This window comes from Pseudomonas sp. R4-15 (genome assembly GCF_055768815.1).
The window spans coordinates 1,172,986-1,228,066 of sequence record NZ_CM147293.1; the positions used below are offsets into that span (position 1 = coordinate 1,172,986).

General features: G+C 60.0%; 53 protein-coding genes and 1 tRNA gene (2 of these 54 running past the window's edge). 22 read left to right on the forward strand and 32 right to left on the reverse strand.

From position 1 onward, the window contains the following. Positions 1–589 carry the final stretch of a tyrosine-type recombinase/integrase gene (locus tag ACYRGX_RS05610; protein WP_473055628.1) on the forward strand. 653 nt of this gene lie to the left of the window's left edge, so the window shows 589 of its 1,242 coding nt (coding positions 654–1,242); the start codon falls outside the window, past its left edge; it ends in the stop codon at positions 587–589. Here ACYRGX_RS05610 and ACYRGX_RS05615 read toward each other — a convergent pair. From ACYRGX_RS05615 to ACYRGX_RS05625, 3 genes are all read right to left on the reverse strand, one after another. Further along, complete coding sequence (locus tag ACYRGX_RS05615; protein WP_473055629.1) at positions 586–1,536, reverse strand: replication initiation protein; 951 nt, start codon at positions 1,534–1,536, stop codon at positions 586–588. The two genes, ACYRGX_RS05610 and ACYRGX_RS05615, sit on opposite strands and share 4 nt — an antisense overlap. A gap of 20 nt (positions 1,537–1,556) precedes the next feature. Further along, entirely contained in the window at positions 1,557–1,757 is a 201-nt protein-coding gene (locus tag ACYRGX_RS05620; RefSeq protein WP_473055630.1) for a helix-turn-helix transcriptional regulator, read from the reverse strand. Between the two features lie 593 nt (positions 1,758–2,350). Then, a complete protein-coding gene (locus ACYRGX_RS05625; protein ID WP_473055631.1) occupies positions 2,351–3,085 on the reverse strand; it encodes a TraX family protein in 735 nt (244 codons plus the stop codon). A 383-nt stretch (positions 3,086–3,468) separates the two neighbouring features. Between ACYRGX_RS05625 and ACYRGX_RS05630 the strand changes: the two genes are divergently transcribed. Then, positions 3,469–3,894, forward strand: a complete 426-nt coding sequence (locus ACYRGX_RS05630; protein ID WP_159970738.1) for a hypothetical protein — start codon at positions 3,469–3,471, stop codon at positions 3,892–3,894. Between the two features lie 41 nt (positions 3,895–3,935). On the opposite strand, the gene ACYRGX_RS05635 is transcribed toward ACYRGX_RS05630, so the two are convergent. After that, entirely contained in the window at positions 3,936–6,086 is a 2,151-nt protein-coding gene (locus tag ACYRGX_RS05635; protein WP_473055632.1) for a hypothetical protein, read from the reverse strand. 602 nt (positions 6,087–6,688) lie between these two features. Between ACYRGX_RS05635 and ACYRGX_RS05640 the strand changes: the two genes are divergently transcribed. Continuing rightward, complete coding sequence (locus tag ACYRGX_RS05640; protein ID WP_159970740.1) at positions 6,689–7,039, forward strand: histone-like nucleoid-structuring protein, MvaT/MvaU family; 351 nt, start codon at positions 6,689–6,691, stop codon at positions 7,037–7,039. A gap of 67 nt (positions 7,040–7,106) precedes the next feature. Here ACYRGX_RS05640 and ACYRGX_RS05645 read toward each other — a convergent pair whose 3' ends face one another. The 4 genes from ACYRGX_RS05645 to ACYRGX_RS05660 form a co-directional block, all read right to left on the reverse strand. Continuing rightward, positions 7,107–7,643 carry a hypothetical protein gene (locus ACYRGX_RS05645; RefSeq protein ID WP_473055633.1) on the reverse strand — a complete coding sequence of 179 codons (537 nt, stop codon included), beginning with the start codon at positions 7,641–7,643 and terminating at the stop codon, positions 7,107–7,109. 79 nt (positions 7,644–7,722) lie between these two features. Further along, entirely contained in the window at positions 7,723–8,367 is a 645-nt protein-coding gene (locus tag ACYRGX_RS05650) for a hypothetical protein (RefSeq protein ID WP_473055634.1), read from the reverse strand. Between the two features lies 1 nt (position 8,368). Next, positions 8,369–9,088, reverse strand: coding sequence for a StbB family protein (stbB, locus tag ACYRGX_RS05655; protein WP_159970743.1), 720 nt, complete (start codon positions 9,086–9,088; stop codon positions 8,369–8,371). Positions 9,089–9,115: 27 nt separating this feature from the next. After that, the gene (locus ACYRGX_RS05660; protein WP_159970744.1) at positions 9,116–9,709 is read right to left on the reverse strand and encodes a hypothetical protein; all 594 of its coding nucleotides are present in this window, start codon (positions 9,707–9,709) and stop codon (positions 9,116–9,118) included. 301 nt (positions 9,710–10,010) lie between these two features. On the opposite strand from ACYRGX_RS05660, the gene ACYRGX_RS05665 reads away from it, so the two are divergent. The 6 genes from ACYRGX_RS05665 (at position 10,011) to ACYRGX_RS05690 (ending at position 16,719) form a co-directional block, all read left to right on the forward strand. Beyond that, positions 10,011–10,352, forward strand: coding sequence for a hypothetical protein (locus ACYRGX_RS05665; RefSeq protein WP_473055635.1), 342 nt, complete (start codon positions 10,011–10,013; stop codon positions 10,350–10,352). Continuing rightward, positions 10,352–14,473: a MobF family relaxase gene (mobF, locus tag ACYRGX_RS05670; RefSeq protein WP_473055636.1), complete on the forward strand. Its 4,122-nt coding sequence runs from the start codon at positions 10,352–10,354 to the stop codon at positions 14,471–14,473. The genes ACYRGX_RS05665 and mobF overlap by 1 nt, the downstream gene beginning before the upstream one ends. After that, the gene (locus tag ACYRGX_RS05675) at positions 14,473–14,910 is read left to right on the forward strand and encodes a hypothetical protein (protein WP_473055637.1); all 438 of its coding nucleotides are present in this window, start codon (positions 14,473–14,475) and stop codon (positions 14,908–14,910) included. Before mobF ends, ACYRGX_RS05675 begins: the two co-directional genes overlap by 1 nt. Continuing rightward, positions 14,903–15,586, forward strand: coding sequence for a nucleotidyltransferase family protein (locus ACYRGX_RS05680; RefSeq protein WP_473055638.1), 684 nt, complete (start codon positions 14,903–14,905; stop codon positions 15,584–15,586). The genes ACYRGX_RS05675 and ACYRGX_RS05680 overlap by 8 nt, the downstream gene beginning before the upstream one ends. Further along, a complete protein-coding gene (locus ACYRGX_RS05685) occupies positions 15,583–15,831 on the forward strand; it encodes a hypothetical protein (protein WP_473055639.1) in 249 nt (82 codons plus the stop codon). Before ACYRGX_RS05680 ends, ACYRGX_RS05685 begins: the two co-directional genes overlap by 4 nt. A gap of 420 nt (positions 15,832–16,251) precedes the next feature. Continuing rightward, entirely contained in the window at positions 16,252–16,719 is a 468-nt protein-coding gene (locus ACYRGX_RS05690; protein ID WP_473055640.1) for a hypothetical protein, read from the forward strand. Positions 16,720–16,832: 113 nt separating this feature from the next. On the opposite strand, the gene ACYRGX_RS05695 is transcribed toward ACYRGX_RS05690, so the two are convergent. From ACYRGX_RS05695 to rpsU, 9 genes are all read right to left on the reverse strand, one after another. Next, a complete protein-coding gene (locus ACYRGX_RS05695; protein ID WP_473055641.1) occupies positions 16,833–17,495 on the reverse strand; it encodes a hypothetical protein in 663 nt (220 codons plus the stop codon). A gap of 336 nt (positions 17,496–17,831) precedes the next feature. Next, positions 17,832–18,422, reverse strand: a complete 591-nt coding sequence (locus tag ACYRGX_RS05700) for a hypothetical protein (RefSeq protein WP_473055642.1) — start codon at positions 18,420–18,422, stop codon at positions 17,832–17,834. A 191-nt stretch (positions 18,423–18,613) separates the two neighbouring features. After that, a complete protein-coding gene (locus ACYRGX_RS05705) occupies positions 18,614–19,750 on the reverse strand; it encodes a DUF3800 domain-containing protein (protein ID WP_473055643.1) in 1,137 nt (378 codons plus the stop codon). A gap of 49 nt (positions 19,751–19,799) precedes the next feature. Next, positions 19,800–22,325, reverse strand: a complete 2,526-nt coding sequence (locus ACYRGX_RS05710) for a S8 family peptidase (RefSeq protein WP_473055644.1) — start codon at positions 22,323–22,325, stop codon at positions 19,800–19,802. A gap of 39 nt (positions 22,326–22,364) precedes the next feature. Further along, a complete protein-coding gene (locus tag ACYRGX_RS05715; protein WP_473055645.1) occupies positions 22,365–23,390 on the reverse strand; it encodes an AAA family ATPase in 1,026 nt (341 codons plus the stop codon). A gap of 269 nt (positions 23,391–23,659) precedes the next feature. Next, positions 23,660–23,736, reverse strand: a tRNA-Ile gene (locus ACYRGX_RS05720). A 122-nt stretch (positions 23,737–23,858) separates the two neighbouring features. Then, positions 23,859–25,709, reverse strand: a complete 1,851-nt coding sequence (rpoD, locus tag ACYRGX_RS05725; RefSeq protein WP_473055646.1) for an RNA polymerase sigma factor RpoD — start codon at positions 25,707–25,709, stop codon at positions 23,859–23,861. 241 nt (positions 25,710–25,950) lie between these two features. After that, the gene (dnaG, locus tag ACYRGX_RS05730) at positions 25,951–27,885 is read right to left on the reverse strand and encodes a DNA primase (RefSeq protein ID WP_473055647.1); all 1,935 of its coding nucleotides are present in this window, start codon (positions 27,883–27,885) and stop codon (positions 25,951–25,953) included. 130 nt (positions 27,886–28,015) lie between these two features. Then, a complete protein-coding gene (rpsU, locus tag ACYRGX_RS05735) occupies positions 28,016–28,231 on the reverse strand; it encodes a 30S ribosomal protein S21 (protein ID WP_003085057.1) in 216 nt (71 codons plus the stop codon). Between the two features lie 205 nt (positions 28,232–28,436). Between rpsU and tsaD the strand changes: the two genes are divergently transcribed. After that, positions 28,437–29,462: a tRNA (adenosine(37)-N6)-threonylcarbamoyltransferase complex transferase subunit TsaD gene (gene tsaD / locus ACYRGX_RS05740; protein WP_473055648.1), complete on the forward strand. Its 1,026-nt coding sequence runs from the start codon at positions 28,437–28,439 to the stop codon at positions 29,460–29,462. A gap of 2 nt (positions 29,463–29,464) precedes the next feature. Here the strand turns inward: tsaD and plsY are convergent, their stop codons facing one another. Then, positions 29,465–30,034 carry a glycerol-3-phosphate 1-O-acyltransferase PlsY gene (gene plsY / locus ACYRGX_RS05745; RefSeq protein ID WP_473055649.1) on the reverse strand — a complete coding sequence of 190 codons (570 nt, stop codon included), beginning with the start codon at positions 30,032–30,034 and terminating at the stop codon, positions 29,465–29,467. Between the two features lie 72 nt (positions 30,035–30,106). Here plsY and folB point away from each other — a divergent pair, with 72 nt between their 5' ends. Both folB and folK read left to right on the forward strand, forming a co-directional pair. Further along, positions 30,107–30,460, forward strand: a complete 354-nt coding sequence (gene folB, locus ACYRGX_RS05750; RefSeq protein WP_473055650.1) for a dihydroneopterin aldolase — start codon at positions 30,107–30,109, stop codon at positions 30,458–30,460. Beyond that, positions 30,451–30,990, forward strand: a complete 540-nt coding sequence (gene folK, locus ACYRGX_RS05755) for a 2-amino-4-hydroxy-6-hydroxymethyldihydropteridine diphosphokinase (RefSeq protein WP_473055651.1) — start codon at positions 30,451–30,453, stop codon at positions 30,988–30,990. The genes folB and folK overlap by 10 nt, the downstream gene beginning before the upstream one ends. Here the strand turns inward: folK and ACYRGX_RS05760 are convergent. The 10 genes from ACYRGX_RS05760 to yihA form a co-directional block, all read right to left on the reverse strand. Continuing rightward, positions 30,926–32,104 (reverse strand): tRNA nucleotidyltransferase/poly(A) polymerase-related protein, encoded by a 1,179-nt coding sequence (locus tag ACYRGX_RS05760; RefSeq protein WP_473055652.1) that lies wholly within the window; start codon positions 32,102–32,104, stop codon positions 30,926–30,928. The two genes, folK and ACYRGX_RS05760, sit on opposite strands and share 65 nt — an antisense overlap. A gap of 69 nt (positions 32,105–32,173) precedes the next feature. Continuing rightward, the gene (locus ACYRGX_RS05765) at positions 32,174–33,721 is read right to left on the reverse strand and encodes a SpoVR family protein (protein ID WP_473055653.1); all 1,548 of its coding nucleotides are present in this window, start codon (positions 33,719–33,721) and stop codon (positions 32,174–32,176) included. After that, positions 33,718–34,989 (reverse strand): YeaH/YhbH family protein, encoded by a 1,272-nt coding sequence (locus ACYRGX_RS05770; protein ID WP_473055654.1) that lies wholly within the window; start codon positions 34,987–34,989, stop codon positions 33,718–33,720. Before ACYRGX_RS05770 ends, ACYRGX_RS05765 begins: the two co-directional genes overlap by 4 nt. A gap of 82 nt (positions 34,990–35,071) precedes the next feature. Further along, positions 35,072–36,994 (reverse strand): PrkA family serine protein kinase, encoded by a 1,923-nt coding sequence (locus ACYRGX_RS05775; RefSeq protein ID WP_473055655.1) that lies wholly within the window; start codon positions 36,992–36,994, stop codon positions 35,072–35,074. A gap of 283 nt (positions 36,995–37,277) precedes the next feature. Continuing rightward, positions 37,278–37,610, reverse strand: coding sequence for a thiosulfate sulfurtransferase GlpE (gene glpE, locus ACYRGX_RS05780; protein ID WP_473055656.1), 333 nt, complete (start codon positions 37,608–37,610; stop codon positions 37,278–37,280). A 29-nt stretch (positions 37,611–37,639) separates the two neighbouring features. After that, on the reverse strand, positions 37,640–38,458 hold the full coding sequence (locus tag ACYRGX_RS05785; RefSeq protein ID WP_473055657.1) for a symmetrical bis(5'-nucleosyl)-tetraphosphatase: 819 nt from the start codon (positions 38,456–38,458) through the stop codon (positions 37,640–37,642). After that, positions 38,458–38,838 carry a Co2+/Mg2+ efflux protein ApaG gene (gene apaG, locus ACYRGX_RS05790; protein ID WP_473056637.1) on the reverse strand — a complete coding sequence of 127 codons (381 nt, stop codon included), beginning with the start codon at positions 38,836–38,838 and terminating at the stop codon, positions 38,458–38,460. The genes ACYRGX_RS05785 and apaG overlap by 1 nt, the downstream gene beginning before the upstream one ends. After that, positions 38,838–39,671, reverse strand: coding sequence for a 16S rRNA (adenine(1518)-N(6)/adenine(1519)-N(6))-dimethyltransferase RsmA (gene rsmA, locus ACYRGX_RS05795; protein ID WP_473055658.1), 834 nt, complete (start codon positions 39,669–39,671; stop codon positions 38,838–38,840). Before rsmA ends, apaG begins: the two co-directional genes overlap by 1 nt. Before the next feature lie 115 nt (positions 39,672–39,786). Continuing rightward, positions 39,787–40,773, reverse strand: a complete 987-nt coding sequence (gene pdxA, locus ACYRGX_RS05800) for a 4-hydroxythreonine-4-phosphate dehydrogenase PdxA (protein ID WP_473055659.1) — start codon at positions 40,771–40,773, stop codon at positions 39,787–39,789. Positions 40,774–40,839: 66 nt separating this feature from the next. After that, the gene (gene yihA, locus ACYRGX_RS05805; protein WP_473055660.1) at positions 40,840–41,472 is read right to left on the reverse strand and encodes a ribosome biogenesis GTP-binding protein YihA/YsxC; all 633 of its coding nucleotides are present in this window, start codon (positions 41,470–41,472) and stop codon (positions 40,840–40,842) included. A 513-nt stretch (positions 41,473–41,985) separates the two neighbouring features. On the opposite strand from yihA, the gene ACYRGX_RS05810 reads away from it, so the two are divergent. From ACYRGX_RS05810 to ACYRGX_RS05825, 4 genes are all read left to right on the forward strand, one after another. Continuing rightward, positions 41,986–42,618 (forward strand): c-type cytochrome, encoded by a 633-nt coding sequence (locus ACYRGX_RS05810; protein ID WP_473055661.1) that lies wholly within the window; start codon positions 41,986–41,988, stop codon positions 42,616–42,618. A gap of 122 nt (positions 42,619–42,740) precedes the next feature. Next, on the forward strand, positions 42,741–43,370 hold the full coding sequence (locus tag ACYRGX_RS05815; RefSeq protein ID WP_473055662.1) for a thiol:disulfide interchange protein DsbA/DsbL: 630 nt from the start codon (positions 42,741–42,743) through the stop codon (positions 43,368–43,370). Between the two features lie 25 nt (positions 43,371–43,395). After that, entirely contained in the window at positions 43,396–44,256 is an 861-nt protein-coding gene (locus tag ACYRGX_RS05820; RefSeq protein ID WP_473055663.1) for an endonuclease/exonuclease/phosphatase family protein, read from the forward strand. After that, positions 44,256–46,085, forward strand: a complete 1,830-nt coding sequence (locus tag ACYRGX_RS05825) for a GGDEF domain-containing protein (protein ID WP_473055664.1) — start codon at positions 44,256–44,258, stop codon at positions 46,083–46,085. Before ACYRGX_RS05820 ends, ACYRGX_RS05825 begins: the two co-directional genes overlap by 1 nt. An 11-nt stretch (positions 46,086–46,096) precedes the next feature. On the opposite strand, the gene ACYRGX_RS05830 is transcribed toward ACYRGX_RS05825, so the two are convergent. Beyond that, the gene (locus ACYRGX_RS05830) at positions 46,097–47,497 is read right to left on the reverse strand and encodes an FAD-binding domain-containing protein (RefSeq protein WP_473055665.1); all 1,401 of its coding nucleotides are present in this window, start codon (positions 47,495–47,497) and stop codon (positions 46,097–46,099) included. A 175-nt stretch (positions 47,498–47,672) separates the two neighbouring features. Here ACYRGX_RS05830 and ACYRGX_RS05835 point away from each other — a divergent pair, with 175 nt between their 5' ends. After that, positions 47,673–48,458: an N-acetylmuramoyl-L-alanine amidase gene (locus ACYRGX_RS05835; protein WP_473055666.1), complete on the forward strand. Its 786-nt coding sequence runs from the start codon at positions 47,673–47,675 to the stop codon at positions 48,456–48,458. Here the strand turns inward: ACYRGX_RS05835 and ACYRGX_RS05840 are convergent. Then, positions 48,455–50,215, reverse strand: coding sequence for an ATP-binding protein (locus ACYRGX_RS05840; RefSeq protein ID WP_473055667.1), 1,761 nt, complete (start codon positions 50,213–50,215; stop codon positions 48,455–48,457). The two genes, ACYRGX_RS05835 and ACYRGX_RS05840, sit on opposite strands and share 4 nt — an antisense overlap. After that, entirely contained in the window at positions 50,212–51,561 is a 1,350-nt protein-coding gene (gene algB, locus ACYRGX_RS05845; RefSeq protein WP_473055668.1) for a sigma-54-dependent response regulator transcription factor AlgB, read from the reverse strand. Before algB ends, ACYRGX_RS05840 begins: the two co-directional genes overlap by 4 nt. Before the next feature lie 213 nt (positions 51,562–51,774). Between algB and ACYRGX_RS05850 the strand changes: the two genes are divergently transcribed. The 5 genes from ACYRGX_RS05850 to ACYRGX_RS05870 all read left to right on the forward strand — a co-directional run bounded on the left by ACYRGX_RS05850 (position 51,775) and on the right by ACYRGX_RS05870 (position 54,516). Beyond that, a complete protein-coding gene (locus ACYRGX_RS05850; protein WP_473055669.1) occupies positions 51,775–52,206 on the forward strand; it encodes a ferritin family protein in 432 nt (143 codons plus the stop codon). A 188-nt stretch (positions 52,207–52,394) separates the two neighbouring features. After that, positions 52,395–52,679: a hypothetical protein gene (locus ACYRGX_RS05855; RefSeq protein WP_473055670.1), complete on the forward strand. Its 285-nt coding sequence runs from the start codon at positions 52,395–52,397 to the stop codon at positions 52,677–52,679. Between the two features lie 27 nt (positions 52,680–52,706). Then, positions 52,707–52,880, forward strand: a complete 174-nt coding sequence (locus ACYRGX_RS05860) for a hypothetical protein (protein ID WP_473055671.1) — start codon at positions 52,707–52,709, stop codon at positions 52,878–52,880. A gap of 29 nt (positions 52,881–52,909) precedes the next feature. Beyond that, positions 52,910–53,071, forward strand: a complete 162-nt coding sequence (locus ACYRGX_RS05865; RefSeq protein ID WP_473055672.1) for a DUF1328 domain-containing protein — start codon at positions 52,910–52,912, stop codon at positions 53,069–53,071. A gap of 218 nt (positions 53,072–53,289) precedes the next feature. Then, positions 53,290–54,516: a nucleoside recognition domain-containing protein gene (locus ACYRGX_RS05870; RefSeq protein ID WP_473055673.1), complete on the forward strand. Its 1,227-nt coding sequence runs from the start codon at positions 53,290–53,292 to the stop codon at positions 54,514–54,516. 69 nt (positions 54,517–54,585) lie between these two features. Here ACYRGX_RS05870 and ACYRGX_RS05875 read toward each other — a convergent pair whose 3' ends face one another. After that, positions 54,586–55,081, reverse strand: the 3' end of a protein-coding gene (locus ACYRGX_RS05875) for an EAL domain-containing protein (protein ID WP_473055674.1). Its footprint extends 1,745 nt past the window's final position; the window shows 496 of its 2,241 coding nt (coding positions 1,746–2,241); its start codon lies beyond the right edge, outside the window — the gene reads right to left on this strand; its stop codon occupies positions 54,586–54,588.

A 55,081-nucleotide genomic window follows, 5' to 3' on the forward strand; every position in this document is an offset into this window, starting at 1 on the left:
CGAGTTGAAGCATTTCTGGGCGACGATCACCGAAACCGACGGCATCGGTCCTGTCATCAGTCGTCTATTCCAATTTGTCATCGCCCTTGGGGGGCAGCGAATTGAGCAAGTCGCGCGAGAGCCTTGGTCGAGCTACGACAAAGAAAGCCGGACTTTGCGACTGGTGGACAGGAAGGGGCGAGGAGAGGTTGAGCGAATTCATCTCGTGCCGCTAACTGATCGAGCATTGGAGTTGCTGGAGCAGGTTGAGGCGATTACAGGCGGTTTTGAATGGCCGTGGACAAGCTATGGGAAGAAGCCATTCGCTACGACCAGCTTCGCTCACGCAATCAGGGATTGGCTTGGGTCAAAGCACGGAAAGATCGATGACGAACAAATCCCGCACTTTACGCCTAGAGATCTGCGACGGACCTGCGCGCAGCTCATGCAACGCAATGGTGTAGATGATCGGCTGAGTGATTTGCTGCAGTCACACGGCCAGACTGGTGTGGTTGGACAGCACTATCGCAATAATCCGGAAGCCTATTTACCAGAGAAGCTAAAAGCAATGGCCGGGTTCGAAGCAGTTCTTAGTAAAGTGCTCGATTAGATACCGCTTGCGTGGCGCCTGGAGTTTTGGTGAGCAGTGCGGTTCCATCTGACAATATGGTCGCCATTTTTGTTTTTATGAATAGCGTAGCTGGCAAGGAACCTAACTGCTTTCAATTCATCCAGAGCCTTAGTGAGGCCTCTCCCCTTTCCAAGAAAATCTTTAAGTTGGCTAGTGGTGCCGCTTAATCTCATCAAGTTGTCGACTTTTACCTCGCGCTCACCTGGCAGCCCGGCTGACATGTAATTCTGTAGGTACTTCGACAGGGGGGTTGTCAGGCTCTTGCGAATATCAAGATCAATGTAAGAAAGCTCCGTGCTGAGCATTTCAATAACAATATCGCCTATCGAAAATCGCCAGCAACCAACTTCCTCATCCCAAGACAGTTGGTCGATAAGACTGAATGCATCGTAGCCGGTCTTAAAGTTCGTTATTTTTATAGTGTTTCCTTTAAGCTTTTGCAGGGACTGATGCAAGGCATCATAGTTATTCTTTCCTCCAGATATTCCTAGTGCGCGCAAGAAGGAATGTCTGTTGAATAATATTTTTTCGCCCGGTGCACGACCTTGAGCTAGGCGTATAATTTCAAGGTATACATCATTGTCGAACATGTTGAGTTGTTCGCCAGTGTATTCGATTCTGATAGTGTCGTAGCTTTCTAGAACTTCGTTTATCAGGAATTTTGCTTTTGTTTGTGGCTGGTTAACAAAGAGCGACGTACGTATCCAGGCCGTGGGTAACGCTGATGCTCGTTGGGGTAAAGAGGGAAATTTGATGACTTCTGGAAGCGGCGGTAACAGACCAGCCTCAAGCTCTTTGAGTAAATCCCTACAAAGCCCACTGTTCGAAGCCAGTCTATTAGTATGGCTTTGAAGTATTTTGAAGACCGAATTAGCGGCCTTGCTCGACTTCAACTCTTTAGAGTGTGCGCCACCTAGATTACTCATGACAGATAGCGTCCAAAAAATCAGGCCGATTCTTTCGGAATGTCTGACTTGATAAAGTCGATCACTTTTGTAAGTTCGTAGCGAACTACTCGCTGATTAAAACGAATGGCTTCAGGAAAGCCAGGAGTGGCGGCAAGACGATAAAAAGTTGTCTTGCCGATGTGCAGGTATTCACAGATTTCAGCGACGGTAGAAAGTGGTTGTCGTTTTTGGTTTTTCATGAGCATCTCTCGGAACTGCTTGGGTCTAAGTCAATTTTGCTATTCCGAGATATGCAGTCAATGAGTGCTGAATTTTTAAAGTCCTTAATGTTTTATTATCGAAATTGCGTGAGTAAAACTTTAATAAGGGCTTCTTTTCGTAACCTGTTGATTTTTATAGGTAGCTACCGTTCGTCGGGTTTTGTAAAAAAAGATGAACTGATCGATTTTATCCACAGGGTTCGTACTAGCTGCGAAAGCGCTTAGCTTTGCGCTAGGCCTCAAAATCAATCCAGATACACTGGCAAGCCCCTATTTCAGAGGGCTGCACTTGCTTATCCACAGGGTTCGTACTAATTGCGCCAACCCGCTTGGGCAATTCGTACTAGCTGCGCCGAGATTCGTACTAGCTGCGCCGAGCGATTTCTGGAGGCCTTGCGGCACTAAGGCTGCAGAGCAGTTTCGCGTCACTTACATGTATTACATGTATTTACATAAGAAGCAGGCAGGCAAGGCAGAGGCTCTGCCTCCGCTTGAATGCGCCTACGGCGCGAAAAGCCCCCGGAAGGGAAGGGAAGGGGAAGGATTGAGGCGCGGTGTGGCGGCTTCGCCGCTCAGGCCCAGGTGATCGACAGAGAGTTGAGTAGCAGCATATGAATCGGATAGATCGGGTACATCCAGGTGCCAACCGGTCTGATGGAGCGCAGACGGAACTGCAGCAGCGCCAGACCGAGCAGCGGCGCCAGGGCGGCTGCAGAGATACTGGCCAGCGCCCTGGCGGGCAGATCGGGCAGCAGCATGATTCCGGCACCGGTGTTCGCGAGAACCGCGATCAGAGCTGCAGTCGACCAGGTGACGATCCTGGTTTCAATGACGCGCGCCTGGAGAGCGGCCAGCAGTGCCGCCGGCAGTAGCGCCCCGCAAAGCCCGAAGCTCAGAATTGGTCGGTAAACGATGGCGATAGCCAGTGCAGTAATGCCGGCTGCGATGAGCGTTGGCTTTAGGTGATGTATCGCTTGGGTGATGACCAGACCGAGGCCGAGAGTGAAAAGAATATTTAAATGATTCCCATCGAAGAATCTTGAATATGGTTGCTGGCTGATAAGCGCAAAGAAGAAAATACCCCCGAGATAATTCAAGCCACCTGGATGTCCAACTGGTTGGCGACGAACGTTCGCTGCGATCGCGAGGCAAAAGAGCGGAAAAGCAAGCCGGCCAACTATACGCATCCATCGAAAAGGTTCTTGTAATTCAGCAGGAAGGACATACCAGGCATGGTCAATTATCATTGATAGCAGTGCAATCCACTTAATGAGATCAAGAGACTTATTGCGTTCAAGGTTTTTCATTGTGCGACCGATTGAAAGCTAGTTGCTTCGAATTATATATTAGATATAGTTACTTGATGCGTATTTATCATCGTTTTTTTGCTTTTTGCTCTTGTATATATTTGTGTGGGGTCTGATAATTTAGTCGTGTAGTACCCCGCAGTAAACGCTGCGCACCAAAGCCTCCAGGAGCAGCGACAGGGAGGTGGCGGCAAGATCAAGAAATGTCCTGTCGGACGCTCGCTGTTACTCGATATGATTCCAGTTGATTTCTGGCCCTCCGGAACGCTCTAGTTCCATTCATTCGATTAACAGATATCGGAGTGTCGATATGACGAAGCCTAGCATCCAAAGTAATAAATCAGATTCTACCGGAAAGAATTGAATGTGAGAGGAGGTGAAAGATGATAAGTTTCAAAGTCCTCGTTAAAACCTTGATTTGTCTTGGGGTATTTGTTCTTCTTGCAGGGTGCGGTGAGAAAACTGGCGAAGTCTGGCCGGAGGTATGGAGCGAAGAAGCTACAAGATTTTTTAACGAAAATGTTCCTCCATTAAAGAATCTGCCTGGTGAGGTCTATCACTATCAGGTGGTTAAGCGTAAAGGGCACTTCTATTTCAATACGTTATACATAGATGGGCGTTATATTGAAGATTTGAGGCCGAACGGTGCACACAAGGTCGGTGGTGTTTCGGCTGTGCAACTCGATGGGGTACATGTCGTTTATACACGGCGTGAAGGATATAAGGTCGCGACCAAGCATGAAGATGGACACGGTGTGTACAAGGCGCTGATGAATAATTATCCATTATTCTTTCGCGATTACTTGTAGTCTCTTCGGATCGAAAGGCCGCTTGAGCGGCCTTTTTGTTCTTACTCACCACCGCCTTGAGGTGATCGAGGCCCGCCTGGCTGGACAATCCTGCGAACAATAGATTGCGTCGCAATCGACAAAGGCGCTTTCACCAAGCCACTGACCCCTCCCATAACACCTTGAGCCGTATTCTCGTACGGGTTCAGCCCTGGCTCGGAGAACGAGATCATGTTCAGCACGGTCCGCGGGAAGTTGGTGATCAGGGACGCGGAAGTCATGCACACCGACCAGAAGAGCATGCAGGTGAGCAGCACCATCATGATAGAGCCGATAAGCAGTCCTGCGATCGCGTCGAAGGGCTGACTGAGATCTGCTGCGCCGTTGTCCATCATTCCCCAGAGCCCTGCCATCATGGTATTGACGATCGGCAGGCCGATGCTGGTGATGGTGACGGCCGCTGCAAGGCCGCCTACTGCAAGTGCCGGATAGAACCCGATGAAGATGAGTGTGTTCCAGCCTTTGCCGGCCATCTGGGACGTATGCTCTTCACCCTTCGGGGCTGCCTGGGCCGCGCTCCATAGCGTTACGCCAAAAAATGCGGAGGCTACGAAGGTCAGCCAACTGATAACGCCCATCAGGCCGAAGATCGCAAAGACGACCGGCAGCACGTATCCGATCATGGCCCCTGCAATCAGCAAGACCACGCCAATCATGAACAGAGCTTTTGTCATTCCACCATTGCCCTTGGTCGCCTTGCTTGCGATCCAGGAGAGGCCGCTACCGCTTATGAACATCAGGCCCGTGCCAGCAAGTTCGCGCCCGAAGGCCGAGACCGTATAGAGGTTGGCTTGCGAAGGATCCTTTCCAAGAATGTCCAGGCCAAGAAGATCCGCCAGATCAGTAGAGTCACCGCTATCTTCCAATTCACGCTCAACCTTGTTCATGGTCAGCTTTGTGAGGTCGTCACCAAAGGTGAGGTCAGCCAGGTCGCTGGTCGGGTAAAGTTTTGACGTACCCTCAGAGGCATAACTCTGCGCCCTGGTGAAATCGTTCGCTGCGCGGAGGACGAAGGTCCCGCCCATCATCCAGCCCCATTCCTCCAGTGACGCGAAGAATTGCTCCGACTCGGCTAGGAGTTGGGATGCTATTGCGGTCCGAATCGTAAATTGCGCATTTGCAATGTACCAATCGACCTCTTTCTCAAGATACGTCTTGCTGGCTGCAGCGAGTGCGTTAGCTTCTTCTGCGTTTTGATTGTTTTTAAAGCCCATATGCCGGCTGAACTGCGCCTGCACGATTCGTTGCCACATTTGGCGTTGTGCCGCGGCAAGGCCTTGGGAGATAGATTTGTCGTTCGTAACGCGCAGCGCCATCTGTTCATCAGAGCACACGATTGATGCTGCGAAGCCAGATGTTCCGCTCCCTTTGCAAAGGAAGTTCTCTGAGTCCATTTCGCGGCCTACGGTGTCTTCACCGGCATCTTTGGGAATGCTGCTGTCGCTGTGCTTGATCGCCGCGGCAATTGCATCCGTCGGAGGAATCAGTGGAATCGCTGTGTGGTTCAGGATTTGATTGATAAAAGGGGCTGTAGTGCTGGAGGCCCCATAGTAGCCAGGCTTTGAGCTATCCGTATATTGGCGACGCCAAGCTCCTTCCGCGAGCATCACCGCAAGCTGGGTTGCGGTGATGTCTTTTAGAGCGTTAGTTGGGTTTTTGTGTATGTAATAACCAGTAGCGACCGTAGCGAGTTGAAGCCAATTGACAATCATTCCTTTTGCTTCAGGCCTATTAACGGATACTTCATAGTTTGGCTCGTGAAAGAGATTGTAGGCATGCATGAGCTTAAAGCTGCTCGTTTGCGCATCATCACCCCATTTGCTGCCATTTTTTGCAATGCCAGCAATCAAGCTATGTCCAGGAGTAAGGACAACTGACTGGCCTCCGGCGCTTGCTACGGGAATCACGGGCGCACACAGAGTCAGGGCGACGACGACTCGCAGCGGATAGAAAAAGGCTTCATTGCCGTCTCGGGAACCAAAGAAATTCCCGTTCTGGCGAAGCCGGAATATTCCTAGGAACATCGCCCAAGAAGCAAGAATCCCGAAGCCGGCAAGGCCTACAATGGAAAAATAACTGGCAAATATCGTTAGAGGGGTTACCACGGTTGTGTGGGTACTGCCGATCCCGATTAATTCACTCTGATCAAACATCCATGTTCCAAATAGCCAAACTAATACTAGCGTAGAAAAGCTGTTCATTGCTGCGATCCTATCTTAGTGAAGTCAGGTGTTTGTGGAGGCGGTGGAAAGTTGAATTCGGTAGGTCGTGTGTTGTTGGCGTGCTGTGAGTTTTTGGGTGAGAAGATTTTTAGCTCTGGAGCAATTCGTGGAGGGCCAAAAAATACAGTTAGAATGCAAAATAAAATCACTGCTCTGATGATGGTTCTGTATTGTTTTGGGGTAATGTTTTTTATGGTTTTGCTAATGTGGGTTGTGAGTATGAGTGAGATGATATTTAAAGCGTAAAATATGCTCTTGATGTTCTTCATTTGGGCTTGCCTTGAAAAGTTATAAATACTGGCTAGCTGGGCGTTTAGTTATTTTAAGCATGCTCGGAAGGCTTTCAAGATAGGCGCGGTGAGTATTTTTAGATGGTGTGCTTTTGGAATTGCGCGGGTATATATTTATAAGTGGTTGCGTAACACCAGTAAAACGCTTGTTTGAAAATAAATATTGGTAATCGCCCTAGGCTTCTCGGTCTTGATTAGGTAGGCTGATGGGGATGAATTTAGTTACCTATCCAAGGAGTAAAGATGAGTAAGCTTGCAGAATTCAAACGTCTTGAGGCACAACTCGCAGCTCAACTGCAACAGCTGGACGCGCTCAAGAATGATGACGAACTGAAGAAAGAAATCCAGTTCGAGACAAAACTACGCACTCTGTTAGCTGAGTATGGGATGAGTCTGAGGCATGTGGTCGCTATCTTGGATCCCGCACCACTTACTGCTCCTGTAACTACAGGCCAGCGCCGTACGCGCCAAGTGAAGATCTACAAGAATCCTCAATCTGGTGAGGTCGTGGAAACTAAGGGTGGTAACCATAAGGTCCTGAAGGCTTGGAAAGAAGAATATGGTGCCGAGGTCGTCGAGTCTTGGTTGCAATAAGTATTAGCTCTGCCTTATTAAGGGCGCGTAATGCGCCCTTTGTCTTTTTTAGAAATTGAGCTGCGCTCTATTGTTGCCGTTCTACTATGTCTGCAGGCTTGCGAGTATTTAAGGGGGTGTTTGCTATTTGTAGTGCACGAGCTGCATCGATAATTTTCGCTCTTGTATCAGCGTTCCATAGTCGCCGCTCGAAACGACTTAGCTCAGGCATGCGGCCTGTTTGGATTGTCAGTAAATCTGAAAGATAAGCGTCTCTTAATGCCCTCAGGTCTGGGAATAAATCACGGCTACTTTCGTTCAGCGACGTTCCGCTTGCATAAGCGCTCCGCAGTGCACGGTTCTCAGCTTCTAGCAGGCCAATCCGGTAATCCGCAGCAATCAGTCCTATGTGCATCACTGCTTGACCTGGTTGACTAAGGTTGAATATGCCAAGCGCGTCTTCATCACGTGATTCAAACGTTCGGTTCTCTGCGAGACCGATAAAGTGGTCAACTATTGCTGCCGCAGAAATAATGATGTTCTCATCAACTTTGGCTTTTTCATTAGAATTAATGGAAAGACTTTTTTGGGCACGATAATCCCCATCTCCGTCACGACTGCTCATGCGAAATTCCTCGTTTAGCTACAGTGGTTTTGGCGTTTTTAATGCCGTTCGCTGATCGGTTTGTAAATGATTTTAGATGTCAGAACGCTAGATAGAGGATGGATAACGCGGCTCCAAGGATCGCCCCGGCAGCAAATTTGCCTAGGCTCCACTTGCGTGCTGCCGCCCAGTGCTCATCAAATCGAGCAGTCAGAAGATCCAGTTCAGCTTGCAATGCTTTGCTCCGCTCTTCTGCTGCTTGGCATCGTTCCAACGATGAGATGTCGATACGCTTTTGCATTTCTGTGAGCGCATTTTCAACCGCTTCGAGGCAGCCAGATTTCATGGCCGCCTCGTATGCGACTCGCAGAATTCGAGTGGTGTCAGAGAGCAATGCGCGCTCTAGGGATTCCCGAAACGCTTGCGACTCTTCAGGGCGGAGAAGTTGGTGAGGCAGCGCTTTTGTCTGCTCATTTAGCTGAGCTACCGCTGCCGCGAGCTCGACGACATTGAGTTGAGATACTGCAGCTGCTCCGAGCCTACACTGCTCTGCAGCATTGAGTAGCAGCTCGGTGGTGCCCTGGTGACCTTCGGTTCCGTGAAGGCTGCGTTCTACTATCGAGATTTGCTGTGCCGCGGCTTCGAAACGATCAGCCAGCTTGTAATGATCCTCGAATAGTTCGCGCAGCATGATCTGCTCCCGGTTGAGAGCAGCATCGCTAGGATTCGGCGGGAGCGTGTTCATCTCATGCACCTACCGGCGCAGTCAGCGATTCGAAAACATGCTGCAGCTGTCGATCCATTGAACGCGCCATTTTTTGGATCGCCACCATGTCAGCAGCCTTGTCGAAGCCTTTTTTGTCGCCTGACTTAGAAGCCGCTTTGAGATGGGCTTTCCAGTCTGTTTCATCTGCCAGCGCCTGCGCGATATTGAGCTTCTTGTCGGCGAGAAGCGTGAAGAGCTCCGACTCCGGCACGAAAGCCTCGACGTCGGCGCGGGCTACACTGGTCTTTTCGGCGAAGCGCAACACATCGCTAAAATCCTGCTCGACGTCAGATGAGCGATTGAAAATGAACGCAACCTTCTCGCCTGCCACTCCCAACTCGTGCAGCATCTGCGCGGTCTTCATGGCCTCTGTGCGCTCTTTCTTCGCTGGGGTCGCTGGGATCACGAAAAGGTCCACCTCGTCGTGGCCGTCTTCGAAACGCTCCAGACCTTCGAGAAAGTCTTCGATATTCGAAGCACCCACGTCGAGAATCAGGTCGTCGGCCGCAGCCAGTTCGGCGTAGATGCGCGAAAACTGTTCGCCACGCAGTTTCTCGACCTCGGCGCCGAGGTCGCCGCCGGCGGCGTTGATTGTTTCGACGGCGAGGATCTTCGCCTCCGGCATACGTGGAGCGAACAAATTAACGGCGAGGGTGGTTTTGCCCTGATTACCGCCGAGGTTGACGATCGCAATGCGCATGTTTCCTTCCTTCTATGTTCTCCGCGCCTATTCGCGGAATTCGTCGTAGTCGATCGCGTCCGCTTTTTCTTTCAGCTTCCGAATCGATTTTGCTGGGGCGGCTCGCGTACTGCTTGGACTTGCGAGGTGCTCAGTGCTCTTTTCCTTTGCGGGAGCGGGTACAGGTGTTGCTTTCTCAGTTTTTTTGCCGCTCAGAAACGCATCGATTTCGGCTTGCTCCCCTTCTGATAAGGGCGCTTCTCCCTGATCCAGCGGCATTCCGGTAGTCCTGGAGTTCGCGAGAAACTCTCGGTATTCAGGGGCCAAATACTTTTGAATGAACTTTCGTAAGCTGTTGTACGACACGTACACGCCGGCGGCTTCCAGCGCTTCTTTCTGTTGTGTAATCGGTGTCCCTGCGATGGTTGCTTTTCGCAGGACATCCAGGCGCGGCAATAAGATTTGTGTCGCGCTACCACGCACGTTTTTTTTCCCTCTCGTCTGAGCCAGCGCCTCCGCTCGACGCCGCTCAAATTCGGCCTCGATTTTCGCTGTCAGCGCGTCTCGCTCGCGATTCATCTCTGAAATGAACTCCTCGATTTTCTCAATCGGGTCCTTGGTGCTTGGCTTTTCCTGAGTCATCAGTCGTTCTCCTGCCGTTAGTTGCAAAGTGCTGCCTAATTCTAGGCCTTACGGTTTCAAACGGAGAAGCGAGGATGGTCATTTCCTGCCGTCTTGCTGGTCATAATAGTTGTAAACAGTAGTTAGTCAATTAAAACTTGAGGTAAACGGATGGTTGTGGTTGTATTTGTTGCATGAGGCTTGAACACGGCTGCACTCGCTTCGCGAGGTGCTGACGTGCGAGCCCGCGCTAATCGGGCGCTTCGGGTGTGCAAGTGATTACTACAGGCGTAGTAACGGCCCCAGGAGGGGAGGGAAGGAGATGGCTTTCGAGCGACAAAACCATACGCAGACCATTCGCAGTGAGTGGTCCCAGCAGGCATTCGAGCGCTTGGTGCGTGACCTGCGCACTCCGAAATCTGGGGTGTTGCAGGCAATACTTGAAGCCGTGCCGACCTCAGATCTTGTCGCCCTCGTGCGGGGCGAGTTGCGTTTGCATGAAGCTAAAACCGTCGGTCTTGACGCTGACGCAGCTCTCGCGATCCGCGCCGAAATCGAAAGCTCGTTCTCCCTTCTGGGGGCTCGGCTCGCCGACGCGAGCCGTCTTGGCGCGCAGCGCGCCGTGGCTGAGGTCGTAGCCACGGCCCTGGAGGAGGGCAACTGATGGCTATCTTCACAATCGACAAATTCACCGCCGCCGACATCGCCGCCCGCGCCGCGTATTTCGAGCGCGGAGAGGGCCAGGTTCGGGACGACGCGAATGAGCCGCGCAGCGGCGGCGAGGACTATTACCACGCTCCGGGCGCCGGAACCCTGGTTGCCGAGTACGCTGGCAGTGCCGGCGCAGCTCTGGGGCTAGGAGTCACGCCCCAGGACGGCGACTACGCTGCACTCATGTCGGGCGCGAACCCGCGCACCGGGGAGTCCTATGTTTCCGAGCGTCGCCAAGGCGAGCTGGATCGCGGCACCGGCCTGGCGGGCTACTCGACGAGTTTCAACGTCGACAAGACGATCTCGCTTTTATATGCCTCGCTACCACGTGAGCATCAGCTGATCGTCGAGCGGGCGATGATGGAAGCCTCGCGCAGCGTCTTTGACTACGCGGAGCGGCAGGGCTATGTCTGCTATCGCACTGGCGCCGGCGGTTGCGATCGGCACAATGGCCGAATGGTCGCGGCGACCTACCTTCACTTCACAAATCGCAATCAGGAGCCGCATCTCCACGTCCACGCCGAGATCCCGAATGCCTGCCTCGGCGCTGACGGGCAGTGGCGTCCGCTCGACGGTGGCGAGCTGTTCCGCCGTCAAACTGAATTCGCTGCGCTGTTCGACACCTATCTCGCCCGCGCTCTGCAGCGCGATCTGTCGCACGTTTGCCGGCACCTGGAAGTCGATCTGGAACGCAACGGCCTGCGTGTCGCCGGCGTCAGCCGGGAAACGGTCTTGGAGTTTTCGACTCGCCGAATCGAGGTCCTGCAAGCGCTCGACGCGATGGGCGCGAGCGGTGCCGACGCTGCTCGCGGGGCAGCGAAACGGAGCCGCGATGGCAAAAAAGAGAAGGATAGCGACGAGCTCCGCGCCGAATGGCGCGAGCAGCTGGTGAACCTGCAGCAGGAACTGCAGTGCGGCGACCTGACCCCTGAAACCCGCCTGTTCGCAGAGCATCTAGTTTTCCACAATGCCTCTGTTTTCGGTGAGCACGCGCTTGACCGCGCAGCGGCCCAGCTGTCGATCATGCACGGCGGCGAGCAGGCCATCCCCGCGATCCGCGCCGCGCTGGTCCAGCAGCTTGGAGTGATCGAGCTCCCCCCGGAGGAGGGGCGCCCGCGCGAGTACACGACTGAGACCTACCGGCAGCTGGAAGCCGAGCTGCTGGGCTACGCTCATGCAGCGCAGGTGCCTGCGGAACGATTTGTTTTGCCCGAAAATCGAGTCCTGGAGGCCGCCCGGGCGTACGAAGAAATTCAGCGAAAAAAGCCGGATCGGGAGCATTTTGAGCTCAACCGCGAGCAGCGCGCGGCGATGCTGTACTGCACAAAAGGCCCTCGACTCCAGATTTTCCAAGGCGCCGCCGGTACGGGCAAAAGTGCCAGTCTGAGTGTCGTCAGAATGGCCTATGAGTCCGCCGGCAACCGCGTGCTCGGCCTGGCACCGTCCGGCGCCGCCGCTGCCGAGCTGGAAAACTCGGCGGGGATCAAGTCGCGGACAATCCACTCGCTGCTGATGCGCCTCGAAAACGACAACGAGAAATTTCGAGAAAAACTCCGGCCGACAGACGTGATCGTCTGCGACGAAGCCGGCCTCGCCGACCTGCGGACACTGCATAAACTGGCTTCCTACGTCGATGCGGCCGGCGCGAAACTGATCCTGGTCGGTGACGGCCGCCAGCTCGAAGCTGTCGGCTCGGCGTCGAGCCTCGACATGCTCACGCAAGAAGTCGGCTGCGCCGAGCTGGTCCAGATCGCCCGCCAGAAGAACCCGCACGACCGGGCAATCTCGCAGGCGTGGTTCGAAGGTCCTGCCGAGGAAGGTGGGCCCGACGCCCTGGACATGATGGCGAATCGCGGGCTGCTCAGATCACCGGGAAAGGAAGGCCCGAAAAAAGCTATCGATTTGATAATGGGCGACGCGCTCGCCGCCCGGACTGCGGGAATAGAATGGAAAGAGATCCTGCTCCTGGCCGACCGCAACCAGTCCGTTCGAGCCCTCAACTCGAAGGTGCGCGAGCACCGTTTTACGACCGGTGAGCTGGACAAAACTCAGCACGTCCGCGTGCCCGTCGAGACTGGTCGAGGCGACTACGCTGACCTGGATCTTTGCCCAGGCGACCGGATCATGCTGCGCAGAAATAAAAAGCTGGGCGATGAAAACGTTTACAACGGCGACCGCGGCGAGCTCGTCAACGTCGAGCGCATCGTCACCGGCACCGACGATAACGACGAGCTGATATATGACACCCGGATTACCGCACGCCTCGACCGCACCGGTGAGGCGGTCAGCTGGCTGCTGTCGGACTATTCGAGCATCGACCACGCCTATGCGATGACTGTGCACAAGTCGCAGGGTCTGACCGTTGATCGCGCTTTTTATCTGACATCTGACTCGACAGACCGCCGCCTGGCCTACGTTGCGTTTACCCGGGCGAGGCAGGCCTGCCCTTTTTATCTGGAGAACGATCAACAGCAGTTCAATACCTTGGCCCGGAACACTGCGGCTTTTAAATCGAAGCGCTGCGCCCTGGATGCCGACACGCAAACCCGCGAGCTGACCGCCGCCAATGCCCGGGCGGGGCTGCACCCTGAAAAACTGTTCCAGGCCCAGCAGCCGAGCACGAAAGATCTGCTCGAAAAAGCAGGCGACCGCTTCCAGTACCCGGACCGGCCGCAGGCCGAGCCCAAGCAGGCGCCGGAGATCAGCGTGGTGCCAGCGACTCAAGCTGAGCATGACCTCGCCGCAGCCAGGGGCTTTGCCGTCGGTGCCCTGATCGATAACCCCGAAGACAGTCGTCTAAAACCCGGTAAACCCTACGAACTCCCATCGGGTGCTAATCGAGTGGCGCTGCTGGCAGAGCCGCTACCGCCTGAGCCGATCCTGAAGAAAACTCGCGAGGTTGAGCAGGAGCTGGGGAAGGAGGCCCCGATGCCGAAACAGCGCCGAGCTTGGACGAAAGCCGAGCAGCAACGGGAGACGCAGGCGATCCGTGACGGCGTAGACCTTCGCGCCCACGCCGAGCGGTTGGGGTACGTCGAGGTGAGCGGGGCGGGCGCGAAACTGCGTCTCGAAAACAAGACCCTCGACAAGGCGGATCCCATGCGCGAAATCACCTTGCGCATCAACGCACGCGGCGAGGAAAGTTGGATCGCCGTCAAGGGCGGTTCAGGCTCCGGCCTCGGCGGCGATGTGTTCCATCTACACCAGCACGCCACCGGGGCGAGCTTCCTCGAAACCCGTGACGAACTGCGGAAGATCGCCTTTGGACGTGACTTCGAATCCGGTATCAAGCACCAGGGGACGCTGACTGCAGAGCGTGCCGCCCTGGCCGAGCAGCGTCGTGGGCAGGAGGCGCTGAAGGCCGAGTTTCGCCGCGCAGCGGCATATAAACAGTACAAGCAGGCCAGCGGCCAGCCCAATGCTTTCCTCATCTCGCGTGGAATCTCCGAGCAGACCCTCGCCGAAACGAAATGGCGCACTGACCGGCACGGCAACGCCGTTTTCCCGCATGTCCGAGAGGATGGAAAATTCGCCGGTTTCGAGCGTAAGCAGGACGGACCGGCGCTCTTTTCGAAGAGCGAGCGTGGCGTTTATATCGCCAATCCAAGTTGCGTGATCCCTGAACGAATCAAGCTCGTGGAGGGCGGGCTCGACGCTCTCAGCTTGTACCAACTCGACACCCCCGAGCAGCGCGCCCGCACGCTCTACGTCAGCTCTGGCGGGAATCCTGCCGATGATACCGCCCGCGCTCTGCGTGGCCTGGCCGACCGTACCGGTGTTCGGCAGGTCGATCTCGTTTATGACCGGGACGATGCAGGCACCCGGCATACCGAAGCACTGACGCAACTGCTTGCCGAGCAAGCCCCCGACCTGCAGGTCGCTGATCGCCGGGACGACTACAAAATGGCCGAGGGCGAGGATCCCAACGACTTGTTGCAGCGTCAGCAGAATAGGCCGGCGCAGGCTGCATCGGAGTGGGATCAACAGGCGAAAACCCAACAGCCGGTGGCCGCTCAACAGCCTGCCGCCCTGGAGGGCGTCGAGGAATTTAGAGAACATGGGAGGTCAATGTGATGGTCCAGAACGAAACGCATTCCAGAAGTTCTGCGGAGCGCTCCGTCTTTGATCTCGCCGAGCGTGAGCAGATCCGCCGACACGCACTGCGAATTGCATTTTCTTCCTGGAGCCGGGCTGACGAACGAAGGGATGCGCTTGAGGATCTCGCACTCGTCGTTGAGCACGACAAGAAATTCCCACTCGGAGCAGCAGCGCATTTGTCGATCGATGAAATTCGTGCCCTTGTGCCGGTCATCGTTTGCGATGGCCACACTCCTAATGTGCGTGACGCTGATATTCCCGAGCCGTGGCTGACACGATTCGGGATAGCGTCAATCGGTTCAACTCGTGCGCTGAGTGGAGCTTACGCCCATGACTGGGAAAAATTTCTGAGCCTTTGGGACCAGGAGCATGCAAGGCTGGCCTCTGCGCTGGAGGATCTGGAGGATGTCTGATCAAGAGAGTCTGCTCGCGCAGCAGATGCGGGATCTGCAGATTCATCGCCACGAAATCGAGCTGGCCCGGCTGAAATCGAGTGCCGGTGACCTCTTGGCTGCGCCATTTATGCGAGCCCTGGAGGCAATCACCGGTGCGGCAGAAATCGTCGAGGCCTACATCACGCACGAGCCAATCGGCGTCGGCCGTGAATCAGGCTGGAGCCTCGTGGCATTCAGCGAGCGCCCGATGCCAATTGCTCTGCAGGTCGATCTGATCGTCGCGGCTCAGGAGGTCAGCGATAGCGTCGAGATCACTATCGAAATCTTTTGCTGGTCGGAAAATGCCCTTGAGCTCGCGGAGGCAATGGCCACCGGCATTCGGATCTGGCCAGCACTTGCCGATACCCGTCCTCGTGCTCAACTGTCGAAAAATCTCGTGCAAGTGCGGGAAATTCTGGCTCGTTACAACGTCACTGCATCAAGGGTTTTCGGCTCAGTTGCCCGGGGCACTGACACGACTGATAGCGACCTAGACCTGCTGATCGAGCCCCCGGCCGGCTTCACACTTTTCGACCTGGCTGAACTGGGCGAAGAGTTAAAGAGCCTGCTCAGCGTAAACGTCGACATCATCACTTACACTCAGATTCCAGAGGGAAGCCGCGAAAAGATTATCAAGGAGAGTGTTGCGCTATGACTCGGAAAATCACCCTTAATCTCGACCTGAATGAAAACGATCTCGACGCGCTCCAGGCGGTGCTATCCAGTCCTGCCGCAGTCGCAAAGGCGATTGCTCCGAGCGATCCCCGCGAGCAGATCCGAATTGTCGACGTGCTGGCTGAAATGGCCGGTGGAGTTGCCAAGGCACTCGGCCATGCCATGGCCGATGTAATCGATCAACAGGTTGCCACTCGGGAACAAGGGCACGGTCGGTCGATGTGACAAATGCAATGAGAGATTAACTGCACCCATTTGGCTCGCATCCATACTCTTTTGCTGGTCCACTGTATGTCAGTTACCAACCGAGTACGCTGTGTACGCTCACATAGGATGACCTCATGGATAATCAGACTCTCACATCTGAATCGCTCACCAAGCTGCACGCAGAAATCGGCCGCCATCTGAGAAAGCTCGAACGAGAAACCGTCCCAGCTATACGAGAACGCCTTCTGAGTATCATCGAGGGCCAAAGTGAGTTGGGCTATCGACTCGGCATTCTGACTCGGGCTGAGGCAGATTCGATTATGGTTAGCTCTCGCGAAATTGACGTTTCGATTCGTCGCTGAGCTTGAGATTTGCCGCCTCGGCGATCCCTGGTAGTTACCGGGAAAGCGCGGTTTACAAGTTGGAAACCAATCCCGCATGACGACACGCGCCTATCTCGACACCGAATTCACCAGCTTGAACCGCTATACCTGCAAATTGATCAGCCTCGCTCTGGTCGTACCTGGTGGCCCGGAGTTCTATGTCGAGCTGACGGATGCCTGGGAAGAGAACGACTGCTCTGATTTCGTCCGGGAGATTGTGTTGCCACAGCTGGAGCTGGCGACCTATGGCCGTACAACAGACCAGGCCCGTGTAGCGCTGCTGAACCATCTCCAGAAACTCGGGCCGGTGGAGATCATCAGCGATGCACCAGACTGGGATTGGGCTTTGCTGGTGTGGCTGGCAGGCTTAGACGGGTTGCCAGAGGGAGTGGCAGCGGGGCAGATCAGTTGCAATATAGAAGCCGCTCCCGAGGCCGCTCCCGATGGCACGGCACCACCCCACCATGCGCTCCAGGATGCGCGGTTGTTGGCTGAGTTGGTGGAGGGAGCCAGTCTCGCCTAACGACAGGCCATGTAGGGGGGACACAAATCCGTGATGTGCTGTACGTGGTCAGATCAAGGGGCGGTTGCCCAAGCTATTTCAGCGGACGCGATACCGGACATGCACCGGTTATTCTATTTCTTCGCGGGATCAGGAATCGTCGCCATCAGGGTTTCGGGATAGGCGACCTCCTGTTTCACTCGGCGCCATTCGGCCTTAAGGACTTCTTCCGTAAGCTCGGAGGTTTTGTCGATCAAGTCCATCAATTCACTGATGAGCGCATTGGCTTCAGAATTGTTAGCTGCGCCTTGTGTCTTACTCAGTACCCTCCGGATGCTATCGAGGCACTGGCGAAGCTCAATATGCTGTGTCTCCTTGGGATTCAACCTGAACTTGATGCGGATATGTCTCTCCTGATGCTCGCGATCACGCGCACCGTTCTCTGGAGAGAAGGCGTCGGCGGCATCTTGCAGTATTTTGTTGGTCTTGGCTGGATCGCACTCCGCCTGCTCAGCGATTTTCAGCGCGCTCCTGCTCCGCATGCCGTCCCACTTCCAGATAATCTCCTGCGACAGGGCCAGATGAAACGCCATGTCATTGCGCAGCTCGTCTATCCATTTCTGGCGCTTGTCCGCGACAAACGATGCGGTGGAGCGGTGCGACACTAACCGCTGCATATCGAGTGTGTCTTTGGACTGCTTTGAGATCTGGCGTCGACTCAGGTGTGCAATGAGTAGCTGGGCTGAAACGCCGAGGACAGATACGATGATCTGCCAATGAACTGCTGTCAGGGCCATTTAAATCCGTCGCCAGAGAGGAACCAAGCCAGCATATTAGCTGTTTCCCTCAGTAGAGTATTCTAAAGCCGCGCAACAGTTACATGGCGTTCGAGATATCGCTCGGGTGACTAGAACTGTCTGGCCGGGGTGTTACCAGAAGGAGTAGAGGTGTGGATCTGTGGCGACAACGAGGTCGCTGCCGAGGGGGAGGGGCCGCCCCACTATGCTCTCCAGGATGCCCGGATGCTGGCTCAATTAGTGGAGAGATCCAACCTCGCATGACGAAAAGCCCATGCACGGGACATCACAAATTAGTGACTTCCCGTACACGGCTAGGCTGAAGGTTTTTCACCCTTAGAAGCGAATGCCCACCACTTCACCGTCGGCGTTCAGCGCTGGTTGCCCATAGGTATCCACCAGTTTTCCCTTGGAGAATACAAAGCGTGGAGGCCAAAAAGAGTGCTTGCTCACGAGCGATAAGAGTTGCTCGATCGTGAACACATGGTCGGAGCGCTTCAGTCGGAAGAAGTACATACTGCTCCAGTCATCACTGAAGTATTCCTTGAGATCTTGTGGATCCAGCGTTTCCGAAATCGGCCTTTCGTCAGGATCTTCTTCGTCAAGCTGACCGGCATAGTTTTCAAACAGTTGATCTTGCAGAAGCTCAAAGGTGTAAGGCTCCCATTTGATAGGGGAGTCCTCATCCTCTGTATCAGGCACTTCTGATGGGTCGAAAGCCAGCAAAAATCCGCGGAAGTATGCCTCCTCAATCGGCTTGCACTTCTCCGCAGCTTCGGCTGCTTGATGCCAGTTATCAAAACCAGCAGCTTTCGCTGTGACCTCAAGGGCTTCGTGATGTGGAATATCCTTTTCTCGCTTCATGCGACGAGCACGCTGCTTCAGGCGCGAGATGGCTTTTTGCGAAACTAGGAAAATGCGTTGCATGTTGAGGCTCCTCTGTTCGCGGCCTGCCGGTGCCCACTGCCGAGATCCGCACAGGGAATCCCAAACGCATTAAGTAAGAAGAGAATCGTCCCATTCGGGTTTGCCAAGGTGGGCAGCAGGCTTCGATTCAGCCTGCGTTGATCATAAGTCGTTAGTGATCCACTGTTCAAGCCCAGTGGGGTTTTAGCAGTTCATTCGCCCCCACGTAGTGAGTCAATGTGGGGTTTACGTGCTTTCTCTTGAATGTCTCGTATTTCCTTCGCACGAACCAACTCCTCCGCTGTAGGCTCCGGTAGTTCATTGAACCACTGGCCCCACCGTCGTTGGAGGCCAGAAAGAGAGACTTCATCGAAGTTTCCGACACCGAATTGTCCCTCAACTAGTTTCATCAGCTGCGGAGCAATTTCTCGGCCTTCATGCCAGCGTTTAAATATCCACAGATAGATATCGACGATTTCTAGCCCAGTGCTTTCTGTGCCTGGTGTGCAGGAAATTGGTGTGGTGGGTATATGGGATAGATCCATGGTCGGCAGACCGGGACCGTTTTCAAAAGGTAGGTGCTTTCCTTTCTTGTAAACTTCAGCAATCCAATGTTGGGCTGCATTAAATTGAGATTGCCTGTCGACAATAATTTTTGTTGCCTCGGATTTTTCTAGCTTTAGTCGAGAGGCTATTCCGTGTAATACAGATTGGAATCCAATTAAATTTGGGGATATCTGTAGTGCATCTTTTTTATCGTAAACGTTATAGTGAATTTCTTCGGGATTTTTGGCTGCCCAGTGCAGCGCATCTCCGATTATATCTCTCGATCTTTGGTCAGGTATTATGTGGGTGCGTTCAGCCAGCGTATTGCATACCTCGACGAACTCAGTGTTCGCTCTTTCGGTGTTAATCGTAATTCGCGCACTCCAAGATTTCTTAAGCGTTTCTTCGTCAAATAGATATGCTAATTTTATGAGTAGAATGTATCTGAGAGGTGTCCAGTAAGAAGTCCATGGGACTGCTGGGTTTAGACCCTGATCAAATACTTGGTCAAAAAAGCTTATGGCAGCGTGGTCTGGTTTCGCCACTCTGTAGAAGTCAAAGCGTATTCCATTTTTTCGTTTAATTGTGTCGAGAGCTGAGGCGATTTTGGATAGCTCTCGATTTCCAAGCTCTGCTGCATGTAGCCGGTCGACTCCAAGTGTTCTACGAATATTTTCTATGTATGGCTTCGTTACTTCATCTAAATCATTTTTTGATGAAAGAACTCCATAGAAAAGTGATGGCTGTGCTTCATCAAATAAATTTAAGCCTGTTTGTCCTGTTTCATCGACGTAGAAATACATTGCCGGTCTCCAATTTTTTAACTGCAGCCTGATAGGCATGCTTGGCACGCTAGATAGAAATATCGCTTTCTACTTTGGCTGCAATTGCTTGGGCGATTTCGGCATATAAATTTACATCTTCCTCTTGTGAGGATATAGAAACTACTAAGCTGTATCTCGCTACGGAGTTATATTTCTTGAGGTGGCTACGGTATCTCCACCAGCCAGCGACAGGGTAGATTGCAATTTTATCTCGTGAAGACAAGTCAATCGCCGGCCCTGTCCACACATCACTATGTACTGATCCGGCTGCTATGCTTTTAGGTCCGAATGTCCAGCGGTTATCTATCTCGGCTTCTGGTGGTGTCGGTCCGCTTCGTTCTAATTTATTAATTCTGTGTTTAAAGGCGGCTTCTGTGTCCGATTTTCTTTTAAGCTCAAAGCGCAGGCCAAATGACTGATAGCGAGCGGGTACGACCTGGGCCATTTCTCCGGGGCTGGGCTCGATAAAATAGGATAGCGTTATCTTTAAGCTGACCTTTTTGTTTTCTAATTTCTCAAGCTCTGACTTCGGCCAAGGCAGGTCGTAATAATGTATTTCATTAAATGAAGGGGTGGCTGAAAGATTGCCTTGGCTATTTTGTTTGCGAGTAAAGGGCTGAATATAAGCTTCTGAAATTAATGCTAGGTCGTTCTGTGCAGATGATAAGGCTCTGTTTAGCTGAGGGACGCCATAACCAAAATGCCTAGCTAAGAGGATGCACTCTTTCTTTCCTTTACCTTTAAGCCGTGCAAGCATTGCCGGCGTCCATTGTGCGCTATGTATCATCAGCGCTCTCACTGTCTCAGGCCAAAGGTGAGGATGATTGGCCATAATGGCAGCCGCCATACCTGCCGCTTGAGCTGTAGCTGGACTTGTTGCCCAGAACTCTTCCAGCGGAACCTTCGTGAAGTCCTTTCCGGTGGTCAATATTGAGAGCGCAGCAACCCCTGAAAGTAGTTCGCGACCGTCAGGGCTTATGGCTCTGTTTCCTGCTTCAAAAACAATTTCGGGTTTTATCGGGCAGCGAGAGTGATCCCAGTCTGCAGATGTGCGACTGTAGGGGCTGTGATCACCTGCCTCGGCCTGTACTTGCCATTCCTCTAATCCAGGTTGGGCTGAAAGATCAATTTTGTCGGTAAAGCCTCCAACCGCAATTGCATTCCATGCTTGGGCAGGATCTTCAATTGGGAATTCATCGAGATCTGAAACTTCGTCCGGGTCTGAGGAGTCGGGAATGTTTCCTGCCGATAGTATGAAAAGCCGCTTTGGCGACTCAATCGGCCCCTCGTCTTCGTCTTCGTCCCCTGCCATTGAGCCCGAACAAATCTGATCAATAGCTGAGCTCCAACTGGTAGGGCGCTCTCCAGAAACATCCGAGTTTGAAACAGCCATGCAGTAGACTCGCTGCCGTTCTATATTTCGAGTCTCGGCGATGCTGACGGCTGATTGAGTGATAACCCCATAGTTAGAGGGATCATTACGCTCCCACCCTGGGGGTGGAAGAAACTTTACTGACTCGAGTCTTGCAGCTAGAGATATGCCTCTTTGATCGGCAAGCGAATAAGTCAAGTCACCGTACAAAGCGGAGCCTGCCATATTGGTCCCGTGGCCGTCGTGGTCGTAGCTGCCCCATTCAGGGTGCACAGCCTGACAGTCTTCGATTGCAAGTGCGAGGCTGAGCAATGGATGCTGTTGATTTACGCCGTGATCAAGAATACAGATCGCTGGGCTAGAGCTGGTTGGAGGCTGGATTCTCTCAATCAGCCCGTCAACCCATGCTGTTTGCTCGTGGCGAACTATCCGAGTGAAAAAGTAAGGGTTGTCAGATGCCTTGCGTAGCTCTTCAACGGCATCAGAGTTTTGAATTAGTTTTTGTATTTCTCCGGCACTGGCAAAGATGGGTACAACTTCAGTGTCAGGGAAGCTTAGTCGCGCCTCGCTAACTCTTAGCTGTAGTTTTTGCGCAAGCCTGACGAAATTTTCTACTCGTGTTGCTAGGCACCAACACTCCCACCATATTTCTTCACTTGGTTGAGGGAAAGGTCGGGAGTCGGTCCATAGTGTTCTAATGCTTCCTTCCGAAAAGTGCTCAACAGGAGAGAACTTGTTTTCGAGTTTCGGTTTCCCAGCATCAGTGGTTTCTGTTGCGTATTCTCGAACCTTTTCAGTCAGAAACTCTTCAGCATTGTGGGGGACATAGAGTGCACCGATTTGCTCCCCATCGTCATTTACTCGAAGAGCGGAAAGGCGGATATCTTGGCGTTTCCAGCAAAGGTCTGGGATGGCTGCATCCTTTGAAACTGTGACCTCAAGGTACACAGCAGGCTGGGATACACTTATTTGAACGTCGTAAAGGCTGGGCAAAGCATGGGTAGACTGAAACGCTTCAGCGAGTCCCGCTCTCAGGTGTGGGCCGTGAGCTGAGTAATCTCTACCAGACGAGATTCCGCTGAGGTCTTTGCCGGGGCGCTGGTATTCGTGTTCAGTTCTGAATTTCTCAACACGGAAGTGAGGTAGGTTGTAAGGAGGCGTCTTGTTATTAGAGTCTTCCATAAACTACTGCTAGGCCTCCAGCCTCAATTGGAAAGTAGGTTAGCTTTGCGTTAAGCCAGACATTGTTTCTCGTAAGGTATGACGCTCATTCAAAGCGGCAATTAGTATTTCTGCCGAAAGCTGCTCTTCATTGCTAAGGATTAAACCTTTCACTACTTCTATCGCGGCTCTTGTGATTTCTGCTTGGCTCAGTCCCGAGGCAGCGCTTGTGACCTTCGCCCAGGCCATCCGCTTGGGAAGATAGTCGTGTAGGCGTGTGTGCAGCACAGATTTTATGCCGTCAGCGTCTGGTAGGGCATATTCCAATATATCGTCGAAACGACGAAATAGCGCGCGATCCAAAATCTCTGGGTGGTTCGTAGTGGCTACTACAACGCTGTCAGTACTATTGGGTTCCTCAAGGAACTGGAGGAAGGAGTTAAGCACCCGGCGCATTTCGCCTACATCATTATCGGCGTTGCGCCTCCCGCCAATTGCATCAAACTCATCGAAAAGGTAGACGCCGCGAGTCGTTGCCATCTGGTCAAAAATCATCCGCAACTTCGACGCCGTTTCACCCATATAGCGTGTGATAACTGTATCTAAGCGGATAGTGAACAGCGGGAGTTGTAACTCACCAGCTAAGACAGATGCCGTAAGCGTTTTCCCTGAGCCAGGAGGGCCAACCAAAAGCAGGCGAGATGTCGGACTGAGATTGTGGTGGCGTAACCTGTCACGCTGTCTCTGTTGATGCACGAAGCGCGCGAGCCGCGATAGCATGCTTTCGTCCAGCACCAGATCCTGCATCTTTGCGTTCGGGAATGACACCGTCAGTAGGTTTTCAAGCTCGCCGCGCGGTTTGGCAATTGGAATCGCAATATCGCTTCCAGCCCGCTGAGGGACAAGCCGCGGCTTATGATTCTGCTTGCGAGCAGCATCCACCAAACGCTTGAGTTCGTCCGCGACTTCCTGTCGACCTCGGCGTGCCTCAGAGGCAGCCACCTGCAAGGCGATTGAGAGGAATTGCTCTTCATCACCTTGGTTATGGCTACTCAGCAGAGCAATGATTTGACGGGCCGTGGCCATTAGCATCATCCCTGTCTGGATTTGGCTTGTCTTGATTACGTATGTACGTAACCAAGTTTAAACGATTGCTGTCGAACGGCCCACTGGCGATCGTCAGCTGCCTCATCCTCGTGAGTAAGGGCTGGTCGAAGCGGATCTTTCTGCTTTGGGAGACCTAGCTGTGGCGCTTCGCGGTCAGGGAAGAGAAGTACTGGGGACTAAAGCGGGGACTAAAACAGCATAAATGAAAAAGCCAACCGGGCTGGGTTGGCTTAATTCATTGATTTATATGGTGGGCCCACACGGACTCGAACCGTGGACCAAAGGATTATGAGTCCTCTGCTCTAACCAACTGAGCTATAGGCCCTCAGAAGGAGCGGCGATTATAACGGCGAGGTTCGATGGGCGCCACGCTGGCGGTGAAAACGCTATTAAGGCCTGAACGAAAAACCCCGGCGCTAGGCCGGGGTTTTCGTGTGCGCGTTGCGTTTACTCGTCGAGGAAGGAGCGCAGGTGCTCGCTTCGCGACGGGTGGCGCAGTTTGCGCAGGGCCTTGGCTTCGATCTGGCGGATGCGCTCGCGGGTGACGTCGAACTGCTTACCGACTTCCTCGAGGGTATGGTCGGTATTCATGTCGATGCCGAAGCGCATGCGCAGCACTTTGGCTTCACGGGCGGTGAGGCCGCCGAGCACTTCGCGGGTCGCTTCCTTGAGGCTTTCCACGGTGGCTACGTCGATCGGGGACTGCATGGTGCTGTCCTCGATGAAGTCGCCCAGGTGCGAGTCCTCGTCGTCGCCGATCGGGGTCTCCATGGAGATCGGTTCCTTGGCGATCTTCAGCACCTTGCGGATCTTGTCCTCGGGCATTTCCATGCGCTCGCCCAGCTCTTCCGGAGTGGGCTCGCGACCCATTTCCTGGAGCATCTGGCGGGAGATGCGGTTGAGCTTGTTGATCGTCTCGATCATGTGCACCGGGATGCGGATGGTGCGCGCCTGGTCGGCGATCGAGCGGGTGATCGCCTGGCGGATCCACCAGGTGGCGTAGGTCGAGAACTTGTAGCCGCGACGGTATTCGAACTTGTCCACCGCCTTCATCAGGCCGATGTTGCCTTCCTGGATCAGGTCGAGGAATTGCAGGCCGCGGTTGGTGTACTTCTTGGCGATGGAGATGACCAGGCGCAGGTTGGCCTCGACCATTTCCTTCTTCGCGCGGCGGGCCTTGGCCTCGCCGATGGACATGCGACGGTTGACGTCCTTGATCTCGGCAACGGTCAGCTGCGACTCGTTCTGCAGATCAATCAGGCGCTGCTGGGCAGCCTTGACGTCGTCCTTCACGCGGGCGATGCCTTCGGCGTACTTGCTCTTGCCGGCAGCCAGGCCTTCGGCCCAGGCCAGGTCGGTCTCGTTGCCGGGGAACAGGCGCAGGAAGTCGGCACGCGGCATGCGGGCGTCACGCACGCACAGCTGCATCACCGCACGTTCCTGCTGGCGCACCTGGTGCAGGGCGCTACGTACGCGCTCGACCAGTGCCTCGTACTGCTTGGGCACCAGCTTGATCGGCATGAACAGGTCGGCCAGCGCTCGCAGGGCGTCGATGGTCTTCTGCTCGTCGCGGGAGTGCTTGGCGAGGACCTTCTTGGCGATGGCCAACTGGTCGGAGACGGCCGTGAAGCGGCGCAGCGCCTCTTCCGGGTCGGGGCCGCCATCGCCCTCGTCCTCGTCGCTGTCGCTCTCTTCTTCCTCGTCTTCGTCGTCGTCCTTCTTGGCGTCGGCCTTGTTACCGGTCTTCATCTCCGGCTCGACTTCCGCAGCCGGCAGGCTGCCGTCGTCGGGGTCGATGTAGCCGGCGAGGACGTCGGACAGGCGGCCGCCTTCGGTGGTGACGCGCTGGTATTCGGCGAGGATGCTGTCAACGGTACCCGGGAAGTGGGCGATGGCGCTCATCACCTCGCGGATGCCTTCCTCGATGCGCTTGGCGATTTCGATCTCGCCTTCGCGGGTGAGCAGCTCGACGGTGCCCATCTCGCGCATGTACATGCGCACCGGGTCGGTGGTGCGACCGATGTCGGTCTCCACGGCAGCCAGCGCGGCGGCGGCTTCCTCGGCGGCGGCTTCATCGGTGTCCGCTTCGGCGAGCAACAGAGCATCCGCGTCCGGGGCGGTCTCGAACACGTTGATGCCCATGTCGTTGATCATGCGGATGATGTCTTCCACCTGCTCCGGATCTGAAATATCCTCAGGCAGGTGGTCGTTCACCTCGGCATAGGTCAGGTAGCCCTGCTCGCGGCCGCGGCTGATCAACTCTTTCAAACGGGATTGCTGTTGCGCTTTTCCGGACATAACACCCTATCCACTGAATGGTCTTGGCGGGCAAAAGGAAGCTGAGCATTATAGCTGAGCCTCTGCCTCTAGCGCCAGTTTGCGACGGTTGGCGGAGCGATGAAGAGTGCTCCGGCGTGCCGCCGCTGCGTTGAAAACGGGCCAAGGGGAGACGCGCTCACAACGCGCGAAGTCTCACTTCTCGCCGATTTTTTCTTGGACGCCGGGCCTGGCCGTACGTCTCGTTCAGATTTCGCCGATGTCAGGCCGACGAAGTGTTTCGAGTCAGCAAAAGCCTTAGCTGTTCCTTCTCCTCGCTGCTCAGCTCGCTTTGCCGGGCCTTGCGCAGGAGGTGCTCGAGGTTTCTTTCCTGCTGGCGTGCTGCAAGTCTAGTAATGGTGTCGAAAAACTGCTGTTCAAGGTTATCGGCGGTGATCAGCCATTCCTTGGCGGCCAGGGCGTGCAATAACCGGCCCTGGTCTGTGCCGTGCCAGCGCGCGATCAGTTGCAGTGCGCTGAGCCGTGGGTTCTTCTGCAACGCTTCCACCAGGGCCACCAGCAGCTGGCTGTAGGTGTCGTCTTCGGCGGAGAAATGGCTGGCATCCTCGACCTGTGTCGCCAGTTCCGGACGGTGCATCAGGCTGCGCAGCGCGGTGAGGGTCGGCGACTCCACCTTGGTTGGCGTGCGGGGCGCGCGTGGCTGCTCGTCGCGTGATTTCTTCCAGTCCTTGCCCTTCCACTCCGGCTTGCCGTTCTTCTTCCAGCTATCGCGTTTCTGGGATTCGCGGGGTGCCTCGGTGTAGGCGTCGGGCACGTAGAAGGCCTGTTCGTCGCCCTCGCCGGTGTCGTAGTAGCCGTGGTTGTCCTCGCTGCTGTGGGCGACGGCGTGGCTCGCCTGGGCCGCCGCCTGCTGCAGTGCCTCGCCGGAGAGCCCGGTGAGTTGCTCCAGGTGGCGGCGCATGAGGGTGCGCAGGTTGTTGCCGGGGATCTTCTCGATCAGCGGTCCGGCGAGCATCGCCAGGTGCGCCTTGCCTTCCAGTGAGCGCGGATCGGCTTCTTCCGAGAGTTGCTGGAAGAAGTAGTCAGCCAGTGGCTGCGCCTGCTGGTTGAGGCGCGCGCGGAAGGCGTCGGAACCTTCCGCGCGTACCAGGCTGTCCGGGTCCTCGCCTTCGGGCAGGAACAGGAAGCGAACGCGGCGGCCGTCCTGCAGGTTGGGCAGGCTGGCCTCCAGGGCGCGCCAGGCGGCCTTGCGGCCTGCCTGGTCGCCATCGAAGCAGAACAGCACGTTCGGTACCAGGCGGAACAGGCGCTTGAGGTGCTCCTCGCTGGTCGAGGTGCCGAGCGTTGCCACAGCGTTACGCAAGCCTTGCTGGGCCAGGGCGATGACGTCCATGTAGCCTTCCACGACCATGATCTCGTCGAGGTCGCGATTGTGCTGGCGTGCCTCGAACAGGCCATAGAGTTCCTGGCCCTTGTGGAAGACCGGCGTTTCCGGCGAGTTCAGGTACTTGGGCTTGTCGTCGCCCAGTACCCGGCCGCCAAAGGCGATGACCCGGCCGCGGCTGTCGCGGATGGGGAACATCACGCGGTCGCGAAAGCGGTCGTAGCGTTTGCCGCTCTCGGTGTTCTCGATCAGCAGGCCGGCATCGATCATGGCCTTCTGCTGCAGTGCGTCGCCGCCCAGGTGCTTGAGCAGGTTGTCCCAGCCCGGCGGGGCGAAGCCGAGGCCGAAGTCGCGGGCGATGCTGCCGGAGAGCCCGCGGCCCTTGAGGTAGTCGACTGCCGCCTTGCGCGTGGGGTGGCTCTTGAGGGCCTGGCGGTAGTAGTCCGAGGCGCTGGCGAGCAGCGGGTAGAGCGGCGAGTCCACCGGTTGGCGCGGTCGACTGCGGTTGCCTTCCTCGCGAGGCACCTCCATCCCGGCGCGCTTGGCGAGGTCCTCGACCGCCTGGGGGAAGTCCAGGTGGTCGTGATCCATCACGAAGCCGAGCGCGTTGCCACCGGCGCCACAACCGAAGCAGTAGTAGAACTGCTTGTCCGGGCTGACGGTGAAGGAGGGAGTCTTCTCCTTGTGGAACGGGCAGCATGCCGAGTAGTTCTTGCCGGTCTTCTTCAGCTGCACGCGCGAACCCACCACATCGACGATGTCGGTGCGGTTGAGCAGGTCGTCGATGAAGCTTTGTGGAATCAGGCCGGCCATGAGCTTTCCGGTAGGCAGAAACGACGAAAACTCCGTTCCATCACCCGGTCGGTGAGGCGGAGTCTGCGGGCTTCATACGTACGCCCGGCCGGAGCCGGGCGGTACGGGCGTCAGCGGTGCGTGCTGTAACTCAGTACAGACGCTCGCGGCGGCGCTGTTCGCGCTGCACTTTCTTGGCGTGACGCTTAACGGCGGCAGCGGCTTTGCGCTTGCGCTCGGCGGTGGGCTTTTCGTAGAACTCACGCGAACGCACTTCGGCGAGAACGCCGGCTTTTTCACAGGAGCGCTTGAAACGACGCAGGGCTACGTCGAAGGGTTCGTTTTCTTTGACTTTGACGGCGGGCATCCAGGTCGTACCTTCAGATTATCCGTTGGTGGAACGTACTCCTGGCAAACGGCTCTTGGAGGACGTAGGTTTTCAAGGGTTGCGGATACTACCGCCTCGTAAGGCGGCCTGTAAAGCCTGGCGGTGAAAACCGCTGGCCTGTGCAAGGGCGCGACATTATCATGCGCGGCTTGCAAACTGAAATGGCTCAAGGTGCCCGAAACCCATGCTCGTGCTGGGGCTGGAAACCTCCTGCGACGAAACCGGCGTCGCTCTTTACGACAGCGAACACGGCCTGCTGGCCGATGCGCTGTTCAGCCAGATCGACCTACACCGCGCCTACGGCGGTGTGGTGCCCGAGCTGGCCTCCCGTGACCACGTCAAACGTACCCTGCCGCTGATCCGCCAGGTGCTGGCCGAGGCTGGCTGCGGCGCGCCGGACATCGATGCGGTGGCGTATACCGCGGGTCCCGGCCTGGTCGGTGCGTTGCTGGTTGGCGCGTCCTGCGCACAGGCGCTGGCCTTCGGCTGGGGCGTGCCGGCGGTCGGCGTGCATCATATGGAAGGCCACCTGCTGGCGCCGATGCTCGAAGAGCGTCCGCCGCGCTTCCCGTTCGTCGCCTTGCTGGTCTCCGGTGGCCATACGCAGTTGGTGCGGGTCGATGGCATCGGCCACTACAAGCTGCTCGGCGAATCCCTGGACGATGCCGCTGGCGAAGCGTTCGACAAGACCGCCAAGCTACTCGGCCTGGGTTATCCGGGCGGTCCGGAGATCGCCCGGATGGCCGAGCGGGGCACGCCGGGGCGCTTCACGTTCCCGCGTCCGATGACCGATCGGCCGGGGCTGGACTTCAGCTTCAGCGGACTCAAGACCTTTACCCTGACCACCTGGCAGCGCTGCGTTGCGTCCGGCGACGACAGCGAGCAGACCCGTTGCGACATCGCGCTGGCGTTCGAGCAGGCGGTGGTGGAGACTCTCGTCATCAAATGCCGCCGCGCGCTCAAGCAGGAGCACCTGCGCAGCCTAGTGATCGCTGGCGGCGTGAGCGCCAACCGCTCCCTGCGTGCCGCACTGGAGAAGGCTGTGGCGGAGATTCGGGGCGAGGTGTTCTACGCACGTCCGCGCTTCTGTACCGATAACGGGGCGATGATCGCCTACGCCGGTTGCCAGCGCTTGCTGGCCGGCCAGCGCGATGGCCCGGCGATCAGCGTGCAAGCGCGCTGGCCGATGGAGCAGCTGGCGGGCCTCTGATGTCAGAAGTGACGTTCGCGTCCGGCGAACAGGTCGCCCAGGTTGCGGCGGTGTCGCCAGACCACCAGCAGGGCCAGCAGCGTCACCGGCAGCAGCGCGGCCGGCAGCTTCCAGGCCAGCAGCGGCAAGGTCAGCGGCATCGCCACCAACGCGGCCAGGGAGCTGGTGCGACTGAGATAGAAGGTCAGCAGCCAGGTGCCGAGAAACAGCAGCGAAGCCGGGGCATACAGGCCGAGGAGGCATCCGGCGGCAGTAGCGACGCCCTTGCCGCCCTGGAAGCGAAAGTAGATCGGGTACAGATGGCCGATCACCGCCGCCATGCCGATCCATGCCTGGTCGCGGCTGTCGAGCTCCAGGTGGCGCGCCAGCAGCACCGGCAGGTAGCCTTTGAGCAGGTCGCCGATCAACGTCAGGGCGGCGAGCTGACGCCCGGCCACGCGCAGCATGTTGGTGGCGCCGGGGTTGCCCGAGCCACTGGCGCGCGGGTCCGGCCCACCTGCCAGGCGACTGAGCAGGATGGCGAAGGACAGCGAACCGAGCAGATAGGCCAGCAGTGCCAGCAACCAGGGCATGGGAACCATCCGGGGCAGAGTCGCCCCGATTCTAGCGGGCCGTTGCGGCCTTGTCGTCTCGCGGAGAGCGAAGTGGACAAAGTGTTTATCGAGGGGCTCGAAGTCGACACCCTGATCGGGGCCTACGACTGGGAGCGGGGCATTCGCCAATGCCTGCGCCTGGACCTGTGTTGCGCCTGGGACAATCGCGCACCGGCGGCGCAGGACGAGCTGGCCAAGGCACTGGACTATGCCACCGTCAGTGCGCGCATCCAGGCCTTCGCCGAGCAGGCCCGTTTCGAATTGGTGGAAACCTTCGCCGAGCGCCTGGCGCAGTGCCTGATGAGCGAGTTCGGCATCCCCGGCCTGCGCCTCAAGGTGACCAAGCCCGGCGCGGTGCCTGCCGCACGGGGCGTCGGCGTGGAGATCGAACGCGGATGTCTCTGACCCCCGTGCTGCTCGGCCTGGGCAGCAATATCGAACGCCAGGCGAACCTCTGCGCCGGGCTCGACGCCCTTTCCGAGATGCTTCAGGACATGCGCTGCTCGCCGGTGTTCGAGAGCCTGCCGGTGGGCATTCGCAGCGGCCCCTTCTTCAACCTGGCGGTGAGCGGACTGACCGAGCTGCCGCTGGACGTGCTGAGCCGCCGGCTCAAGTGCATCGAGGCCGACAATGGCCGCTACGCACCCGAGCGCAAGGGGTTGCCGCTGGACATCGATATCCTGCTCTACGCCGATCGGGTGGGTGACTTCGACGGCCTGGTGCTGCCGCGTGCGGAAATTCTGCGCAATGCCTTCGTGCTCTGGCCGCTATCGCTGCTGGCGCCCGAGACCCTGCACCCCGGCGTCGGCGAGCGCTTCGCGACGCTATGGCAGCGGGCGCAGATCGAGCAGCAGCTGTGGCCGGTGGCCTTCAGTTGGCGCGACCGCTCGCTGACGCCTGCGGATCTGCTGGCAGCGCATCCCGCACCGCACTGAGTGCCTCGAGGCGCGCCTCTTCGAGTGCTCGGCCGAGCTCGGCGCCCTTGAATCCGCGCGCGACCAGCGACGCGGCCTGGACGCCGCGTACGGCCTGTGCCGCGCCCTCCAGGAAGCCCGCCGCCTGTGCGTCGAACCCCGGAAGCAGCCGCGCGGCGGCGATGAACTGCTCCAGGCGTTGTGGTCGGCGATAGACGTCGAAGCGCTGCAGCATCAGGTACAGGCGTTCGAGCGATAGACGTTGCGGTTGGCGTGCCTCGGGTAGCCACTCGCCGAGTAGGGTGGCGAGCTCCTGGCAATCGCGAGGGACCTTGAAGCGCATTCCGAGTCGGGCGATGGCATCCAGCCACGGCTTGCCGTCGACGGTGTGCGGCGGTACCAGCGGGCCGAGCAGTACGCCCCAGCGCACCGCCAGGGGTTGCCCCTCGTCGGCGGCGCGGCGCAACGGCTGCAAGGCATCGGCGGCCTCGACCAGCGCGGTTTCGATCTCGGGCATCAGTTCATGCAGTGCCCCGCAGGCCTGCAGCACCTCGATGAACACCTCCGGGCGCGGCTCCAGCAGCGCGCGGGAGATTTCCTTCCAGGCGCGCTCGGCGGTCAAGGCCTGCAGCTCGCCGGATTCGGCCAACTGGCGCATCAGCGCCAGCGTCTCCTCGGCGACGCGAAAGCCCAACGGGGCATAACGCGCGGCAAAACGGGCCACGCGCAGTACCCGGAGCGGGTCTTCGGCGAAGGCGGGGGAGACGTGGCGCAGTACCCGATCGGCGAGGTCGCGCTGGCCGCCATAGGGATCGACCAGCCTGCCCTGGTCGTCCTCGGCCATGGCATTCACGGTCAGGTCGCGGCGCTGCAGGTCTTCCTCCAGGGTGACCTCGGGGCTGGCGTGAAAGGTGAAGCCGCCATAGCCACGTCCGCTCTTGCGCTCGGTGCGCGCGAGGGCGTATTCCTCGCCGCTTTGCGGGTGCAGGAACACCGGAAAGTCCGCGCCCACCGGGCGAAAACCCTGGGCCAGCAAATCTTCCGCACGGGCGCCGACCACTACGTAATCGACTTCCGTCACTTCTCGGCCGAGCAGCCTGTCGCGTACCGCCCCGCCCACTTGGTAGATCTGCATGCTTCACCTCCAGCGGGAGATGAAAACAGGCCTGCGCGGCGGCGGCAAGTGCGCCGCCGCCGGGGCGGTTCAGATCGGCGGGATCGCCAGGTCCAGGCGTCCGTAACCCTCACTCGCCGGCTCGCTGCGCGGCGGCATGTGCTGGGTGGAAACGACCTGCTCGCCGTCCACGGTCTCCAGGTGAACGTCGAAGCCCCACAGGCGGTGAAGGTGCTTGAGCACATCGCCGGTCGACTCGCCCAGCGGCTTGCGGTCGTGCTGGGTGTGGCGCAGGGTCAACGAGCGATCGCCACGGCGATCAACACTCCAGATCTGTACGTTGGGCTCGCGGTTGCCGAGGTTGTACTGGGCCGCGAGCAGTTCTCGGATGACCCGGTAGCCGCTCTCGTCGTGGATCGCCGGGACTTCCAGTTCGTCGCGGCGGTCGTCGTCGAGGATGCTGAACAGCTTGAGGTCGCGGATCACCTTGGGCGACAGGTACTGCAGGATGAAGCTTTCGTCCTTGAAACTCTTCATGGCGAACTGCAGGGTCGCCAGCCAGTCGCCGCCCGCGATGTCCGGGAACCAGCGGCGATCCTCCTCGGTGGGTGCCTCGCAGATGCGCCGGATGTCACGGAACATGGCGAAGCCCAGGGTGTAGGGGTTGATGCCGCTGTAGTAAGGGCTGTCGAATCCGGGTTGGAAGATCACCGCCGAGTGCGACTGGAGAAACTCGAACATGAAGCCGTCGGTGACCAGGCCCTCATCGTAGAGGTCATTGAGCAGGGTGTAGTGCCAGAAGGTCGCCCAGCCCTCGTTCATCACCTGGGTCTGCCGCTGGGGATAGAAGTACTGGGCGATCTTGCGCACGATGCGCACGATCTCGCGCTGCCAGGGTTCGAGCAGCGGTGCGTGTTTCTCGATGAAGTAGAGGATGTTTTCCTGCGGCTCGGCGGGGAAGCGCTTGTTGTCCGGTTCGCCGCCGCGCTCGCCGTTGCGCGGAATGGTGCGCCAGAGGTCGTTGATCTGCCGCTGCAGGTGCTCCTCGCGTTCTGCCTGGCGGCGGCGTTCCTCCTCGGCGGAAATCGGGTAGGGGCGCTTGTAGCGATCCACGCCGTAGTTCATCAGCGCGTGGCAGGAATCGAGCAGGTCCTCCACCGCGTCGATGCCGTGGCGTTCTTCGCACTTGGCGATGTACTGCTTGGCGAACACCAGGTAGTCGATGATCGAACTGGCGTCGGTCCAGGTGCGGAACAGGTAGTTACCCTTGAAGAAGCTGTTGTGACCGTAGCAGGCGTGGGCGATCACCAGCGCCTGCATGCACATGGTGTTTTCTTCCATGAGATAGGCGATGCAGGGATCGGAGTTGATCACGATCTCGTAGGCCAGGCCCATTTGTCCGCGCTTGTAGCCTTTCTCGGTGGAAAGGAAATGCTTGCCGTAGGACCAGTGGTGATAGCCGATGGGCATGCCGACGGACGCGTAGGCATCCATCATCTGCTCGGCGGTGATCACCTCGATCTGGTTGGGATAGGTGTCCAGCGCATAGCGTTGGGCGATGCGTGCGATTTCCTTGTCGTAGGCCTGGACCAGCTCGAAGGTCCATTCCGAGCCGGTGGAGAGGGGCGTGCGCTTCATGTGACGAGTCTCCGTTGGAACAGCTCACGGAATACCGGATAGATATCCCCGGCCGAGACCAGCTGTTGTTGGGCGAAGCTCTCCTCGAAGGCTTCGCGCACCGCCTCGTATTCGTACCAGAGGGCCTGGTGCTCGCGCGGGGTGATCTCCACGTAGGTGAAGTACTGGACGAACGGCATGATCTGGTTGATCAGGATGTCGCGGCAGACCGGCGAGTCGTCGTTCCAGTTGTCGCCGTCGGAGGCCTGTGCGCCATAGATGTTCCACTCGTTGATCGGGTAGCGCTCGGCCATGATCTCCTGCATCAGCTTCAGCGCGCTGGAGACGATGGTGCCGCCGGTCTCCCGGGAATAGAAGAACTCTTCCTCGTCCACCTCTTTGGCGCTGGTGTGGTGGCGGATGAACACCACTTCGATCTTGTCGTAGCTGCGCTTGAGGAACAGGTAGAGGAGGATGAAGAAGCGCTTGGCGATGTCCTTGGTGGCCTGGGTCATCGAGCCAGAGACGTCCATCAGGCAGAACATCACGGCCTTCGAGCTGGGCTTGGGATGCTTGACCAGCAGGTTGTACTTGACGTCGAAGGTGTCGAGGAATGGCACCTTGTCGATGCGTGCGCGCAGCAGCGCGATCTGCTCCTCCAGTTCGCGGATATCGCTGAGATTGTCGGGTTCTTCGAGGCGCAGGCGTTCGAGTTCGGCCTTGGCCTCGCGCAGCTTGCTGCGGCTGCTGCCGGACAGCGCAATGCGTCGCGCGTGGGCCGAGCGCAGGGTCCGCACGATGTTGATACGCGACGGGTTGCCTTCGTTGGAGATCCCGGCGCGCACGGTCTTGAAGGTGTCCGCGCCCGTCAGGTGGCGCTTGACCAGGTTCGGTAGCTCCAGGTCCTCGAACATGAATTCGAGGAATTCGTCCTGGGTGATCTGGAAGACGAACTCGTCCATGCCTTCGCCGGAATTGCTCGCCTTGCCCTGCCCGGAGCCGCCACCGCCGCCCTGGGGACGCGGGATGCGGTCGCCGGCGGCGAATTCCTTGTTGCCGGGATGCACGATGGTCTGCCGCCCGCCGCGACCGTGGTGGAGGATGGGTTCGTCGATATCACGGCCGGGGATGCTGATCTGTTCGCCATGCTCCATGTCGGTGATGGAGCGGCGGCCCACCGCCTCTTCCACCGCCTTCTTGATATGACCACGGTATCGCTGCAGAAAACGCTGTCGGTTGACCGTGCTTTTGTTCTTGCCGTTCAGACGCCGATCGATCACATAGCTCATACAGGCCCTCCGGGCTGAGCGCGAAGCCCGGGGCGCTCGCGCAGGCGGTGCCTGGCGTGCGGCTCCGGGCTCCTGGCCGCGATTACTGCGATTTGCGGACCCTCAGATACCATTCCGAAAGCAGTCGCACCTGCTTCTCGGTGTAGCCGCGCTCGACCATGCGCGTGACGAAGTCGGTGTGCTTCTGTTGATCCTCCTTGCTCGCCTTGGCGTTGAAGCTGATGACCGGCAGCAGGTCCTCGGTGTTGGAGAACATTTTCTTCTCGATCACCGCGCGCAGCTTCTCGTAGGACAGCCAGCTGGGATTCTTGCCGTTGTTGTTGGCGCGGGCGCGCAGCACGAAGTTGACGATTTCGTTGCGGAAGTCCTTCGGATTGCTGATGCCTGCGGGTTTCTCGATCTTCTCCAGTTCCTCGTTGAGCGCGGCGCGATTGAGGATCTCGCCGGTTTCCGGATCGCGGTATTCCTGGTCCTGAATCCAGAAGTCCGCGTAGAGCACGTAGCGGTCGAAGATGTTCTGTCCGTACTCGCTGTAGCTCTCGAGGTAGGCGGTCTGGATTTCCTTGCCGATGAATTCGACGTAGCGCGGCGCCAGGTATTCCTTGAGGAAGCGCAGGTAGCGCTCGCGCACCTCGGCGGGAAATTGCTCCTGCTCGATCTGCTGTTCGAGCACGTAGAGCAGGTGCACCGGGTTGGCGGCGATCTCGTGGGGATCGAAGTTGAAGACCTTGGAGAGGATCTTGAAGGCAAAGCGCGTCGACAGGCCGTTCATGCCTTCATCGACCCCGGCGGTGTCGTGGTACTCCTGGATCGACTTGGCCTTGGGATCGGTGTCCTTGAGGTTCTCGCCGTCGTAGACGCGCATCTTCGAGTAGATGTTGGAGTTCTCCGGTTCCTTCAGGCGCGAGAGGATGGAGAACTGCGCGAGCATCTTCAGCGTGTCCGGGGCGCAGTGCGCGGCGGCCAGCGAGCTGTTGGTGAGCAGTTTGCCGTAGATGTTGATCTCGTCGGAGACGCGCAGGCAGTAGGGCACCTTGACGATGTAGATGCGGTCGATGAACGCCTCGTTGTTCTTGTTGTTGCGGAAGGTGTGCCATTCCGACTCGTTGGAGTGGGCGAGGATGATGCCGCTGTAGGGGATCGCGCCCAGACCTTCGGTGCTGTTGTAGTTGCCCTCCTGAGTGGCGGTGAGCAACGGGTGCAGCACCTTGATCGGTGCCTTGAACATCTCGACGAATTCCATCAGGCCCTGGTTGGCCCGGCACAGCGCGCCCGAGTAACTGTAGGCGTCCGCGTCGTTCTGCGGAAATTCCTCCAGCTTGCGGATGTCGACCTTGCCGACCAGTGCGGAGATGTCCTGGTTGTTCTCGTCGCCCGGTTCGGTCTTGGCCACCGCGATCTGGTTGAGGATCGACGGGTAGAGCTTGACCACGCGGAACTGGCTGATGTCGCCGCCGAATTCCTGCAGGCGCTTGGTCGCCCAGGGGGACATGATCGAGTTCAGGTAGCGTCGTGGGATGCCATAGTCCTCCTCGAGGATCTGCGCGTCCTCCGCCGGGTTGAACAGCCCCAGGGGGGACTCGAACACCGGCGAGCCCTTGATGGCGTAGAAGGGCACCTTTTCGATCAGTTGCTTGAGCTTCTCGGCCAGCGACGACTTGCCGCCGCCCACCGGCCCCAGCAGGTAGAGGATCTGTTTCTTCTCCTCCAGGCCCTGCGCGGCGTGACGGAAGTAGGAGACGATCTGCTCGATCGCATCCTCCATGCCGTGGAAGTCGGCGAAGGCGGGATAGCGGCGGATGACCTTGTTGGAGAAGATCCGCGACATGCGCGAATCGTTGGCGGTATCCACCAGCTCCGGTTCGCCGATCGCCATCAGCATCCGCTCGGCGGCGCTGGCGTAGGTACTCGGGTCCTGCTTGCACAGGTCCAGGTATTCCTGGAGCGAGTACTCCTCCTGGCGGGTCGCCTCGAAGCGTTGCTGGAAGTGGCTGAAAATGCTCATTGCGTCACCTCGCTCGATAGAATCGGCGCCGGTGCGAATACGCGTCTCGCGGGCACTGGAATACGACCGACGTTAAGCGGTCGGAGCAGCTCGACCCCAGAACCCAAGAAATGAACTCGCCCCGGAAGCCGGTGGACCGGCTTTCCACATCTTGGATGGCCTGCCTTCAAGGATAGTTCGGATTGGCGGTATGCAAGCCGCAGCTTGTCAGACTCTGGCGATTGCAGAGCGGGAGCGGGGCTTCAGGCCAGGCGTGGCGGGGCGTGGACGGCAGATATTTTTTTCAGCTCGGCTCGCCGGACTCGACGTATGTCGGAAAGCTGGCGCGCCAGAGCTCGAAGCCGCCGTCGAGACTGTAGACCTCGGAAAAGCCCTGGCCGACCAGGTAGGCCGCGGCGCTCTGGCTGGAGTGGCCGTGGTAGCAGGCGACGATCAGCGGCGCGTCCAGGTCGGCTGCGGCGATGAATTCGGCGAGGTTGTGGTTGCCCAGGTGCTGGGCGCCCTGGATGTGCGCGGCGCCATAGCTGTCCGGGTCGCGAATGTCGACGACCTGGGCGCCTTGCTCGCGCAGCGCCTGGGCCTGTTGCGGGGAAATGCAGGTGAAGGTGTCGGCCATGTGCGGGCTCCTTGGGGCGTGGCAGGCGGCTAGTCGTCGGCGCAATCGCAGTACAGGCGTTCGCCGCTGTCGATGTTCATCAGGGTCATGCGTTCGCCCCACACGCAGCCGGTGTCCAAGGCATATACGCCGGGCTCTTCGCAGCGTCCCTGCAGCGCGGCCCAGTGGCCGAACACGATGCGCTGCTCGCGGCTTTTGCGCTGGGCGAAGCTGAACCAGGGGGCGAAGCCGGGCGGAGCGCTGCCGGCGCCTTCCTTGGCTTGCAGTTCCAGGGTGCCGTCGGCGCGGCAGAAGCGCATCCGGGTGAAGTAGTTGGTGATCAGTCGCAGGCGTGCAATGCCACGCAGGCGGCTGTTCCAGCGTGAGGGTTCGTTGCCGTACATGCCTTCGAGGAACAACGGCAGGCGGGCATCGTCGCGCAAGACCTCCTCAACTTCGGCGGCGCGCTTGAGGGCCTTCTTGATGGTCCACTGCGGCGGGATGCCGGCGTGTACCAGCGCCATGTTGCGCTCGGCATCGTAGTGCAGCAGCTTCTGTTGGCGCAGCCAGTCGAGCAGTTCGTCGCGGTCTGGCGCATCGAGGATCTCGCGTAGGGTGTCGCCCTTCTTCAGCCGCTCGACGTTATGCGCCACCGCCAGCAGGTGCAGGTCGTGGTTACCCAGCACGCAGGTCAGCGAGTGACGCATGCGATACAGGAAGCGCAGGGTTTCCAGCGACTGAGGGCCGCGATTGACCAGGTCGCCGACCAGCCACAGGCGGTCGCGCTGGGGGTCGAAAGCGACGCGTTCGAGCAGGCACTGCAAAGGCTTCAGGCAGCCCTGCAGGTCGCCTGCCGCATAGGTCGCCATCAGTGCAGGGCCCCGGGCATCGCCAGGCGGAACGGCGGGATAGCCGCATCGAAACGGGTGCCGTCGTCGGCCAGCATGCCGTAGCTGCCGTGCATGTTGCCCACGGCGGTGGCCAGCAGGGTGCCGCTGCTGTAGGTGTGGCTGGCGCCGGGCGCCAGATGCGGCTGCTCGCCGATCACGCCGCTACCGCGCACTTCCTGTACCTCGCCGTTGCCGTCGGTGATGATCCAGTGGCGATTGAGCAGCTTGGCACCACAGCTGCCGTTGTTCACCAGGGTCACGGTGTAGGCAAAGGCGTAGCGATCCTGCTCGGGCTGCGACTGATCCTCCAGGTAGCGGCTGACGACCTGGACGTCGATCTGGTGGGCTGGCTGCGTCATCATTCCTGTCCTCCCTGTCGTTGGGCCACTGGCGTTTCCAGACGTTCGCTCAGGCGGTCGGCCAGGCGTACGAATGCGGCCAGGTCGAGCTGTTCCGGACGTTGGCTGCCATCCACCCCGGCGGCGGCGATGTCTTCGGCATCGAGCAGCTGGCGCAGGGTGTTACGCAGGGTCTTGCGGCGCTGGTTGAAGGCTTCACGTACGACGCGCTCGAGCAGGAGCGGGTCGCGTGCCGGGTGCGGCAGCGTTTCGTGGGGCACCAGGCGCACGATGGCCGAGTCGACCTTCGGCGGTGGGTTGAACGCGCCGGGCCCCACGTCGAACAGGTGCTCCACGCGGCAGTGGTACTGCACCATGATCGACAGGCGTCCCCAGTCGCCGCCGCCGGGGCCGGCGGCCAGGCGCTGTACCACTTCCTTTTGCAGCATGAAGTGCATGTCGCGGATCTGTCCGGCGTGCTCGAGCAGGTGGAAGATCAGCGGCGTGGAGATGTTGTACGGCAGGTTGCCGACCACCCTCAGTCCATGCGGCGCGGCGCCCAGGCTGGCGAAGTCGAACTTCAGCGCGTCGCCCTGGTGCAGGCGGAAGTTGGCTTTGAGGCCGAACTGCTGCTGCAGCAGGGGGACCAGGTCCTTGTCCAGTTCGATGACGTCCAGGCGGGCGCCACTGTCCACCAGCGAGGCGGTGATGGCGCCTTGCCCGGGGCCGATTTCGAGCAGGTGCTCGTCAGGCTTGGGGTGAATCGCACGGATGATGCGGTGGATCACACCGGCATCGTGCAGGAAATTCTGGCCGAAGCGCTTGCGTGCGCGATGGACGTAGGGTTGCGACATGGGGCAGCTCCAGGCTTCAAGCTGCAAGCGTCAGGCAAGAGCAGAAGGCACGGCGGTCAAAAGTCGCACAGTGTAACAGAGCCGAGCCCCCGTCAGGCCAGCGCGGGCCGCGGTTTCAGCGCCCCGCGACCATCTGGTAGGCGGTTTCCAGGGCGACCTGCAGGCTGCCGGTATCGACCTTGCCGCTGCCGGCCAGATCCAGTGCCGTGCCGTGGTCCACGGAGGTGCGCACGATCGGCAGGCCGAGGGTGACGTTGACGGCGGCGCCGAAGCCTTTGTACTTGAGCACCGGCAGGCCCTGGTCGTGGTACATCGCCAGGACCGCATCGCAATGCTCGAGATGCTTGGGCGTGAACAGCGTATCCGCCGGCAGCGGCCCGCGCAGGTCCAGTCCTTCCTCGCGCAGGCGCTGCAGGGTGGGCTCGATGATCTCGATTTCCTCGTGACCGAGGTGGCCCCCTTCGCCGGCGTGAGGGTTGAGTCCGCAGACCAGGATGCGCGGGGCATCGATACCGAACTTGTGCACCAGGTCGTGGTGCAGGATGCGCGCGACACGCTCCAGCCGCGCCTCGGTAAGGGCGTCGGCGACTTCGCGCAGCGGCAGGTGAGTGGTCACCAACGCGACGCGCAGGCCGTGCGTGGCGAGCATCATGACCACCTGCTCGGTACCGGTGAGGTCGGCGAGGAACTCGGTATGTCCGGAGAAGGGCATGCCGCCTTCGTTGATCACGCCCTTGTGCACCGGCGCGGTAATCATCCCGGCGAAGACGCCGTCAAGGCAGCCCTGGGCGGCGCGGGTCAACGTCTGCAGGACGTAGGTGGCATTCGCCGGGTCGAGCGCGCCAGCGCTCACCGGAGCACGCAGGGGTGTGTCCCAGACATAAAGCTGGCCCCCTTTGGCGGGTGCCGAAGGCCAGGTGCCCGGTCCCACCGGGAGCAGCGTGATGTCCAGGCCGAGGAGGGCGGCGCGCTCGGCGAGCAGTTCTCGGCTGGCGACCATCACCAGGGGATGCGCGTGGCGCTGCCGGGCGAGCAGCAGGCACAGGTCTGGACCGATACCGGCCGGTTCACCGGGGGTGACGGCGAACAGCTGAGGCTTCATGACGTTCTCCATGGGGACCTTCTATGGGCTTGGACGCGCACGAGGTGGGCGTTGCTGTGCAGCGTCTCAGGACGCGGGCTCCTCGTCGAGCAGGCCGAGCCAGCCCGCGAGCACCTGCTGTGCCTCATCGACACCCTGTCGGCGCGGCGCGGAGAACAGTTGCACGCTGGCTTGCGGCCATTGCTGTCGCAGGGTTTTCTGCACCTTGAGCAGCTCGGTCTTCTGCGCCCCGAAGGCCAGCTTGTCGGCCTTGGTCAGTAGCACGTGCAGCGGAACACCGGAGACCTGCGACCAGTCGAGCATCAGCCGGTCGAACTCGGTCAGCGGATGACGGATGTCCATCATCAGCACCAGCCCGGCGAGGCTTTCGCGGGAGCTCAGATAGGCCTCGAGATGCTGCTGCCAGTGCTGTTTCAGCGGGATCGGCACCTTGGCATAGCCGTAGCCCGGCAGGTCGACCAGGCGACGTTCGTCGTCGAGGCGGAAGAAGTTCAGCAACTGGGTGCGGCCCGGCGTCTTCGAGGTACGCGCCAGGTTGGCGTGGGTGAGGGTGTTCAGCGCGCTGGACTTGCCGGCGTTGGAGCGCCCGGCAAAGGCGATCTCGAGGCCCTCGTCGGCCGGGCATTGAGTCACCTTGGCGGCGCTGATGAGGAAGCTCGCCTGCTGGCAGAGCGGCACGATGGGGTTCTTCAGAGGCATTCAATATCCGAGGTGCGACCTGGTGTCGCAATGGGCGGTTTCGGTTCCGTTTCAGCGTTGCCAGTATATAATGCCGCAGATTTTGTGTGCGCTTTGCCGTGCGTCGAGGCCATCATTCGTGGGTTCTCCGCGATGCACTGTCCTTGTGGCGCCGACGAGTTCGAGCGAGATGAGCAGAAACGCCTCCTGGCAAGGGTTGTTCGGTGGATGGGCCCGCCCCATGCCGCCGCCGGCCAGGAGTGTGGAGACCCTGTACAGCCAAACCTGTGCGGCCTGACACGAAGGGCAACTGCCAACGGCGCCCCTACGAGGCGATACCGAGGCCTGGAAGCCCCGATTGGACAAGGGCATGGAGAGGACTGGTGGCGAGTGTCACCAACGGCTTAGGGGCGATGCCGCCGCGTGGTTAGTGCATGGAGTGCAGCGTCGAGGGTTACCAGAGCATCGTCCTCTGGATGAGCGAGTGACCCCGGCCACCCAAACTTTCACCTTTAGCCGTAGTTGGATTAGCTGATGAACAAAATTCTCGTGAGTCTGCTGTTGACCCTGGGTGTCGCCGGTGCGGCGCAGGCCGCTGGCGATCCCGCCGCAGGCCAGGCAAAGTCTGCCGTATGCGGTGCCTGCCACTCGCCGGACGGCAACAGTGTCGCCCCCAACTTTCCGAAGCTGGCCGGCCAGGGCGAGCGTTACCTGCTCAAGCAGATGCACGACATCAAGGCCGGCAACGCCGCTCCTGCCGATCCCACGGTAGGCCGCAAGGTGGTCGAGATGACCGGTATGCTCGACGGCCTGAGCGATCAGGACATGGCCGACATCGCCGCCTACTTCTCCAGTCAGAGCATGAGCGTCGGCGCGGCCGACCCGGCGCTGGTCGCCCGGGGTGAGGCGCTTTACCGTGGCGGCAAGCTCGAAGAGGGCATGCCCGCCTGCACCGGTTGCCACTCGCCTAGCGGCGTGGGTAACGCGCCGGCCGCCTTCCCGCATCTGGGCGGTCAGCACGCGCAGTACATCACCAAGCAGTTGACGGACTTCCGCGAAGGCGTGCGCGTCAACGACGGCGACAACATGATCATGCGCGGTATCGCTGCCAAGCTCAGCAACAAGGACATCGAAGCGCTGGCCAGCTACATCCAAGGCTTGCACTGAGAACTCCGCGCGTCGGAATATGGGGCGGCCTCGGGCCGCCCTTTTTGTTTTCCGGCGCGTACAATGATGAGCCCCCAGGGGGCTCGCCTTCCGGGGTCCCCTTCTGATTCAAGGAGTCCCGCATGCGACAAATGATTCTCGGCGCCGCCTTTGCCCTGTTCGGCCTGGTCAGTTTGCCGGCGATGGCCGCAGACATCGAGGCTGGCAAGCAGTACGTCGAGCTGAGCAACCCGGTGCCTACCTCCGAGCCCGGCAAGATCGAAGTCGTCGAACTGTTCTGGTACGGCTGTCCGCACTGCTACCAGTTCGAGCCGACCATCAATCCCTGGATCGAGAAGCTGCCTGAAGACGTGCACTTCGTGCGCATCCCGGCAATGTTCGGTGGCGTCTGGAACGTCCATGGCCAGTTGTTCATCACGCTGGAGACCATGGGTGTTGAGCACAAGGTCCACAGCGCGGTCTTCGATGCCATCCACAAGCAGGGCAAGAAACTCGCCACGCCTGAGGAAATGGCTGACTTCCTCGCCGATCAGGGCGTGGATCGCGATGCGTTCCTCAAGACCTTCAACTCCTTCGGCGTTAAGAGCCAGATGGAAAAAGACAAGAAGCTGGCGATGGCCTACCAGATCAGTGGCGTTCCGACGATGGTGGTCAACGGCAAATACCGCTTCGACATCGGTTCCGCCGGTGGCCCGGAGCAGACGCTGAAGGTCGCCGACTTCCTGATCCAGAAGGAACGTGCCGCGCAGTGAGCGCAAAGGGGGCTCGATGCCAGGCATGCCACGCAGGACGCGCAGGGTGGCCGCTCCCCGCAGCCCCCGGCTCAATGAGGCTTGCAGCAACAGTGGGCTGCCCGGCGACGGGCGCTTGCGTCTGCTCAGCTTCAATATTCAGGTCGGCATCGGCACGCGCCACTACGGCCACTATCTGACGCGCAGCTGGCAGCACCTGCTGCCCAGCGCGGCACGCGCCCTCAATCTGCAGCGCATTGGTGCGCTGCTGAGCGAGTACGACCTGGTTGCCTTGCAGGAGGCCGATGGCGGCAGCTGGCGCTCGGGGTATGTCAACCAGGTCGAGCACCTGGCACGCCTGGGTGATTTCCCCTACTGGTACCAACAGCTCAACCGTGACCTGGGCCCCTTCGCCCAGCACAGCAACGGGTTGCTCAGCCGGCTTGCGCCGCAGCTTCTCGAAGATCACCCCTTGCCAGGCCCGCGAGGGCGCGGCGCCATCCTCCTGCGCTTCGGCGAGGGCGAGGATGCGCTGGTGGTGGCGATGATGCATCTGGCGCTGGGCGCGCGAACCCGCACGCGGCAACTCGCCTACCTGCGCGAGCGGCTGGAGGGCTTCCGCCATTTGGTGCTGATGGGCGACATGAACGCGCCGGCCAGCGCCCTGCTGCAGGGATCGCCGCTACGTGACCTGGGGCTGCTGGCGCCGCAGGTGGAGGCGACCTTTCCCAGTTGGCGTCCGCAGCGCTGTCTGGATCACATCCTGCTCAGCCCGAGCCTGACCCTGGAGCGGGTGCGGATATTGGCCGAGCCCATCTCCGATCATTTACCGGTTGCTGTGGATATCCGCTTGCCGAGTGCGCTCGGCGGTGACTCCGCGCCCGCCTTGCCGATGGCGGTAGTTTGATGAAGGACGAAGGCCCGTGGAAGGATCGTTATCTCCAGGCGCTGCAGCGTCTGGAGCGTCGAGAGAGCCTGTGGAGCGAGCGGGTGGATCTGCTGCGGCGGGGACTGGTGCGCACCAGTTTGGCCGCCGAAGGTATGGATCGGGATGTCGACGAGTGCATGCGCGAGTTGCGCAAGGCACTGCGTAGTGATGATTACGACGGACCGTTGGACCGGCTCATTCCGCGGCTCGAAGATGTGCTGCTGGCGTCCGAGAACCAGCGTCAGACCGGGCGCGAACAGCTCATCGGGGCTCTTCGCCGATTGATCGAGCAGGTGCTGGCGATGTCGCCGCCCGCGGATGCACGTAAGGCCTTGCGGCGCCTGCTGAATAGCCTCGACAAGCGCGTCGATGCCGGAGAGCTGCCGAGCCTGTTGAATGAGCTGGCCGGCGTGCAGGGCTCGCTGGCCCAGGCGCAGGGCGAGTCGAGTGAGAATCGAGGTGGCCTGCTGAGCCGCCTGTTCGGTGCTCGTGGGGGGGAGAGCGCCGGGGCGCCTGAGCCTGAGCCAGCGTTGAAGTCGGAGTCGCTGGCACCCGCCGAGACGGAACTACCGGTCACACCTCCCGAGCCGACGCCGGCCTCACCGCCCGAGATGCCTGCGAGCGGTGCCCAGGAGGTCGTCGCCCCCCTGGAGGTGCTCACCGTACAGCCGGCGAGTCGCGAGCCGTCCAATGTCTCCGCTGCGCCGGAGGAGTCGAGCGAAGGCGAGACGGTGTTCGAACTGCCGCCCTCGCCGGAGCCCGCCTATAGCGTGATTGCCGAGCGTATCGCCGAGGTGCTGCTCGGTGTCCTCGAGGCCCTAGCGCTACCGGAGAGCTTCCACGACCAAGCCGCGGCGCTTGGCGCACGTATTCGGGAAGGACTGAACTGGTACGAACTGGTGCCGGCCCTGGAAAACCTGGCGGTGCTGGTGCTGGCCGTCAAGGGCGATCGAGAGCGTGATTTTCAGACTTACCTTGAGTCCCTCGATCGTCGGCTGGCGTTGCTCCAGGAAACCCTCGGCGGCGCTCGGGACGGACACCAGCAGGGTGCCGAGGCCTCCCGCGAGCTCGATCGGCAGGTGCGCGAGCAGGTCAGTGGCCTGCGTCGCAGCGTCACCGACGCGAGTGACCTGGGCGGTCTTAAGCGTGTCGTGGAATCGCGCATGGATACCCTGCTCGGCAGCCTCGACGCCTATCAGCAGCAGCGTGAATCGCACGAGCGTGAGGTCGATGCGCGCCTGCAATCGCTGGTCGAGCGGGTGCAGGAGATGGAGCGCGAGGCGGAGGGCAGCCGCGTCCATCTCGAGGAACAGCGTCGTCAGGCGCTGCTCGACCCGCTGACCGGCATTGGCAACCGGGCCGCCTGGAACGAGCGCCTGGAACTGGAGATGGCGCGTCATCGGCGCTCTGGCGGTGACTTGCTGCTGGCGGTGCTCGATCTGGACCGCTTCAAGCAGATCAACGATGGCTTCGGTCATCTCGCCGGCGACAAGGTGCTCAAGATCGTGGCGGGGGAAATGGCCCGGCGCCTGCGCCAGACGGACTTCATCGCGCGCTTCGGTGGGGAGGAGTTCGTGCTACTGCTGCCTGATACGGCGCTGCCGGCGGGGCAGGGGCTGCTGGTGGAGCTGCTCGCCAACATCGAGGCCTGCCCATTCCACTTCCGGGGCCAGCGGGTGACCGTGACCCTGTCCGCGGGCGTGACGGCGGTCAGCAGCGGCGAGACCGCGGAAGAAGCCTTCGAGCGCGCCGACGGCGCCCTCTACCAAGCCAAGCATAAGGGGCGTAACCGCGTCTGCCTGGGCTGATCCTGGCAGGCTCAACTGGCGGCGCGGGTCTCCCGGTCGGGGGAGGGCGGAGGCTCGCTGTTGGGCAACTTTCCTTCGAGGCGCGGGTAGCCCAGCGCCGTGAACTGCTCCTCCGGCAGCAGGAAGGGCGTATGCCGCAGGGCGCTGGGCAACAGGCGGAGCTCCGGTACCCAGAGCCCGACGTAGCTGGCCTGCGCGTCGTACTGGCGAGCCTGTTGCAACGCATCCTGCGGGGTCTGTTGGGCGATCATGGCCCAGTTGCCCCAGTTGCTCGCCGGATCGTGGTCGATCTGATGTTCCCGGAACCAGCTGGCGCCCAGGCGCCAGTCCTGCTGCAGGTCATGCACGAGGTAGCTGGCCACCAGATGGCGGGCGCGATGGCTGAGGAAGCCGGTCGCGGACAGCTCGCGCATGGCGGCGTCCACCACGGGCATACCCGTGAGGCCGCGACTCCATGCGCTGAAGCGTGAATCCATCGCAGGGGCCACGGCCGGTGTATTCACGCCGAGTTGCGGAAGGAACAGGCGCAGGTACTCCCGGCGTAATAGGCCCCGCCAGAACTCGCGGGTAGCGAGGTTCGCGCCGAATTGCGCCTCGTGCCGGCGCAGCTCCGCCGCCACCCGGCGCGGAGAGAGGCAGCCAAGCGACAACCAGGGCGATAGCCGCGAGCAGCTTTCGTTGCAGGCCAGGCCGGGCTCGCCCTGATCGTAGCGTCGTACATCGAGGCTGACCCATAGATAATCGCGCAGCCGCGCCCGTGCCGCGGGTTCGCCGCCGGCGAAGGGAAAGCCATTATCGGCGACCGCCTGAGGCTCGCCGAAGCCCAACTGCGACAGCGTTGGGATCGGCAGACACAGCTCCGGCGCGCCCTCGGGCAGGGGCGCCAGTCGCTCCGCGGCAGGCAGCGGCTGGAACACCGGCTGCAGGGCATCGATACGCTCGACGAAGGCGTCGAAGCTTAAGGGGACGTCGTCATCCGCGAAGCTCGCCTGATGAGACGCCAGCAGACGGTCCTCCGGATAGCGGCGCAGGCGTCCGACTCCGCGCTGTGCCAGGGCCTCACCGAGCCGCGAGAGTTCCGCGCGGCCGTCAGGGTCGGCCTCGTCGAGGGTCAGGACCTCGTCGATCCTGAGGTGCTCGACCAGTGTCGCGATGGCTTCGTGTGGATGTCCCGCCACGACCATCAGTCGCGAGCCTGCGGCACGTAACTGCGCATCGAGGGCGGCCAGACTCTCCAGCAGAAAGCGTGCACGATGCACGCCGAGAGGGCGGGTGCCGGACGGGCCTGCCACCAGCCATTCCGGATCGAGCACGAAGACCGGCAGCAAACGGTCGGCACTGAGCGCGGCTCGCAGGGCTGGATGATCGTCCAGACGCAGGTCGCGTTTGAACCACAACAGGGCGCGGTACATGGAGGCCTCGACGGAGTGGACGAAGGAGTCGACTTGTACTGTGACTTCTGTAGCACGCGCCCCGTTCCGCTGTGCAGTTGGCGACCGACAGGTGGCGGGAAAAGCACATCGTGCGGTTGACGCCGCTGGACGATTCGGGCTCGATGAAGCGCGTTATTCCAGGTTCCGGTGACCAATGATCTTCCGTTGCTTCCTTTGCTTGTTCTTCACGACCCTGCTCGCAGGGTGCAGCCACGGCCTGCGAATCGACGACAGCCAGCACGCCCGTGGACAGAGCAGCCGCGTCGAGTACGTCGTGCTGCACTACACCTCGGCAGATCTGCCGCGTTCGCTGCAGTTGCTCACCCAAGGGGAGGTCAGCGCCCACTACTTGATCGCGGCGCAGCCGCCGACGGTCTATCGCCTGGTCGACGAGAATCGCCGCGCCTGGCATGCGGGCGAGAGCGAATGGCAAGGGCGTACCTGGCTCAACGCCAGCAGCATCGGCATCGAAATCGTCAATCCGGGCTATCGCGAGCTGCCGGATGGGACGCGCCAGTGGTATCCGTTCACCGAGGGGCAGATCGACGCGCTGGTCGTATTGCTCAAGGACATCGTCAAGCGCCATGACCTTCCGCTCGGGCGGATCATCGGTCACAGCGACATAGCGCCCCAGCGCAAGGTCGATCCGGGGCCGATGTTCCCCTGGCGGCGACTGGCGCAGGAGGGGCTGGTGCCCTGGCCTGACGCCGAGCGAGTCGCAGCGCATCTGCAGACCTTCAGCGCTCATCTGCCGGATATCCCCTGGTTCCAGGCGCAGTTGGCGAAACAGGGTTATGCGATCGAGCCCACCGCAGTGCTGGACGAGCAGACCCAGCGAGTCATCGCGGCCTTCCAGATGAAGTACCGCCCGCAACGCTTCGATGGCCAGCCCGACGCGCAGACCGCGGCGCTGTTGTTGGCCCTGAACGAAGCCGCCTAGACGGGGAGCGCCAGGTAGAACACCGTGCCCTCGCCCAGGCGCGAATGCACGCCAAGGCGTCCGCTGTGCAGGCGGACGATTTCCTTGCACAGGGCCAGGCCCAGGCCGGCGCCGCCCTGCTTGCGGCCGATCTGCACGAAGGGTTCGAAGATGCGCGCCTGCTGGCTGTAGGGAATGCCTTCACCGCTGTCTTCCACGGAGAGAATCACCCGATCGCCGTGGCGACGGCCCTGCAGGCGTATGCTGCCGCCGGCCGGTGTATAGCGCAGCGCATTGTCGAGCAGGTGGTCGAACACCCGTTCCATCTGCAAGGTGTCCAGTTGCAGGCGGGGCAAGGGTTCCTGAAAGTCCAGGACCAGCTCCACGCCCTTCTCGTGGGCCTGCTCCAGGTAGCGCTGGCGCGCCTCGATGAGCAGGTCGGCCGGTTCGCAGGGGCTGGGTTCGAGCTTTTGCTGGCCGCTCTGGTAGCGCGAGAAGTTCAGCAGGTCGTTGATCAGGCGAACCAGTCGGCGCATCTCTTCGTCGACGGTCTGCAGCAGGTCCGCTTCGCGGCTTTCGGCAGGGAAAACCACCCGCTCGCGCAGGAGGCCGAAGGCCATGTGCATGCCGGTGACCGGTGTGCGTAGCTCATGGGAGGCGCGCAGCACGAACTCGTTGCGGATACGATCGAAGGCACGCTGGCTGGTGACGTCGCGCAGTACCAGCACGGCTCCGATGATGCGTCCGTCGGCGTGACTGAAATTGCTCAGGCGCCAGGCCAGCAGGCGACTTTCTCCGCCGACTTCGATCTGCAGATCGTCTTGTGGGCCTTCCAGCGGCTGATCGGCGAGTACCTTGCCGACCGCCTCGTCGAGACGCGGGTCGTGGAGTGCCTCGCCCAGGGTCAGCCCGAGGTGCTCGCTGGTCCAGGCCAACTGCCGTTGCGCCACCGGGTTGGTGTGCTCCAGGCGACCCTGGCGGTCGACGATCAGCAGGCCGTCGTCGATGCTGTCGAGCAGTGCCTGCAGGCGCTGTTGCCCGCTGCGCAGGGCCTCTACGTTGGTTTCCTCGAAACTGCGCAATGCTTCGGTCATCAGGCCGAAACGGCGGATCAACAGTGCCAGCTCGGAGATCGGCGATACCGGTAGGACCACGTTGAAATCGCCGCGTCCGACCTGGTCGGCGGCATGCGCCAGGCGCTCGATCGGGGCACCGAAGCGGCTGGCAAAATTCTGCGCGGTGATGAAACCGACCAGCAACACCGCGACCCCCACCACGCCGAGCAGGCCGGCGATCAGCAGTGAGGTCTCCCGTCGCTCGCGGTCACCCACGGCTATGCGTCTGAGTGCGTCCTCCTGCATTTCGACCAACTGGCCGCGCAAGGTCTTGAAGGCCTGGTCGTTCTTCGAGTCGAGGCTCCCCTGGTGCAGCGCGTTCCGCCATTCGGCGAAGGCCCTGGCGACCTGCTCGTAAGCCGCGTGGGCTTGTGGGGCTTGATTCTGCTGTGCGCTCTGCAACTGCGTGGCGAAGGAGTCCAGTAGCGGTTGCAACGCTTCGACTTCGGCGCCATCGCCGAGCAGCGCCAACTGGTCGCCGAGGTTGCGTCGCAGCGCCTGGTTGGCGTCGACGATGGCGAAGTTGTCGCGAAACAGTTGCTCCTGACCGGTGGCCATCTGCAACACGCTGAACAGTCCGAGCAGCAGCCCCAGCAGGGCGACGGCCATCAGCGAGGAGATGGCCAGGAAAAGCCGCGTGCGCAGCTTCATCTGGGTCTTCATAGGTTGTATTGCTTACGTTTTCGGTAAAGGGTGGAGGCATCGATGCCGAGGGTGCGCGCGGCCTGGTCGAGGGTCTCGCTGGAGGCCATCACGGCGGCGATGTGGGCCTTTTCCAGGGCCTCCAGGCTCAGCGCCTCGCCGATGCGCGGGGCGCCGCTGGGGCCCTCGCTCTGGCTGCCGAGGCCGAGTTGCGCGGTATCCACCCGTTCGTGCGGGCAGATGATGCTGGCGCGTTCGATGACGTTACGCAGTTCGCGCACATTGCCCGGCCAGGGATAGGCGATCAGCGCGCGCATGGCCTCTTCGGTGAAGCCGCGGGCAGGGCGTCCGTAACTCTTGACGAATTGCGAGAGAAAACGCTCGGCCAGGGTGTCGATGTCCTCGGGTCGCTGGCGCAGTGGTGGCAATTTCAGGGTGATGACGTTGAGGCGGTAGAGCAGGTCCTCGCGGAACTCACCATTGCGCACCATTTCCTCGAGGTTGGCGTTGGTCGCCGCGAGGATGCGCACGTCGGCGCGGCGCGTCACCGGGTCGCCGATGCGTTCGTATTCCTTGTCCTGGATGAAGCGCAGCAATTTGGGTTGCAGGGCCAGCGGGAAGTCACCGATCTCGTCGAGGAACAGCGTGCCGCCGTCGGCCTGGCTGACGCGGCCCAGCGTATTCTCGGTGGCGCCGGTGAACGAGCCGCGGTTGTGGCCGAACAGCTCGCTTTCCATCAGCTCGGCCGAAAGCGACGGGCAGTTGATGGTCACCTGCGGCTTCTTGGCGCGACGGCTCCAACCATGGATGGCGCGGGCCAGTTCGCCTTTGCCGGTACCGGATTCGCCGAGAATGAGGATGTTGGCGTCGGTGTCGGCCACCTGGCGGGCGGTCTCCAGGACCGACATCATCGCCGGACTGTTGGAGCCGATGCCGTTGGCCTGCGGACGAACCTCTCCCTCCAGGGCTTCCAGGCGCGCCGCCAGTTGGCGAATCTCCAGTTGCTTGGAGGCGGCCATGCGCAGTTGGTCGGGGCTGCAGGGCTTGACCAGATAGTCGGCGGCGCCCATCTGCATCGCGTCCACCGCGCTGTCCACCGCCGAGTGCGCGGTGACGATCACCACGCGCATCCAGGGCGCCTGCACCTTCATCTGTTGCAGCACGTCGAGACCGTTCTCGTCGCCCAAGCGCAGGTCGAGGAAGCAAAGGTCGAACACCTGCCGTTGCAGCAGGTTCTCCGCCTGGGCGGAGCTTGCCGCAGTGGACACGCTATAGCCTTCGTCCTCCAGGCAATAACGGAAGGTGCGCAGGATTGCCGCCTCGTCGTCCACCAGCAGGATGCGTCCACTGGCCTTCGTCTCTTCCATTGCCTTCTCCATCGGAATTGCCTCGACGCTCGGGCGAGCGCTGCGAATCTTAGTCAGGGAATTATCTTGCAAGTTGCACGGCGGAGCACGCGTCATCCTGCAAGCTGCAAGATCGATGACTCTCTAATTCTTTCAAATAATTGATTATTAAGGATTTTATGTCTGGCATGAGGGTTGCGGGATTTATTCGGTATCCATTCAAGGAGCCTCGACATGTCCCGCGATCACACCCTCGACCTGTTGCTCAGCGACACCCGCAGTGGTGCCTCCCTCTATCAGCGCGCCGCCCAGCACCTGGATGATCCGGCGCTCAGCGCATTGCTGCTCGACTTGCAGGAGCGCCACCAGCGCATTGGTGAAGCCTTGGCCATCAAGCGGGACGCCGGCTCCGGCCGGGGGGAAGTGCAGACGCCAGACTGGGGTAAGGGCTTGCTCGAAAGTTTCGAAGACCTGCGCCTGCGGCTTGCGGGGGAGGATCGACAGGCCTGGCTGGAGCGCTTGGCGCGCTATGAAGCGCATCTGATCGAGGCCTATGAAGGGGCCAGTGCCGAGGCCGATGCCGGCCTTCAGGCGTTGTTGGGCGTGGAGTTGCCGAAGCTGCGCCAGTGCCTGCGTGAACTGCGCGCGGCGGGAGCAGGAGTTTGATATTGCAAAACGCACGACCGCCACAGGCGCATCGTGCAGATTACCCGTCCAAAGCCGTGCGGTGTCTATACTAAGTTATTGAAAATAAAGGATTTATTTTTATTATCTGGCCTGGCACGGGCCCTGCAATATCTCTTGCAAGCATCGATAAACCGGCTGCTGTGACAGCCCATCCGGAGGACTTAAGGATGAATCGCACACTCAAGACTCAGTTGTTCCAAGCGGTATTTGCCGTGGCTGCCCTGGGCGCTTTGCAGATGTTCGAGACCTCCAGCCTCAAGGATTCGCCGGTCACCGCTTACGAAGGCGAACGCATCGTCATGCAGCAGCAGGGCGCGATGACCCTCCCGGCCCCCGCCGCGCGCACGCCGGCGTACGGTGTAGCGCGAATTCGTCCGGCCAATGAGCCTGAGGTGACGCCGCAGCCCCAGGCCTGGGATCGCCTGCCGCAGCAACAGACCTTCGTTTTCTAAGAGTCGCCAACCGTGGGAGACCAGCTCATGTGGATATTCGCCTGTTCCATGCTCGCGCTGCTGCTGCTGGCCAGCATGCTGTGTTCGGCCTTGGTGATCGGTCAGGCCCTGCTTGAGAGTCACTACATCCGTGGCGACGACGACCCTCAAAACGAACCCCTTAACCCGCACGTGGGCGATCTGATCGCTGCACGCCGCTAGACGAGAAAACCAGAAGAGAGGTAACCGCCATGCTCAGTTGGGCCATCACATTCCTGATCATCGCCATCATCGCCGGTGTACTCGGCTTCGGTGGTATCGCAGGCACCGCGACCGGTATCGCCAAGATACTGTTCATCCTGTTCCTGATCCTCTTCGTCGCATCGTTCATTTTCGGGCGCATGCGTCGATAGGCGGGTACTCGCGCCGCAGGGCGCAGGACCAAGGGGCCGGGATGTTCTAGACAGGAAGTCAGGAACGACCCGAGGGTACAGGGGGTACCTTCGCCAGTGCGGGCCGGGTCTAGCTGAAAGGGCCGTGGACGAGTGAGATCGTCCACGGCCCTTTCGTATGCGCGCCAAGCAGGCGCACAGCCGGTATCATCGGCGACTCCCGACCGATGGAGACCGTCATGCTCAATGGCTTGTGGCTCGCTTTCTTTCTCGTCGCCGCGGCCAGTGCGCTGCTGCGCTGGATCGGTGGCGACCCGGACGTGTTCGCAGCCGTGGTGGAGAGCCTGTTCGGGATGGCCAAGCTGTCGGTCGAGGTGATGATCGTGCTGTTCGGCACACTCACCCTCTGGCTGGGCTTTCTGCGCATCGCCGAGCGTGCCGGGCTGGTGGATGCCTTGGCTCGACTGCTCGGACCGCTGTTCGCCCGGCTGATGCCCGAGGTGCCGCGCAATCATCCGGCGCTGGGGTTGATCACCCTCAACTTCGCCGCCAACGGCCTGGGCCTGGACAATGCCGCCACGCCCATCGGCCTGAAGGCCATGCGCGAGTTGCAGTCGCTCAATCCGCGTAGTGACACCGCGAGCAACGCGCAGATTCTCTTTCTCGTGCTCAATGCCTCTTCATTGACCCTGTTGCCGGTCTCCATCTTCATGTACCGCCTCCAGCAGGGCGCCCAGGATCCGGCGCTGGTATTCCTGCCGATCCTGTTGGCCACCAGTGCTTCGAGTCTTGCCGGGCTGCTGGCGGTGGCGCTGGTGCAGCGCCTGCGCCTGTGGGACCCGGTGGTGCTCGCCTACCTGCTTCCCGCTGCACTCGGACTGGCGGCGTTCATGGCGCTGCTCGGCAGCCTGTCGGCGGCGGCGCTGTCGTCACTCTCCTCGCTGTTGGGCAACCTCACCCTGTTCGGTCTGATCCTGGCCTTCCTGGTCGCCGGTGCGCTGCGTCGAGTACCGGTCTACGAGGCCTTCGTGGAGGGCGCCAAGGAAGGTTTCGACGTAGCCCGCAGCCTGCTGCCCTACCTGGTGGCGATGCTGTGTGCGGTGGGGGTGCTGCGCGCCTCCGGCGCCCTGGACTATGGGCTGGACGGCATTCGCTGGGTGGTCGAGAGCCTCGGCTGGGACAGCCGTTTCGTCGAGGCCCTGCCCACCGCGCTGGTCAAGCCCTTTTCCGGCAGCGCGGCGCGAGCGATGTTGATCGAGACCATGCAGAGCCAGGGCGTGGACAGCTTTCCCGCGCTGCTCGCGGCGACCGTGCAGGGCAGCACGGAGACGACCTTCTATGTGGTGGCGGTGTATTTCGGCGCCGTGGGCATCCAGCGCGTACGCCATGCGGTTGGCTGCGCGCTGGTCGCCGACCTGGCTGGGGTTCTGGCGGCGATTGGGGTCTGCTACTGGTTCTTCGGCTAGGGGCGATGAGGCCTAGGGCGGGCGATGGCGGCCCGTGCGCCCCGCTACCGCCAGCCGGGGCGCCGTCGTTCAGGATCTGTGTGCGGTCTCCGGCAACAGGCACCATTGGCCCTCGAACGGATCGCTGCCGTCGAACAGGCGTTCCAGTTGCGATGCGGGGCGGGGCCGGCTGAACCAGTAGCCCTGGGCCAGGGGGCAGCCTTCCTGTTGCAGGAAGTTCAACTGGCGCTCGGTCTCGACGCCCTCGGCCACCACTTGCAGGTGCAGGCTCTTGCCCAGGCCGATGATGGCGCGGGCGATGGCGGTGAGCTCCGGATGATCGGGCACGCCATCGATGAAGCTCTTGTCGACCTTGATGGTGTCCAGCGGAAAACGCTTGAGGTAGCCGAGCGAGCAATAGCCGGTGCCGAAGTCATCCAGCGCCAGGCGCACACCGAGGCTGGAAATCTCGCGCAGGATCGAGAGGTTCTCGGCACTGTCTTCCATCAGCAGGCTTTCGGTGATCTCCAGGGTCAGGCTCGCCGGCGGAAGGCCGCTTTCCATCAATGCATCGGTCAGTTGGGTC

What these genes read in the sequence shown, in the direction of transcription:
- ACYRGX_RS05665 (WP_473055635.1), top strand. Translation starts at nt 10,011, where the DNA reads ATGGCTTTCGAGCGACAAAACCATACGCAGACCATTCGCAGTGAGTGG.
- ACYRGX_RS05675 (WP_473055637.1), top strand. Translation starts at nt 14,473, where the DNA reads ATGGTCCAGAACGAAACGCATTCCAGAAGTTCTGCGGAGCGCTCCGTC.
- ACYRGX_RS05695 (WP_473055641.1), bottom strand. Translation starts at nt 17,495, where the DNA reads ATGGCCCTGACAGCAGTTCATTGGCAGATCATCGTATCTGTCCTCGGC.
- ACYRGX_RS05765 (WP_473055653.1), bottom strand. Translation starts at nt 33,721, where the DNA reads ATGAAGCGCACGCCCCTCTCCACCGGCTCGGAATGGACCTTCGAGCTG.
- ACYRGX_RS05850 (WP_473055669.1), top strand. Translation starts at nt 51,775, where the DNA reads ATGTCCCGCGATCACACCCTCGACCTGTTGCTCAGCGACACCCGCAGT.
- ACYRGX_RS05645 (WP_473055633.1), bottom strand. Translation starts at nt 7,643, where the DNA reads ATGAGCAGTCGTGACGGAGATGGGGATTATCGTGCCCAAAAAAGTCTT.
- stbB (WP_159970743.1), bottom strand. Translation starts at nt 9,088, where the DNA reads ATGCGCATTGCGATCGTCAACCTCGGCGGTAATCAGGGCAAAACCACC.
- ACYRGX_RS05835 (WP_473055666.1), top strand. Translation starts at nt 47,673, where the DNA reads ATGATCTTCCGTTGCTTCCTTTGCTTGTTCTTCACGACCCTGCTCGCA.
- algB (WP_473055668.1), bottom strand. Translation starts at nt 51,561, where the DNA reads ATGGAAGAGACGAAGGCCAGTGGACGCATCCTGCTGGTGGACGACGAG.
- ACYRGX_RS05690 (WP_473055640.1), top strand. Translation starts at nt 16,252, where the DNA reads ATGACGACACGCGCCTATCTCGACACCGAATTCACCAGCTTGAACCGC.
- ACYRGX_RS05615 (WP_473055629.1), bottom strand. Translation starts at nt 1,536, where the DNA reads ATGAGTAATCTAGGTGGCGCACACTCTAAAGAGTTGAAGTCGAGCAAG.
- ACYRGX_RS05810 (WP_473055661.1), top strand. Translation starts at nt 41,986, where the DNA reads ATGAACAAAATTCTCGTGAGTCTGCTGTTGACCCTGGGTGTCGCCGGT.
- glpE (WP_473055656.1), bottom strand. Translation starts at nt 37,610, where the DNA reads ATGGCCGACACCTTCACCTGCATTTCCCCGCAACAGGCCCAGGCGCTG.
- ACYRGX_RS05635 (WP_473055632.1), bottom strand. Translation starts at nt 6,086, where the DNA reads ATGTTTGATCAGAGTGAATTAATCGGGATCGGCAGTACCCACACAACC.
- mobF (WP_473055636.1), top strand. Translation starts at nt 10,352, where the DNA reads ATGGCTATCTTCACAATCGACAAATTCACCGCCGCCGACATCGCCGCC.
- ACYRGX_RS05620 (WP_473055630.1), bottom strand. Translation starts at nt 1,757, where the DNA reads ATGAAAAACCAAAAACGACAACCACTTTCTACCGTCGCTGAAATCTGT.
- ACYRGX_RS05760 (WP_473055652.1), bottom strand. Translation starts at nt 32,104, where the DNA reads ATGCAGATCTACCAAGTGGGCGGGGCGGTACGCGACAGGCTGCTCGGC.
- ACYRGX_RS05830 (WP_473055665.1), bottom strand. Translation starts at nt 47,497, where the DNA reads ATGTACCGCGCCCTGTTGTGGTTCAAACGCGACCTGCGTCTGGACGAT.
- apaG (WP_473056637.1), bottom strand. Translation starts at nt 38,838, where the DNA reads ATGACGCAGCCAGCCCACCAGATCGACGTCCAGGTCGTCAGCCGCTAC.
- ACYRGX_RS05785 (WP_473055657.1), bottom strand. Translation starts at nt 38,458, where the DNA reads ATGGCGACCTATGCGGCAGGCGACCTGCAGGGCTGCCTGAAGCCTTTG.
- folK (WP_473055651.1), top strand. Translation starts at nt 30,451, where the DNA reads ATGTCTCTGACCCCCGTGCTGCTCGGCCTGGGCAGCAATATCGAACGC.
- ACYRGX_RS05820 (WP_473055663.1), top strand. Translation starts at nt 43,396, where the DNA reads ATGCCACGCAGGACGCGCAGGGTGGCCGCTCCCCGCAGCCCCCGGCTC.
- ACYRGX_RS05705 (WP_473055643.1), bottom strand. Translation starts at nt 19,750, where the DNA reads ATGTATTTCTACGTCGATGAAACAGGACAAACAGGCTTAAATTTATTT.
- ACYRGX_RS05840 (WP_473055667.1), bottom strand. Translation starts at nt 50,215, where the DNA reads ATGAAGACCCAGATGAAGCTGCGCACGCGGCTTTTCCTGGCCATCTCC.
- ACYRGX_RS05770 (WP_473055654.1), bottom strand. Translation starts at nt 34,989, where the DNA reads ATGAGCTATGTGATCGATCGGCGTCTGAACGGCAAGAACAAAAGCACG.
- ACYRGX_RS05715 (WP_473055645.1), bottom strand. Translation starts at nt 23,390, where the DNA reads ATGGCCACGGCCCGTCAAATCATTGCTCTGCTGAGTAGCCATAACCAA.
- rpsU (WP_003085057.1), bottom strand. Translation starts at nt 28,231, where the DNA reads ATGCCCGCCGTCAAAGTCAAAGAAAACGAACCCTTCGACGTAGCCCTG.
- ACYRGX_RS05825 (WP_473055664.1), top strand. Translation starts at nt 44,256, where the DNA reads ATGAAGGACGAAGGCCCGTGGAAGGATCGTTATCTCCAGGCGCTGCAG.
- rsmA (WP_473055658.1), bottom strand. Translation starts at nt 39,671, where the DNA reads ATGTCGCAACCCTACGTCCATCGCGCACGCAAGCGCTTCGGCCAGAAT.
- ACYRGX_RS05630 (WP_159970738.1), top strand. Translation starts at nt 3,469, where the DNA reads ATGATAAGTTTCAAAGTCCTCGTTAAAACCTTGATTTGTCTTGGGGTA.
- ACYRGX_RS05660 (WP_159970744.1), bottom strand. Translation starts at nt 9,709, where the DNA reads ATGACTCAGGAAAAGCCAAGCACCAAGGACCCGATTGAGAAAATCGAG.
- ACYRGX_RS05855 (WP_473055670.1), top strand. Translation starts at nt 52,395, where the DNA reads ATGAATCGCACACTCAAGACTCAGTTGTTCCAAGCGGTATTTGCCGTG.
- ACYRGX_RS05685 (WP_473055639.1), top strand. Translation starts at nt 15,583, where the DNA reads ATGACTCGGAAAATCACCCTTAATCTCGACCTGAATGAAAACGATCTC.
- ACYRGX_RS05700 (WP_473055642.1), bottom strand. Translation starts at nt 18,422, where the DNA reads ATGCAACGCATTTTCCTAGTTTCGCAAAAAGCCATCTCGCGCCTGAAG.
- pdxA (WP_473055659.1), bottom strand. Translation starts at nt 40,773, where the DNA reads ATGAAGCCTCAGCTGTTCGCCGTCACCCCCGGTGAACCGGCCGGTATC.
- ACYRGX_RS05640 (WP_159970740.1), top strand. Translation starts at nt 6,689, where the DNA reads ATGAGTAAGCTTGCAGAATTCAAACGTCTTGAGGCACAACTCGCAGCT.
- ACYRGX_RS05680 (WP_473055638.1), top strand. Translation starts at nt 14,903, where the DNA reads ATGTCTGATCAAGAGAGTCTGCTCGCGCAGCAGATGCGGGATCTGCAG.
- tsaD (WP_473055648.1), top strand. Translation starts at nt 28,437, where the DNA reads ATGCTCGTGCTGGGGCTGGAAACCTCCTGCGACGAAACCGGCGTCGCT.
- ACYRGX_RS05625 (WP_473055631.1), bottom strand. Translation starts at nt 3,085, where the DNA reads ATGAAAAACCTTGAACGCAATAAGTCTCTTGATCTCATTAAGTGGATT.
- dnaG (WP_473055647.1), bottom strand. Translation starts at nt 27,885, where the DNA reads ATGGCCGGCCTGATTCCACAAAGCTTCATCGACGACCTGCTCAACCGC.
- yihA (WP_473055660.1), bottom strand. Translation starts at nt 41,472, where the DNA reads ATGCCTCTGAAGAACCCCATCGTGCCGCTCTGCCAGCAGGCGAGCTTC.
- ACYRGX_RS05650 (WP_473055634.1), bottom strand. Translation starts at nt 8,367, where the DNA reads ATGAACACGCTCCCGCCGAATCCTAGCGATGCTGCTCTCAACCGGGAG.
- ACYRGX_RS05870 (WP_473055673.1), top strand. Translation starts at nt 53,290, where the DNA reads ATGCTCAATGGCTTGTGGCTCGCTTTCTTTCTCGTCGCCGCGGCCAGT.
- ACYRGX_RS05710 (WP_473055644.1), bottom strand. Translation starts at nt 22,325, where the DNA reads ATGGAAGACTCTAATAACAAGACGCCTCCTTACAACCTACCTCACTTC.
- rpoD (WP_473055646.1), bottom strand. Translation starts at nt 25,709, where the DNA reads ATGTCCGGAAAAGCGCAACAGCAATCCCGTTTGAAAGAGTTGATCAGC.
- ACYRGX_RS05865 (WP_473055672.1), top strand. Translation starts at nt 52,910, where the DNA reads ATGCTCAGTTGGGCCATCACATTCCTGATCATCGCCATCATCGCCGGT.
- ACYRGX_RS05775 (WP_473055655.1), bottom strand. Translation starts at nt 36,994, where the DNA reads ATGAGCATTTTCAGCCACTTCCAGCAACGCTTCGAGGCGACCCGCCAG.
- plsY (WP_473055649.1), bottom strand. Translation starts at nt 30,034, where the DNA reads ATGCCCTGGTTGCTGGCACTGCTGGCCTATCTGCTCGGTTCGCTGTCC.
- ACYRGX_RS05860 (WP_473055671.1), top strand. Translation starts at nt 52,707, where the DNA reads ATGTGGATATTCGCCTGTTCCATGCTCGCGCTGCTGCTGCTGGCCAGC.
- ACYRGX_RS05815 (WP_473055662.1), top strand. Translation starts at nt 42,741, where the DNA reads ATGCGACAAATGATTCTCGGCGCCGCCTTTGCCCTGTTCGGCCTGGTC.